72 protein-coding genes and 1 other RNA gene (1 of these 73 cut by a window edge) are annotated in these 52,771 nt (G+C 59.1%); 3 read left to right on the forward strand and 70 right to left on the reverse strand.

What is annotated here, in order from left to right; translation table 11 throughout:
• From TQ39_RS20720 to TQ39_RS06025, 43 genes are all read right to left on the reverse strand, one after another.
• On the reverse strand, positions 1-1,341 hold a 1,341-nt coding region (locus TQ39_RS20720; protein ID WP_207641397.1), incomplete at its 3' end, for a hypothetical protein.
• 20 nt (positions 1,342-1,361) lie between these two features.
• On the reverse strand, positions 1,362-1,979 hold the full coding sequence (locus TQ39_RS05810) for a hypothetical protein (protein ID WP_050004856.1): 618 nt from the start codon (positions 1,977-1,979) through the stop codon (positions 1,362-1,364).
• Entirely contained in the window at positions 1,976-3,007 is a 1,032-nt protein-coding gene (locus TQ39_RS05815; RefSeq protein WP_050004857.1) for a hypothetical protein, read from the reverse strand. The genes TQ39_RS05810 and TQ39_RS05815 overlap by 4 nt, the downstream gene beginning before the upstream one ends.
• On the reverse strand, positions 3,000-5,519 hold the full coding sequence (locus tag TQ39_RS05820; RefSeq protein ID WP_050004858.1) for a hypothetical protein: 2,520 nt from the start codon (positions 5,517-5,519) through the stop codon (positions 3,000-3,002). The genes TQ39_RS05815 and TQ39_RS05820 overlap by 8 nt, the downstream gene beginning before the upstream one ends.
• 17 nt (positions 5,520-5,536) lie before the next feature.
• The gene (locus tag TQ39_RS05825) at positions 5,537-7,393 is read right to left on the reverse strand and encodes a hypothetical protein (protein ID WP_050004859.1); all 1,857 of its coding nucleotides are present in this window, start codon (positions 7,391-7,393) and stop codon (positions 5,537-5,539) included.
• The gene (locus TQ39_RS05830) at positions 7,371-7,934 is read right to left on the reverse strand and encodes a Gp15 family bacteriophage protein (protein ID WP_082052136.1); all 564 of its coding nucleotides are present in this window, start codon (positions 7,932-7,934) and stop codon (positions 7,371-7,373) included. Before TQ39_RS05830 ends, TQ39_RS05825 begins: the two co-directional genes overlap by 23 nt.
• Positions 7,831-8,358 carry a hypothetical protein gene (locus tag TQ39_RS05835; protein ID WP_050004861.1) on the reverse strand — a complete coding sequence of 176 codons (528 nt, stop codon included), beginning with the start codon at positions 8,356-8,358 and terminating at the stop codon, positions 7,831-7,833. The genes TQ39_RS05830 and TQ39_RS05835 overlap by 104 nt, the downstream gene beginning before the upstream one ends.
• Entirely contained in the window at positions 8,355-8,873 is a 519-nt protein-coding gene (locus TQ39_RS05840; protein WP_050004862.1) for a phage tail tube protein, read from the reverse strand. Before TQ39_RS05840 ends, TQ39_RS05835 begins: the two co-directional genes overlap by 4 nt.
• Before the next feature lie 6 nt (positions 8,874-8,879).
• Entirely contained in the window at positions 8,880-9,290 is a 411-nt protein-coding gene (locus TQ39_RS05845) for a hypothetical protein (RefSeq protein WP_050004863.1), read from the reverse strand.
• The gene (locus TQ39_RS05850) at positions 9,290-9,694 is read right to left on the reverse strand and encodes a hypothetical protein (protein WP_156146196.1); all 405 of its coding nucleotides are present in this window, start codon (positions 9,692-9,694) and stop codon (positions 9,290-9,292) included. The genes TQ39_RS05845 and TQ39_RS05850 overlap by 1 nt, the downstream gene beginning before the upstream one ends.
• Positions 9,691-10,002 (reverse strand): hypothetical protein, encoded by a 312-nt coding sequence (locus TQ39_RS05855; protein ID WP_050004865.1) that lies wholly within the window; start codon positions 10,000-10,002, stop codon positions 9,691-9,693. Before TQ39_RS05855 ends, TQ39_RS05850 begins: the two co-directional genes overlap by 4 nt.
• Positions 9,996-10,379, reverse strand: coding sequence for a head-tail connector protein (locus TQ39_RS05860; RefSeq protein ID WP_050004866.1), 384 nt, complete (start codon positions 10,377-10,379; stop codon positions 9,996-9,998). Before TQ39_RS05860 ends, TQ39_RS05855 begins: the two co-directional genes overlap by 7 nt.
• A gap of 18 nt (positions 10,380-10,397) precedes the next feature.
• Positions 10,398-10,715, reverse strand: coding sequence for an SAP domain-containing protein (locus tag TQ39_RS05865; protein ID WP_050004867.1), 318 nt, complete (start codon positions 10,713-10,715; stop codon positions 10,398-10,400).
• Between the two features lie 5 nt (positions 10,716-10,720).
• Positions 10,721-11,605, reverse strand: coding sequence for a hypothetical protein (locus TQ39_RS05870; protein ID WP_050004868.1), 885 nt, complete (start codon positions 11,603-11,605; stop codon positions 10,721-10,723).
• Between the two features lie 41 nt (positions 11,606-11,646).
• Positions 11,647-12,213, reverse strand: coding sequence for a phage scaffolding protein (locus tag TQ39_RS05875; RefSeq protein ID WP_050004869.1), 567 nt, complete (start codon positions 12,211-12,213; stop codon positions 11,647-11,649).
• A 113-nt stretch (positions 12,214-12,326) separates the two neighbouring features.
• Positions 12,327-12,620, reverse strand: coding sequence for a hypothetical protein (locus TQ39_RS05880; protein ID WP_050004870.1), 294 nt, complete (start codon positions 12,618-12,620; stop codon positions 12,327-12,329).
• Positions 12,621-12,632: 12 nt separating this feature from the next.
• Complete coding sequence (locus TQ39_RS05885) at positions 12,633-14,387, reverse strand: phage minor capsid protein (RefSeq protein WP_050004871.1); 1,755 nt, start codon at positions 14,385-14,387, stop codon at positions 12,633-12,635.
• A 4-nt stretch (positions 14,388-14,391) separates the two neighbouring features.
• Positions 14,392-15,807 carry a hypothetical protein gene (locus TQ39_RS05890; protein ID WP_050004872.1) on the reverse strand — a complete coding sequence of 472 codons (1,416 nt, stop codon included), beginning with the start codon at positions 15,805-15,807 and terminating at the stop codon, positions 14,392-14,394.
• Complete coding sequence (locus tag TQ39_RS05895) at positions 15,804-16,007, reverse strand: hypothetical protein (protein ID WP_050004873.1); 204 nt, start codon at positions 16,005-16,007, stop codon at positions 15,804-15,806. Before TQ39_RS05895 ends, TQ39_RS05890 begins: the two co-directional genes overlap by 4 nt.
• 3 nt (positions 16,008-16,010) lie before the next feature.
• Positions 16,011-17,276, reverse strand: a complete 1,266-nt coding sequence (locus tag TQ39_RS05900) for a PBSX family phage terminase large subunit (RefSeq protein WP_242853456.1) — start codon at positions 17,274-17,276, stop codon at positions 16,011-16,013.
• Positions 17,263-17,577 carry a hypothetical protein gene (locus TQ39_RS05905; protein ID WP_050004874.1) on the reverse strand — a complete coding sequence of 105 codons (315 nt, stop codon included), beginning with the start codon at positions 17,575-17,577 and terminating at the stop codon, positions 17,263-17,265. Before TQ39_RS05905 ends, TQ39_RS05900 begins: the two co-directional genes overlap by 14 nt.
• A gap of 333 nt (positions 17,578-17,910) precedes the next feature.
• The gene (locus TQ39_RS05910; RefSeq protein WP_050004875.1) at positions 17,911-18,096 is read right to left on the reverse strand and encodes a hypothetical protein; all 186 of its coding nucleotides are present in this window, start codon (positions 18,094-18,096) and stop codon (positions 17,911-17,913) included.
• The gene (locus TQ39_RS05915) at positions 18,093-18,593 is read right to left on the reverse strand and encodes a transcription termination/antitermination NusG family protein (RefSeq protein WP_050004876.1); all 501 of its coding nucleotides are present in this window, start codon (positions 18,591-18,593) and stop codon (positions 18,093-18,095) included. The genes TQ39_RS05910 and TQ39_RS05915 overlap by 4 nt, the downstream gene beginning before the upstream one ends.
• Positions 18,590-19,150 (reverse strand): phage protein Gp27 family protein, encoded by a 561-nt coding sequence (locus TQ39_RS05920; protein ID WP_050004877.1) that lies wholly within the window; start codon positions 19,148-19,150, stop codon positions 18,590-18,592. The genes TQ39_RS05915 and TQ39_RS05920 overlap by 4 nt, the downstream gene beginning before the upstream one ends.
• A gap of 12 nt (positions 19,151-19,162) precedes the next feature.
• Entirely contained in the window at positions 19,163-19,498 is a 336-nt protein-coding gene (locus TQ39_RS05925; protein ID WP_050004878.1) for a hypothetical protein, read from the reverse strand.
• Between the two features lies 1 nt (position 19,499).
• Complete coding sequence (locus tag TQ39_RS05930; RefSeq protein ID WP_050004879.1) at positions 19,500-19,862, reverse strand: hypothetical protein; 363 nt, start codon at positions 19,860-19,862, stop codon at positions 19,500-19,502.
• A gap of 108 nt (positions 19,863-19,970) precedes the next feature.
• Positions 19,971-20,297: a Mor transcription activator family protein gene (locus TQ39_RS05935; protein WP_050004880.1), complete on the reverse strand. Its 327-nt coding sequence runs from the start codon at positions 20,295-20,297 to the stop codon at positions 19,971-19,973.
• Complete coding sequence (locus TQ39_RS05940; protein WP_050004881.1) at positions 20,294-20,827, reverse strand: regulatory protein GemA; 534 nt, start codon at positions 20,825-20,827, stop codon at positions 20,294-20,296. Before TQ39_RS05940 ends, TQ39_RS05935 begins: the two co-directional genes overlap by 4 nt.
• 20 nt (positions 20,828-20,847) lie before the next feature.
• Positions 20,848-21,345, reverse strand: a complete 498-nt coding sequence (locus TQ39_RS05945; RefSeq protein WP_009323637.1) for a host-nuclease inhibitor Gam family protein — start codon at positions 21,343-21,345, stop codon at positions 20,848-20,850.
• 202 nt (positions 21,346-21,547) lie between these two features.
• The gene (locus TQ39_RS05950; RefSeq protein ID WP_050004882.1) at positions 21,548-21,751 is read right to left on the reverse strand and encodes a hypothetical protein; all 204 of its coding nucleotides are present in this window, start codon (positions 21,749-21,751) and stop codon (positions 21,548-21,550) included.
• The gene (locus tag TQ39_RS05955; RefSeq protein WP_050004883.1) at positions 21,744-21,962 is read right to left on the reverse strand and encodes a hypothetical protein; all 219 of its coding nucleotides are present in this window, start codon (positions 21,960-21,962) and stop codon (positions 21,744-21,746) included. The genes TQ39_RS05950 and TQ39_RS05955 overlap by 8 nt, the downstream gene beginning before the upstream one ends.
• Positions 21,963-21,998: 36 nt before the next feature.
• Positions 21,999-22,319 (reverse strand): hypothetical protein, encoded by a 321-nt coding sequence (locus tag TQ39_RS05960; RefSeq protein ID WP_050004884.1) that lies wholly within the window; start codon positions 22,317-22,319, stop codon positions 21,999-22,001.
• Between the two features lie 387 nt (positions 22,320-22,706).
• Positions 22,707-22,835, reverse strand: coding sequence for a hypothetical protein (locus tag TQ39_RS21820; RefSeq protein WP_270775088.1), 129 nt, complete (start codon positions 22,833-22,835; stop codon positions 22,707-22,709).
• 64 nt (positions 22,836-22,899) lie between these two features.
• A complete protein-coding gene (locus TQ39_RS05975) occupies positions 22,900-23,241 on the reverse strand; it encodes a hypothetical protein (RefSeq protein ID WP_050004887.1) in 342 nt (113 codons plus the stop codon).
• Positions 23,231-23,644, reverse strand: a complete 414-nt coding sequence (locus tag TQ39_RS05980) for a hypothetical protein (RefSeq protein WP_050004888.1) — start codon at positions 23,642-23,644, stop codon at positions 23,231-23,233. Before TQ39_RS05980 ends, TQ39_RS05975 begins: the two co-directional genes overlap by 11 nt.
• Positions 23,645-24,259: 615 nt before the next feature.
• Positions 24,260-24,478 (reverse strand): hypothetical protein, encoded by a 219-nt coding sequence (locus TQ39_RS05990; protein ID WP_050004890.1) that lies wholly within the window; start codon positions 24,476-24,478, stop codon positions 24,260-24,262.
• 221 nt (positions 24,479-24,699) lie between these two features.
• Complete coding sequence (locus TQ39_RS05995; protein ID WP_242853457.1) at positions 24,700-24,942, reverse strand: hypothetical protein; 243 nt, start codon at positions 24,940-24,942, stop codon at positions 24,700-24,702.
• A 38-nt stretch (positions 24,943-24,980) separates the two neighbouring features.
• Entirely contained in the window at positions 24,981-25,946 is a 966-nt protein-coding gene (locus TQ39_RS06000; protein ID WP_165860722.1) for an AAA family ATPase, read from the reverse strand.
• The gene (locus TQ39_RS06005) at positions 25,924-27,807 is read right to left on the reverse strand and encodes a Mu transposase C-terminal domain-containing protein (RefSeq protein ID WP_050004893.1); all 1,884 of its coding nucleotides are present in this window, start codon (positions 27,805-27,807) and stop codon (positions 25,924-25,926) included. Before TQ39_RS06005 ends, TQ39_RS06000 begins: the two co-directional genes overlap by 23 nt.
• Before the next feature lie 109 nt (positions 27,808-27,916).
• Positions 27,917-27,985: hammerhead ribozyme type II (locus TQ39_RS19935), an RNA gene on the reverse strand.
• Positions 27,986-28,010: 25 nt separating this feature from the next.
• Positions 28,011-28,247 carry a hypothetical protein gene (locus TQ39_RS06010; protein WP_050004894.1) on the reverse strand — a complete coding sequence of 79 codons (237 nt, stop codon included), beginning with the start codon at positions 28,245-28,247 and terminating at the stop codon, positions 28,011-28,013.
• 14 nt (positions 28,248-28,261) lie between these two features.
• Positions 28,262-28,510 carry a hypothetical protein gene (locus tag TQ39_RS06015; protein ID WP_009324041.1) on the reverse strand — a complete coding sequence of 83 codons (249 nt, stop codon included), beginning with the start codon at positions 28,508-28,510 and terminating at the stop codon, positions 28,262-28,264.
• A 286-nt stretch (positions 28,511-28,796) separates the two neighbouring features.
• Positions 28,797-29,015 carry a helix-turn-helix transcriptional regulator gene (locus TQ39_RS06025; RefSeq protein WP_050004896.1) on the reverse strand — a complete coding sequence of 73 codons (219 nt, stop codon included), beginning with the start codon at positions 29,013-29,015 and terminating at the stop codon, positions 28,797-28,799.
• A 162-nt stretch (positions 29,016-29,177) separates the two neighbouring features.
• On the opposite strand from TQ39_RS06025, the gene TQ39_RS20140 reads away from it, so the two are divergent.
• Entirely contained in the window at positions 29,178-29,933 is a 756-nt protein-coding gene (locus TQ39_RS20140; protein WP_082052139.1) for an XRE family transcriptional regulator, read from the forward strand.
• 483 nt (positions 29,934-30,416) lie between these two features.
• On the opposite strand, the gene TQ39_RS06035 is transcribed toward TQ39_RS20140, so the two are convergent.
• The 10 genes from TQ39_RS06035 to TQ39_RS20725 all read right to left on the reverse strand — a co-directional run bounded on the left by TQ39_RS06035 (position 30,417) and on the right by TQ39_RS20725 (position 37,684).
• Positions 30,417-30,998 carry a GNAT family N-acetyltransferase gene (locus TQ39_RS06035; RefSeq protein WP_050004898.1) on the reverse strand — a complete coding sequence of 194 codons (582 nt, stop codon included), beginning with the start codon at positions 30,996-30,998 and terminating at the stop codon, positions 30,417-30,419.
• Between the two features lie 93 nt (positions 30,999-31,091).
• Positions 31,092-31,586: an HrpE/YscL family type III secretion apparatus protein gene (locus tag TQ39_RS06040; RefSeq protein ID WP_009324583.1), complete on the reverse strand. Its 495-nt coding sequence runs from the start codon at positions 31,584-31,586 to the stop codon at positions 31,092-31,094.
• A gap of 5 nt (positions 31,587-31,591) precedes the next feature.
• Entirely contained in the window at positions 31,592-32,086 is a 495-nt protein-coding gene (coaD, locus tag TQ39_RS06045) for a pantetheine-phosphate adenylyltransferase (protein WP_009324584.1), read from the reverse strand.
• Between the two features lie 35 nt (positions 32,087-32,121).
• Positions 32,122-32,670 carry a 16S rRNA (guanine(966)-N(2))-methyltransferase RsmD gene (gene rsmD / locus TQ39_RS06050; RefSeq protein WP_050004960.1) on the reverse strand — a complete coding sequence of 183 codons (549 nt, stop codon included), beginning with the start codon at positions 32,668-32,670 and terminating at the stop codon, positions 32,122-32,124.
• A 194-nt stretch (positions 32,671-32,864) separates the two neighbouring features.
• Complete coding sequence (uvrC, locus tag TQ39_RS06055) at positions 32,865-34,715, reverse strand: excinuclease ABC subunit UvrC (RefSeq protein ID WP_009324586.1); 1,851 nt, start codon at positions 34,713-34,715, stop codon at positions 32,865-32,867.
• 299 nt (positions 34,716-35,014) lie between these two features.
• Positions 35,015-35,278, reverse strand: a complete 264-nt coding sequence (locus TQ39_RS06060; protein WP_009324587.1) for an HPr family phosphocarrier protein — start codon at positions 35,276-35,278, stop codon at positions 35,015-35,017.
• A 224-nt stretch (positions 35,279-35,502) separates the two neighbouring features.
• The gene (trmD, locus tag TQ39_RS06065) at positions 35,503-36,228 is read right to left on the reverse strand and encodes a tRNA (guanosine(37)-N1)-methyltransferase TrmD (protein WP_050004899.1); all 726 of its coding nucleotides are present in this window, start codon (positions 36,226-36,228) and stop codon (positions 35,503-35,505) included.
• A complete protein-coding gene (rimM, locus tag TQ39_RS06070) occupies positions 36,218-36,751 on the reverse strand; it encodes a ribosome maturation factor RimM (RefSeq protein WP_009324589.1) in 534 nt (177 codons plus the stop codon). The genes trmD and rimM overlap by 11 nt, the downstream gene beginning before the upstream one ends.
• 27 nt (positions 36,752-36,778) lie before the next feature.
• Positions 36,779-37,429: a pentapeptide repeat-containing protein gene (locus TQ39_RS06075; RefSeq protein WP_050004900.1), complete on the reverse strand. Its 651-nt coding sequence runs from the start codon at positions 37,427-37,429 to the stop codon at positions 36,779-36,781.
• 117 nt (positions 37,430-37,546) lie between these two features.
• Positions 37,547-37,684: a hypothetical protein gene (locus tag TQ39_RS20725; RefSeq protein WP_009324591.1), complete on the reverse strand. Its 138-nt coding sequence runs from the start codon at positions 37,682-37,684 to the stop codon at positions 37,547-37,549.
• Between the two features lie 248 nt (positions 37,685-37,932).
• On the opposite strand from TQ39_RS20725, the gene TQ39_RS06080 reads away from it, so the two are divergent.
• Both TQ39_RS06080 and tnpA read left to right on the forward strand, forming a co-directional pair.
• Complete coding sequence (locus TQ39_RS06080) at positions 37,933-38,562, forward strand: cytidylate kinase-like family protein (protein ID WP_050004901.1); 630 nt, start codon at positions 37,933-37,935, stop codon at positions 38,560-38,562.
• A gap of 206 nt (positions 38,563-38,768) precedes the next feature.
• The gene (gene tnpA / locus TQ39_RS06085) at positions 38,769-39,227 is read left to right on the forward strand and encodes an IS200/IS605 family transposase (protein WP_050004902.1); all 459 of its coding nucleotides are present in this window, start codon (positions 38,769-38,771) and stop codon (positions 39,225-39,227) included.
• A 101-nt stretch (positions 39,228-39,328) separates the two neighbouring features.
• Here tnpA and TQ39_RS06090 read toward each other — a convergent pair whose 3' ends face one another.
• The 17 genes from TQ39_RS06090 to pepT all read right to left on the reverse strand — a co-directional run.
• Entirely contained in the window at positions 39,329-40,366 is a 1,038-nt protein-coding gene (locus tag TQ39_RS06090; protein ID WP_050004961.1) for an ROK family protein, read from the reverse strand.
• A gap of 162 nt (positions 40,367-40,528) precedes the next feature.
• Positions 40,529-41,062 carry an inorganic diphosphatase gene (locus TQ39_RS06095; RefSeq protein WP_009324619.1) on the reverse strand — a complete coding sequence of 178 codons (534 nt, stop codon included), beginning with the start codon at positions 41,060-41,062 and terminating at the stop codon, positions 40,529-40,531.
• Positions 41,063-41,295: 233 nt separating this feature from the next.
• Positions 41,296-42,114, reverse strand: a complete 819-nt coding sequence (locus tag TQ39_RS06100) for a histidinol-phosphatase (RefSeq protein WP_050004903.1) — start codon at positions 42,112-42,114, stop codon at positions 41,296-41,298.
• On the reverse strand, positions 42,111-42,788 hold the full coding sequence (gene hisIE, locus TQ39_RS06105) for a bifunctional phosphoribosyl-AMP cyclohydrolase/phosphoribosyl-ATP diphosphatase HisIE (RefSeq protein ID WP_256290046.1): 678 nt from the start codon (positions 42,786-42,788) through the stop codon (positions 42,111-42,113). The genes TQ39_RS06100 and hisIE overlap by 4 nt, the downstream gene beginning before the upstream one ends.
• Positions 42,789-42,960: 172 nt before the next feature.
• Positions 42,961-43,128, reverse strand: a complete 168-nt coding sequence (locus tag TQ39_RS20730) for a hypothetical protein (RefSeq protein WP_009324625.1) — start codon at positions 43,126-43,128, stop codon at positions 42,961-42,963.
• A 24-nt stretch (positions 43,129-43,152) separates the two neighbouring features.
• A complete protein-coding gene (hisF, locus tag TQ39_RS06110; RefSeq protein ID WP_050004905.1) occupies positions 43,153-43,908 on the reverse strand; it encodes an imidazole glycerol phosphate synthase subunit HisF in 756 nt (251 codons plus the stop codon).
• A gap of 4 nt (positions 43,909-43,912) precedes the next feature.
• Positions 43,913-44,635, reverse strand: a complete 723-nt coding sequence (gene hisA, locus TQ39_RS06115; RefSeq protein WP_009324629.1) for a 1-(5-phosphoribosyl)-5-[(5-phosphoribosylamino)methylideneamino]imidazole-4-carboxamide isomerase — start codon at positions 44,633-44,635, stop codon at positions 43,913-43,915.
• A 70-nt stretch (positions 44,636-44,705) separates the two neighbouring features.
• Positions 44,706-45,326 carry an imidazole glycerol phosphate synthase subunit HisH gene (gene hisH, locus TQ39_RS06120; RefSeq protein ID WP_050004906.1) on the reverse strand — a complete coding sequence of 207 codons (621 nt, stop codon included), beginning with the start codon at positions 45,324-45,326 and terminating at the stop codon, positions 44,706-44,708.
• Between the two features lie 16 nt (positions 45,327-45,342).
• On the reverse strand, positions 45,343-45,939 hold the full coding sequence (hisB, locus tag TQ39_RS06125; RefSeq protein ID WP_009324633.1) for an imidazoleglycerol-phosphate dehydratase HisB: 597 nt from the start codon (positions 45,937-45,939) through the stop codon (positions 45,343-45,345).
• A 30-nt stretch (positions 45,940-45,969) separates the two neighbouring features.
• On the reverse strand, positions 45,970-47,049 hold the full coding sequence (hisC, locus tag TQ39_RS06130) for a histidinol-phosphate transaminase (RefSeq protein WP_009324634.1): 1,080 nt from the start codon (positions 47,047-47,049) through the stop codon (positions 45,970-45,972).
• 28 nt (positions 47,050-47,077) lie between these two features.
• Positions 47,078-47,293, reverse strand: a complete 216-nt coding sequence (locus tag TQ39_RS06135; protein WP_050004907.1) for a hypothetical protein — start codon at positions 47,291-47,293, stop codon at positions 47,078-47,080.
• Between the two features lie 23 nt (positions 47,294-47,316).
• Positions 47,317-48,603: a histidinol dehydrogenase gene (hisD, locus tag TQ39_RS06140; protein WP_050004908.1), complete on the reverse strand. Its 1,287-nt coding sequence runs from the start codon at positions 48,601-48,603 to the stop codon at positions 47,317-47,319.
• Entirely contained in the window at positions 48,600-49,217 is a 618-nt protein-coding gene (hisG, locus tag TQ39_RS06145; RefSeq protein WP_009324641.1) for an ATP phosphoribosyltransferase, read from the reverse strand. Before hisG ends, hisD begins: the two co-directional genes overlap by 4 nt.
• Positions 49,211-50,344, reverse strand: a complete 1,134-nt coding sequence (locus TQ39_RS06150; protein WP_009324643.1) for an ATP phosphoribosyltransferase regulatory subunit — start codon at positions 50,342-50,344, stop codon at positions 49,211-49,213. Before TQ39_RS06150 ends, hisG begins: the two co-directional genes overlap by 7 nt.
• A 385-nt stretch (positions 50,345-50,729) precedes the next feature.
• Positions 50,730-51,182 (reverse strand): hypothetical protein, encoded by a 453-nt coding sequence (locus TQ39_RS06160; RefSeq protein ID WP_050004910.1) that lies wholly within the window; start codon positions 51,180-51,182, stop codon positions 50,730-50,732.
• 55 nt (positions 51,183-51,237) lie between these two features.
• The gene (locus TQ39_RS20145; protein WP_158555360.1) at positions 51,238-52,053 is read right to left on the reverse strand and encodes an SH3 domain-containing protein; all 816 of its coding nucleotides are present in this window, start codon (positions 52,051-52,053) and stop codon (positions 51,238-51,240) included.
• Between the two features lie 398 nt (positions 52,054-52,451).
• A protein-coding gene (pepT, locus tag TQ39_RS06175) for a peptidase T (RefSeq protein ID WP_050004913.1) crosses the window boundary here: on the reverse strand, positions 52,452-52,771 show its 3' end. It continues 898 nt past the right edge of the window; 320 of the gene's 1,218 nt are visible here — the last part of the coding sequence; its start codon lies beyond the right edge, outside the window; the stop codon is at positions 52,452-52,454.

A 52,771-nucleotide genomic window follows, 5' to 3' on the forward strand; every position in this document is an offset into this window, starting at 1 on the left:
AAAATTAGCACCGTAAGCTAACGGGAAGCGTTCAGCCAATTTTTTGCAGTTGAAAAAGCCGTCTGCCGCGCCGGAACTGAGTGAATCACCGATTTTAGCATAGAGCGCTGCGTATACGGTTTTACTGAGATCGTCATTGAAATTGACGCGGGCGAAGGCTTTGCTGTTTACTCCGCCCGTGTAGGTGATAACATTCGGCGAGTACCACCACTCCCCGATGCCCGGCATGCTTTCTTCCAGCGCAACAAGCCTGTTTCTCATGCTTGCCAGCATGGTCATCAGAGCCTCCAGTGTTGCCGGAGAGGACGGCAATGCAGGGAGTGACGTCGGAGCGGTAAAGGGGACAGTTACCGCCGCTCCATCGCCATTTTTCTGCAGGTAATTGGACAAATCAACAGTTTCGGCAGCGTCCTCCGCCCGCTGCGCGGCAGCTTCAGCTGCTGCCTCGGATGCGGCGGCAGCAGCGGCGCTATTTGCCGCTGCGGACTTGCTGGAGGCTGCATTGGTCTCAGAGGTCTTTGCCGCAGCTGCACTGTTTGCTGCGGCGGACTTGCTGGAGGCAGCGTTGGTCTCGGAGGTCTTTGCCGCAGAGGCGCTGGCCGCAGCAGCGGACTCGCTGGAGGCCGCGTTCGTTTCCGACGTGGCGGCAGCGGAAGCGCTGTTCGCGGCCGCAGTTTTGCTGGCGGCAGCATTTGTTTCAGAAGTCTTTGCGGCCGCCGCACTGGCAGCTGACGCTTCGGCATCGCCCTCGATCTGCTCCACCAGTACAGCAGCCTGTTCCACATCTCCAGCCACCGCCTGCTGTGCCTGCTGCGCCTGCTGTGCACTCTGTGCGGCGGCGTCCTGTGCATCTTCTGCGCGCGATGCATCCGCAGCGCTCTGTGCGGCGGCATTTTCGGCGTTGTCCAGAAGTCCCTGCATTTGTTCCAGCGTATTCTCAAACACATTTTTCGGCGGCGCAGCAGTACCCTCGACGCTGGCGGCAAGCTGCAAGCCGTTGGACTGCAGTTTGATGATCTCTTCACCTGTGGAGGACTTGGCCACAAACTGCACATCCAACTGTCCTGAATACGCGGTGAAATCCGCATCCACAGGCCAGGTAATGATGATCTGCCCCTCATTGTCGGGATCTACGGAAACCCTCAGCTGCTTGTTGATGATCGTCATATAGTCCGGATTACCAGCCCGCACATACCAGGTCATTGCGGACAGGTCGTGCCCGTCGTGATAGCGCGGGCCGGTGACGTCGTAGACCTCCGCGCGTGCTTCGCCCTGGGTATGCAGGCCGGCCTCCGGCCCGAAGTACACATATTTGTCTTTGAACTCAATTGAAATAGCCATAAGAACCTCCAACAATTTGATCAGACAACGGAGCCGGTGAGCTTGGTCCATCGGCTGTCCTTTGTAGTCCGGACAAGCAAAGTCCCCTGGGTGCTGTAGGAGAACACAATATCCGCATAGTTTCCGGCGAGGTTATCCACCTGGCCTGAGCGTGTGGCAAAGTCTGCTTTTGCAGCAGATTCAGCCGTGGCTGCGGTCTCCGCTTCAACCGCAGTTTCCGCACTCTTTGCCGTCTTCGCCGTCTCAGCGGTCTCTGCGCTTTTCGCGGTATCCGCGGAGCCCGCGCTGGCGGCAGTGTCTGCCTTTGTGGCCGTCACAGCCTTGCCCGCGGTCTCTGCGTGTCCGGCCTCGGATGCATAGGCAGCACGGGCGGCACTGTCCGCGTAGATGCTCTGCGCAGGCGCGCCCACCGGGTATTCCACCACATAGGTGCCGCTGTCCTCAATGATCCGCACACGCTGCCCGGCGGTGAACCGCACGGCCGTGTTGCACTTGTAATGCTTCAGACTTTCCGTTTCCGCCCCGTTGAAGATGAGCGCGATGCCGTCCTCGTATACAGTACCCACCGTGGCGAAGGACTGGCCGGGCGGGTCCGGCTGCACGATGGCCTGCTGCTCTTGATACGTCTCCAGGATCATAGATACACCACCCTCTTTCCCGTATGGGTCATTTTGTACGGCTGTTCCAGCTCCAACCGCCAGCCAGTCTCTTCGTACAGCGTGCTCTCACCATCCCGCACCAGCTCCACCAGGTCAAAAACGGCGTGCCGCCCGCTGGGGCCTGTATAGAAGGTGCGTGTCTCCGTGGACTGCAGGCTTTTGAACCGCTTGTTGTCCGCATACGCCTGCAGCTCCGCCTGAGATGCAATGTTGTCCAGCTTCTCATAGGACACGACCCGCCGTCCCAGGTTCACGGTGGAGAAAACGCTGTCCGGCCTGTCGTTGACCGATACGGCCCGCATGGACGAATCAAGGTCCGGGTTGTCCACCTCCACAATGAATACATTCGGATGGTCGAACATGTCTACGGTTTCACTCCATTTGGGATATTGGATGGAATACTCTCCATCCCGGTACGTCACCGATATCGCATCCGCGGACGGCATGCGGAACGCACTGCAGTGTACTGTGCCGCCGCCGTCCATCCAGATGCTGTTGTAGTTGATCTCCGCCGCCAGGGCGTTGATGATCGTGAGCCGGTCTGTGCCCGGCTCCCAGTCCTCCCGGTCCGCCTGCAGCGTGGCGGTGTTTTCCTCCACAAAAAAATCCGTGATGCCGGATTCAACCAGCAGCGCCTGGATGGCTGCCGTGTACAGCGTACCCTTTGCCAGATGCAGCCGCGTCTCTATCTTCGAGGACATGGCAAGATAGGTCAGGTCATAGGCTGTAAGGCTCACCACAGGCCGCATGCCGTCGTGTTCCGTGTATGCATCGGTAGGGATATACTTGCCGAGCGGCCGGCGCACGCCGTCGATGGTGAGCACCGGCTGGATCACGTCCGTGAGGTAGTTGACGTCGCTGTTTTGTGCAAACTTTCCGCTGAGCGCCCATTTCACCGCAGCGTCCGCCGTCACCGAAATGGCTGCACCGCCGCCTTTGAATGCGGTAAGCCGGGTAAATTCCACGTTATCCCGCAGCACAAGGTATTCCACCGATACATTACTCATAGCTGATCTCCTGCCTGTGATCCGTCTCGACAACCGTGAACTGTACATCCCGTGCGCGGCCATGGGCCGCCTGGATGTTTCCCAGCACCCCGATCACAACATCGCCCCAGCAGTCCTTGTAAACTACGGCAGAACCCAGCAGGCCGCGCAGGGCATCCATCTGTGCGGCGTCCCGGAGCGTGAAAGCGAAGTCGTGGCTGGCGTCTTCCATGCCGCATGTATACGGCTCGGGTTTTGTACGGCCGTAGTAGTGTACGTAATCCACCTGTGCGCTGTAGCTCCCGTCATGTGCGGGCCTCTCACCGGCCCGCAGCCGCAGTTTCAGCCAGGGCGCGCCATCCTCAACGGACCCTAATACAGCGTTTTCAATCGCCAGGAATGCGTGGACGGGCGCGCTGTCGCCGTAGTATCCCTCCGGCGTGACGCCGCGCACAGTATATAAATGCTTTCCGGTACACAGACGGTCTGTGATCCCGCTGCCCGCCGAGCGCGCAATGGGGACACCGTCACGCAGTATGAAGTATTCGGCGTATGCGGCGTCCGTTTCCCAGGATATTTCAATGGCGTTTAAACGGGCATTGAAAGCGGCTTCAACAGTTGGTCCGGGAACGTTCAGAACGGTAATGGAGCCAACGGCCGGAGCGGATTCCACGCCGAACACTGTCTTTACCGCCAGCTGCACAGGATATGTCCCATCCTGCAGGAAATACGGCATGCGGAACTCCTTGGCCGTGCTGTGCATCCAGCCTGTATCATAGTCCCCGATCTGGATGCGCACGCCCTGCTGATCCGCAGACTGCCAGCGGATGGTGGGGCGCGGTTTTGTGTCCGTGTATACAATGACCGGCACGGCCGGAGCCCGACGGATGATGATGGTCGCTGCGGCGCTGTAGGAACCCCACACACCATCGCCGTTTTTGGTGCGGACACGCCACATGAGCGTACCCTGTGCAAACTGTCCGGCGGGTGTTGCGAAGCTGGAGGCGTCGGTCTCTGCGGTGCTGAGTGTGGTGTACTGTCCGCCCATGTTGGAGCTGGTCTGCAGCTCGTAGGCGGTCTGCGCCGTGCCGGTGGATATCTCATGCCGCCACACGAAGGTGACGCCCTGAGTATCTTCCACAATAGCGCCCACAGGGGAGACACACACAGGCGTGCTCAGCGCGTCCTGGGTGTTGACATGTATCCACTCGCTGGTGCCTGCAGCGCCGGTGTTGGCCGTCACCTCAACCTGCCACTCAATATCGTCCGCAGTGAATGTATTTGCCGGGAAGTTGTGCCAGGTCTGCGCACCGCTGATGGAGACACTCTTGACGTCCTGCTGTCCCTGTGTGCGCCAGCGCAGCACGGCCGAAGTCTGGACGATCTCGCCGGGCGCATCCTCGGCTCCCTCCGCTGTGACAGACCAGCCGAAGCGGTTGACCTGGTGCTTCAGCACGCGGCCGCCGTCCGCCGGATACAGGTCTGCGGGCGTGACCGGCAGTTCCTTGTTGTTGAAGGTGGTCCAGCTGCTTGCAGTGGTCCCGCCGCTGGTGTCCGTTACCTCGACCTGCCAGTCGATGTCCCCGGCAGGGAGCACGCCCGCGGGGATCGTGTAGCCTTGTGTGGCGTTGTTGACGATATATTCTGTGTACGCCGGAGCACCGTTTTTCCGCCAGCGCAGCTTTGCCGATACTTGCCGGATGGAGCCAGACAGGTCGTCCGGCTTCGTGTAGTTCATGCCCCATGAAAAATTGACGGCAAAACCCTTGTAGGTCGTGGCCCGGCTGGAGGGCGTCAGATCCGTCAGCCGGACAGCCGTGCTTTGGAACTGCACCGTGGCATACCCGCCGCTCGCCTGTGCGCCGGAACTGGACGTGACCACGACCTCCCATTCCATGCCGGGGTCGGCAGCATTGGGAACGAGCCCCGTGTCGAAGTCGATGTATGTGTTGGGGCCGGGCACACGGACGGAAGTCCATGTGCCGGAGCCTTTTGCCCGATACTTGAAGTCCGAATACGCTATGGTGAGCGTTCCGTTGATGGGTTTCTCCGCCGTGACATTCCAGGAAAAACGGTGGTAAAACCCTTTTTTGATCGTCGTGTTGGCTGGGGAATAGCCGGATGGCGTTATCTTGCCCGCATGGGTCTGGATCGTCGCATAGGGCACATGGTCCGAGCCGTCCACCCAAAATTGGGCAGCGCCTGTCTGGTTCTCGGTCGTAATGCCGATCTGGCACGAGAGATTGCCAGCGCCCCTTACCCCGCCGGAGGTAATCTTCCATTCGGGGCCGTTCCAGCTCGGGCCTGCAATTTGCCCAAGGATCAGGCTGAGGGGGTATGGCGCATGGCAGTACACCGCAAGTACGGATGCGGAATCAAGGACCTCGCCGGAAGGCACCGGAGACTTATCAAAAAACAGCCAGCCCCAGTCCGCCTTGTCTGCACCCAGGTTGTCGATGCGCAGCTCACCCACACCGCCGGACAGATTCTTCAGATTTTGCGAACCGTTGCAGTATACGGTATACTGTCCCATGTATCAACGCCTTCTTTCTACCGCCGTGCCAGTCCCATGCGGACGGTCATTTTCTCGTTTTCAAGCATGCGCTTAATGGCCACATACGTTTCAATGTCATCCACCTTGAAGATGTTCTGGCTGTTGTCCACGAAAGTGGCACCGCCGCCCTGCGCGGATATTAAGGCGCGGGACTGTTCGGCGGTATAGACCGCCTCGCCGCCCGCAAAGCGCATCAGCTCCGGCCCGTTTTCGCCAACCCAGCGCCAGCCGGGAGTGGCGGAACGAGTGCCGCGGGCGTAGCCCGCGCCACCGATCTGCGCCTGCAGCTCGCCCATGCTGGGCACCTGTATCGTACCGGTGTTGATCATGGGCACGCCGCGGATCGCACTGATCAGCATGGCGATGCCGGATGTCACCAAAAACACCGCAGCGCCCACCATCAGCAGGTCCGCCGCCAGCATAACGAACTGGGAACCGGCCGCGGCTGCTGTTGGCCCCGCAGCGGCAAGCGCTTTCGTGGCTGAAGCGGTGCCCGTGGCCACGATACGCATGCCCAGGGCCGTGCCCGCCGCCTTTACGGCGATCAGCGCAAGCCCGCCGCTGACAAGCACCACTGCCGGATTCAGCTCCGACAGGAACCCGATGACGTCCGCGCCTACGCCGATGATGTCACCCGCTGCGTCCACGATGGCCAGTATCTGGTCTTCGTGATCCAGCAGCACCTGAGCGAACGTCGTCTTAATTTTCGTCTCGATTGGCTCGATGCTTTTCGCCAGCTCCACATACCGGAGCTGCAGATTGTAGTTTGCCTTCTCGGCCTCGATCATATCGGAGTTCCCGGCCTTGTAGCTCTCCCATAGTTCGTCCAGCCCTTCCTTGCGCAGCGTCTGCAGGGCAAGGTTCTGGCGGCTGGCCTCGGATCGTGTCCGGCCCAGGCGTTCGTTGAATTTTTCCACGTCCACACCCAGGCGGCCCAGCAGCTCGGAAAACTGGCCCGTGGCCTCGCCAGTGGCGATGGTCTCCTGCAGGGAATCGGCAAGGGATTCAATTTTCATGGTTTCCGGGAACTTGACGACCGCGCCCGCCAGCAAGTCAACGGCCTCATATGCCTTGTCCGCGTCATTGAAGCCGGTGGCAAGGATGTTGGAAAGCGCCTCCACTACTTCATTGGTGTCGCCCGTGACGGCATAGAGCTCACCAGCCTTGTCGTGCAGCTGTTCCATGCCCATTCCCGCGTCCCTGGCGTTTTGCTCCAGGAAAGAAAGGTCGCGCCGCAGCTCCTTGGTCTGCTCCATCAGTTCGCCGCACTTGCTGATCACCGCGCTCAGCGCATTGCCGGCCAGCGTGCCAAGGGCTACATCGAATGTCTTTGCGCCCTTGCCGCCGTCCTCCATGCCCTTGCCCGCGCCTTTGGCGTTTTTCTCAAGGTCTTCAGCGGAACCGGATGCAGCGTCCATAACGTCCTGTGCGTCCGCCAAAGCCGCACCGAAATCATCGGATTTTTTTGTGTTTTTCTCGATCGAGGCCTGAAGGCTCAGCATGCGTTTTTCCAGCTTCAGAGCCTGGCTGCTGGTCTCGCCGTATTTATCGGCCAGGCGTTCGTGTTCCCGCTCACAGTTGGAAAGCTCATTCTGCTGGTTCACGATCGTGGCGTTGAGGATATCCAGTTCTTTCTGCGCCGCCTCGATGCCCTTTGTGGTCGGTTCGATCTTCCACTTTTCAGCATTTTTCCGCGCTTTTTCCAGTACGTCATCTGTTTTGGCCACGGCTTTCGCGGAATCTTCAGCCATGCCCTGCACCATGTTTTTGACCTGATCCAGCGTCTGCTTCACACGGCTGATGTCAAATTTCAGGCCGAGGACGACGCCATCATCCGAAGCTGCTGTCGGCACACATATCCCTCCTTGCCATGGCCGCGTCGTATTCGGCCTCGTAATCTACCGGGTCCAGCGCCACAGCGCGTTTGATGTCCGCATACCGCTCCCGCTCTTTGGGGTCGGATATCCTGCGCATATCCACGCTGCGGTAATAGATCGCATTCTTGATCTGGCTCTCAGGCGGCAAGCTGCGGAAAATGGACATGAACTGCCACCAGTGCATACGCGCTGTGAAAAGGTCGATGCCCGCGTATACGCGGAAATCCCCCCAGATGCGCAGCGCGTCTTTTTTCCAGTCCAGGAGCCGTTCCGGCGGGGCCGGCTCATCCCCGCGGGGCGGATCGCCGCAAAAATAGAAGTCGAGCACTCCCTGGAAGTGCCCGGCTTCGTTCTGCGGTATTTCACGGAATGTATTGAGCAGGATGACGTCGAATTGTTCCTCCGGCGTCAGGTCAGACGCCAGCACCGTTCCCACATACTTCATCCACCAGGCCCAGTCCGTCGGCACCTTTCGGCCAAGGATCTGGTCCGGCAGCTCCAGCATCACCGGATACATTCGCAACCGCCTCCTTCAGCTCCGGGATCAGGAACTGCTCCACAACCTCCCGGCGTCCTCCCATGACCTCGCCGTAAATGTACGCGCACAGGCTGATGTGTTCGTTGATGTTCTCCGGGCGGCCGCCGAAGATCTCCCGGTATTCTTCAACGCCCAGCGTGCCTTCGATGAAGGCACGGCACATGGCTACGGCGTCCGAAAATTTTTCCAGCGCCTCCTGTGCCATGGTGTCCGCGCTCCGTCCGTCCTGTCCGCCGGGCTTCAGCTTGGCGTCCATCGCACAGAATGCCTGCGCGGCCTGAAGCACGCGGGGAAAATCCCGCGTAACGCCTTCCAGCATCCGTTTGTCCGAGATATCGCACGGGTATGCACGGCCGCAAATGGTGATCTCGTGCTTTTTGGCAAACTCAAACCCCGCGCTCATTTCGACGCCGCCTTTGCCTCTGCGGCCTGCGGCGAAAACGTGGGCGTGCCGTCCTCACCGATGGTGACAGTTCCCTTTTGGGGAGTGCCCAGGATCTTGAGGCCGAAGCTGATGTTTTCGCGGTTTTGGGCGTCGCCGGACCCATCGTCCGTGATGGACAGCACGCCCTCTCCCTGACGGCCGTTGGGCTTGCCGCTGCCCAAATTGTCGTAGCACTCAATGAACTTGACTTTCCGGTTGTCGAGGTCGTACAGGCGGTCCATGATGGCGTCCTGCGCAGCGTCGCCAAACCTGCGGAAACCGGTGAAGGTACGGGACACGCTCACGCCCGTGATCTCGCTTTCGGCCACGCCCCGGCCCGCCATGTCGTAGTATTCCTGGCTTTGTTCGTTGATGCTGTTGCCGCGGGATGTGATGCCGGAGGCAACCTCCGCCCATTGGGGCGAATCGTTTGCACTGAGGTCGATCCACCAGCGGCGGTTGAATGTCTTGGGGGTAATATATGTTCCAGGCATGCTTCGTCACTCCTTTTCATAGATCAGGGTGCCCTGAATTTTGTAGACACCATATTGGAAATTTTCGTCCCAGTCTGTAAAGGCTCCGTTTGAGGCGGAAATTGAGACAAAAGAAAGGCCGTCTCCGGAAAGAGGGACGCCCTTGCGATTTTGCTGCTGAACCCAGTCCTGTAACTCCTCCGTAAAGTTGCAGTTATCCAGCCGCATGATGTCATCAGCCGTCATGCGGGTAGCGGCAATGATAAAATTGTATTGCCAGGTGGCCGCTCCGCGCATATCCTGTTCGATGATGGCAGAACCGGCCGGGAAGATCCCGTACCCCTCGGCGTCCGTCTCCAGCTGGTCGGTGCGCGCCTCCAGATCTTTCAGCGCGGGGCACTGTGCGAACAGGGCGCGGATATCGTTTAAAACAGCCATTATGGGCCTCCTAAAATGTTCCGGCGTTCATCCTCAATGATCCGGTCTTTTTCGGCAGCCATGAGGCGCTCAAGCCAGAAAGGACCGGCAAGGCGGTTAAACGTAGTGGTGTACCGGATGTCTTTGTTTGTAACGTGTTTCGGCTTGCGCCCGGCCATGACTTTTCCGAAGTACAGGTACTTGATGTGCGGGCCGCGGATAACGATGCGGCCGTTGGCCGGCTCCTGGCCCTGGGCGATGGCGTTCTCAATGCTGCTGTATGTGCGCTTGGGTACATACTTGGTGATGCGCCGCGCAACATTTTTCACAAGATGCTGCTGGGCGCGCCCGCCTTCTTCAAGCCCCAGGTCCTTTACGAGGTTTCCAAACTCCGGCAAATGAAAGTCGAGCTGCAGCATGCTCATTCCGTCGTCACCTCACAATGAGGCAGGCCGCCGAACGAACAGTGTACAAGGCTTTTGATGGTCAGGGGCTTGTCTGCGATCAACTCACGCTTGCTCTGTGTGTCCGTGACCTCGCCCATACGCTCGCCTTGCACCACGTAGTCCTTTTCCCGTTTTTCGCCCTTGTACTGCTCCGGCAGTTCACCGGGGATGACGATGCTCACGCCGTCCTCTCCGTCCTGCCAGAAGCAGGCGGGGACATACACCCGCGTGTATGCCCCCGGCCCCGTCTGCAGATACAACGTGCAGCTTGCATTCGGCGTCAGCATCCGCTCACCCCCCGGTACAGCAGCCCGCTGCGGATGGGGATATATTGGGCGGCGATACGCAGGCAGCGGCGCTCGAAGCTGCCCGTCTGTGCATCATCCTGCTGTACGCTGCGGCTCCAGTTTCCCACGCTTTCGCTGGTCACTTTGCCGCCCGCCAGCACGGCCGTGTCCTGGGCGTGCTGGGCGTCTGCCAGCGCGCAGTGCGCCATGCGCACGCATTTCGCCAGCGTTTCATCCTGTTCCCAGGCTCCGTCCTGCAGGCGGTCCAGCGTCAGGCTGTGCAGCATGTACTCCGCACGGGCCAGGCAGCCCTCCACGTCCGCCTCCGAAAGTTTTCCGTGGTATGTGGAATAGTAGAACTCCTTGTCCGCTACCATGCGTATCCCTCCCGTGTTTTACTCTGCAACCATCTCCGGCTGCTCACCGGGCACAGCCTCAGCCGGTGCGGCAGAAGGCTCTACCGCCGTCTGCACGGCCAGCAGCAGGTCCTGCTTTTTGGCCGCGCCCGTCACGTCGATGCCGCGCGCCGCCGCGAAGCTGCGCAGCTCTGTCACCGTCATGTCCTCCAGCGCCTTTTCCGGTGCCGGGGCAGGGGCGGGGTTTTGTGCTCCCGCTTCCGGTGCGGCCGTCCCGGCCTCTGGCAAGGATGCCCCGGCCTCGACGGCCGGGGCGCTCTGCGTTTCCTCATGAAAAGTCAAACCTACTGTCCGCATCGTTCTCAGCCTCCTGCTTCCGCCGCGTTATGCATGTAGATGCCCGCCAGCTTGTTGGAGTACACGTCCGCGATGCCCACCGTCCGATAGCCGAACATGTGGCGGTCGCCGTCCAGGTCGTCCTCCGGCCCTTTGATTTTGGGCACTGTGTGTTTCTGGAACTGGATCAGTGCCGAGGGGTGGATCACCATGAAGTTGATATTCTTCGCGCCGTCCGCCTTTTTGAAGCCGCCCGCCTCTTCGCCGCCGGTCTTGCCGTCCAGCAGGTCGATGGCCGTGTAGAACCGGGTCTGCGGCACCAGCGTCTTTGTGGCAAAGCGCGTCAGGATCTCACGGCTCTTCGTGGTGTCCAGGTCTGCGATCATGCCGTCCAGCGTCGGCGTGATGAACAGGTGGCGGTTTTCCGTGGGCACCTCATCTTCGTCCATCTTCGTGATGGCCACACGCAGCGCCGCCAGCACCGATGCGCCGTCCGGCAGATCGGCTGCGACGGCCTTGGAAATGCCGCTCTTGCCCGCGTAGGATGCGAAGCGGAAAGCGTCCAGTTCCGGCACCACCTTCGTGCGGATGAACTCGCCGGACAGACGGCTGAAGGCCAGCTTCGCGGTCTCCTCATTGTCCAGCGCGTCCACATAGAACTTGCGGCCGCGGTCGTAGTTGCATTTTACGGTCTCATTGGTCATGGTCACGTCGCCCTTGACGTACCCGTCGTTGCGGCTGTAGTCGCCCAGCCCCTGCATGCTCAGCATGGGCACGATCAGCTCGTTGGCGTTGGCACCCTGGCGCGCCAGCTCCGCAGCGCCGTCCAGCTTGCTGGTCAGCGATGCCAGCTTGTAGATTTCGTCCAGGATGGGGACGAAGGTTTTTGCCAGTGCAATGTTGTTTGCCATATTGGTTTACCTTGCCTTTCTGTATAGTGTGTGTGATACGGTCAGTCCACGGGCAGATCCGCAGCCTTGCGCATGGCGATTTCGTTGGCGGTATATTTCGCCGCGCCCGGCACAGCAGAGGTCCCGGTGCCGGATGCGGGCGCAGGTTCCGCTGCCGCCGGGCCGAACAGGTATGCGTCGCTTTTCTGTACGGCCGCGATGGCTGCCGCGATGTCCGCATCCTGGTTCTTGCTGGTGCGCAGAGCGTCAAGGTCCAGCGCGCCGCGCGCCAGCTTCGGGTTGTGCGCTTTCGCGTCGGACAGGGCCTTGTCGATCTTCGCGTCAAACGCAGCGGCCGCCAGCTTTTCGTCCCGGTCCTTTTCCGCCGCCTCCGCGCGCTGCTTGTAGTCCGCGATTTGCGCCTTTACCTGCTCCGCGTCCAGCCCTTCAAACTTACCGATGGCCTCGTTGGCGGCGTCCAGCTGCTCCTGCAGCCCGTCGGCACGTGCCGATGCTGCGTCCAGGTCCGCCTTTGGCGCGTACAGCTCGTTGATCTTCGCCTCCAGCTTTTCTTCCAGCTCCCCGGTGTAGGCGTCGCCAAGAAGCTCTTTGGCAAATTCCAGTGCCATGTTTCAATCTCCTTCCTTTTAAATACAATATATATGTGCATAACAAAAGGACCCCCGTGAAGGGGTCCTTCAGCTATCATTTAAAGGCGCTTAAACGGACGTTTAAACGCAGGTCAGGGCGCGTGCCGGTTTTGCCGGCGCACCAGCTCATCCACCAGAGCGTCCAGCTCCGCGCGCTTTTCTTCCTCGCTCCTGTGGTCGGTGTATCGTTCAATGAGTTCATCCAGATCTTCACCGGGGAATTGTGCGCGCAGTTCTTCCATATATTCAGCGCCGCTTATCTTTGTCTCGCTCAGACAGAACATTGGATATGGTTTCCCGTATTTTTCCTTGTACGCCTGGCGAAGCTGGTCGTACCCAAGCGACCTCATGAAGGCTGCAAGCTCCGGTGTAATGGGCATAGGCATGACACATACCTCCTAAAACAGTTTCTGGTATTCTTTCCACAGGCCGGGGAAGAGCTTCTTAACGAAGAACAGGTCCGAATCATTCCGTGTTTCCATCGTAAAGAGTTCCGCAAATATCTCCAACGGGACGGCTTCTGAATTTTTTGCCCAGTATTCAGCCTTGTGCCCGAAACCTGTGTCAAGCCGCCCGGAGCTGAGCGCGCTGAGGATGTCTTTCATCAAATCGCTGCGTACTGCCTGCGCTACACGCTGAAATCCCTCGGCGTTATCCAGAACAGCTTTTGAAGCGTCTGAAATCGCATCCACAAATGCTTTGTTTTTGTACCCCTGCGCATTCAGTACATCCGTCCGGTGCGCGAGCTCATGTGTGTTTGCCATTTCAAAGTCGGTCGTGGAAAACTGTGGATGCCTGGGGTTATACAGGATACGGTCCTCCACAGGGTCATACGCAAACGGAGCATCCAGTGTGCCGTCCTCCATGTACTCAGTGGGATTCTTTTCTGTAAAATACCTTAACCATACCATATTCTTTTCCGGCGCATCCGTCAAGGTGTCAAGATACGCGGAATAGCTTTTCCTGGCTTCTTCCACATCCAGCTTGCCGCCGCTGCCTGTGAGCGTACCCGCAGGACGCGGCATTTCCAGCGTGCCGTCCGGTCTCAGCGCCCGGCCCAGCCCCGCCGCCCGCAGCCGCTCCGGCGCGGTGCGCAGCCCGGCCGCAGCCGAAAACCGCTTGTATTCCGCATTCAGCTGCCGCAGAAGGATGCGGCTGCTGCGCAGCTCTCCGCTGCCCAGCTTGCCCTCCTCCTGCGCCGCGGCAATACGGTCCTTGCACTGCCGGATGCTGTTCTCCAGCGCTTTCTGCTGCTGCGTCGCTTCGTACTGGGTGTAGTGCCTGCCCTCGTAGGTGACGCCCTTCGCGTTTTCCCGCGCCATCTCCGCCAGCTGCTCATTCGTCCACTGGGGGCTGTCCACGCCCAGCTTGATCGGCCAGGCGATGTGCTTGCAGCTCAGCGTGCCGATGCGCCGCTGCAGGCGGCTGTTCAGCCGCTTGTATTCCTTATCGCTGTACTGCCGCCCCTGGTAGGGCTCATGGTCCGGCGCGCTGGCGCTGTGCGCGCTGATCTCCCAACCGTCGCACCCGCCGTCGTCGTGATGCTTCTCGTTGATGGCCGTGGTCATTTCGCCCATCTTCGCCATAATGGCGCGCTGGGCCATGAACTCTACGGAAAAAGTGCGCCCGTCCGAGCGGTCGACGGTGCGGATGCCCCGCTGCCACAAGCGCAGCGTGGCACGCCGCACAGCTTCCTCCGGCGTCTTCGTGCCGCTGGAGACCTCCCGGAACACATAGTCCATCGTGCGCCGGTATACATCTTTAATAGGATACACCCGGCCGTCCACATCTGCCGCGGCCAGCTGGCCCAGCACGTTGGCCACTTCCTTGCGCGTCACCTTTACATAGGCTTCGGCAATGTTCCGCAGGCTTTCGTTTTCCTCCAGCGGCGCGGTCTTCTCCGCGGCCCAGCGCATCAGCTGCTCCACCGCGTCGTCGGTGAGGTCTGTCTGCCTGCGCAGCGTGTCCGCGATCACATCGTCCGCTCCGGCAAGGCTTTTTGCCAGCAGAAGCTTGTATTCATCGCCGGACGATATCTGCCCGGCGGCGGTAATGCACCGGCACAGGTCGCGCAGCAGCTCCTCCGTGACGGGGCCGTAAACAGCGAGGATCAGTTCCCGCAGCCCGTCGATCTCATCCGGTGTCAGCGCCATGACGTCACCTCAGCCCGGCCTGGGCGGTCAGCTGGACCATCTCCGGCATGTACTTTTCACGGATGGCCGCAAGGTCTTCCGGCGTCTCACAGGGCAGGTCGTATTTTTTCGCCAGCGCCAGCTCAGGTTTCAGCAGGCCGGCCTCCACCATCGAAAGCGTGTCGGCCCAGTCCTTGTCTGCGTCATACAAAACGCCGTTGCCCCAGCTCACGCTCAGCAGCTGCTCAAGGTCCACCGCCTGGGCGTCGCACAGCCCCAGCGCCTGCCCCCACAGGTCCGTGATGCGCAGCGTCTCCAGCAGTGCGTCGTACCACATCCGCTGCAGGTCCATGATCGACAGGCTGTAGTCGCCCTCGCTGCTGCTGATCTCCTTTGCCGTGCGCTCCACAGCCTCCACGTCCGACAATATACCGCGTTTCAGGCCGATGATATTCTCACACGCCTTTAAATAGCTCTGCTTCCGCCGCTCAAAGCTCTCATCCCGCAGCGCAGGGGAGAAGATGGTCAATCCTTTGTCGTTGGTGTCGCCGTCCAGCCCGACGAACACGTCGTCCTTCAGCCGCATCACGCCGCCCTCCGGGTCCGGCGTTACCAGCTTGTCCGCATTGGCCACGATCCGGCTGCGCCCCAGCTCGAACTCACGCCCCAGCTGGTACTCATTTTTGTAGATGTTGTGGATCAGCTGCACCGCGCCCTCGTACACGCTCACGCCGTCCGGGCTCCCGTCCACGTTATTTGCCATCGGCAGACGGATGTAGGTCATGCCCAGACCGCCGAAGGGCACGCTGTAGGTGTGCTCCGGGGCCAGCGCCGCATACTGCGGCAGGCTGTCCAGCCGCACCTCATGCCCCAGTGTGCTGCTGTTTTCCGACACATACAGGTTGTACCGGATGGTCAGATACCCGCTGCCGTCCACAGTCCGGCGTTCCAGCAGCGTGTAGTAGTCAGAGCCCGCCCGGCTCCGCTCGCTCATCAGCACGTCCGTGATGCCGCGGGGTCCGCGGGCCAGTACGTTGTAGCAGTCGCGCCTTACCACATGGTAGGCCAGCCGCCCCGTGCCGTCCGGTGCAGGCTTCAAAAAGCCTTCGCCGCCCACCATGACCCACTGCAGCACGTCCTGCTTTTCGGCGTCAATGAGGCTGCGCTGTCCGTCCAGCCACGCCGTTTTTCCGGTTCCGTTTTCCGTAAAGCTGGAATCGTACTCCGCAAAACAAGCCTTTGTCAGTTTGTTGGTGATGGTGTAGGGGATGCGCTGCGCCGGGTCTTCTTCCTTGCCCTTCACCGCTTCACGCATGAAGAACAGCTCGAACCACTCCCGCACCGCCGCCTGCATAGCCGCTGTGCTGGTGTCCTTCAGCCCCGCCGCCTGCGCCCCTGTGATGGCGGCGTCGTCAAACAGCGCCCTTACGACTGCGTTCATCCGCCGTCACTCCTTTCGATCCGAATTTCCGGCTGCTTTGCCCGCAGCCCGCGCTCCACGCCGTTGATGTATGCCCGCAGCTGCCGGTTTTCCGCCTCCAGCTCCCGTACACGCCTCTGTGCCGCCTCCAGCGCGTCGCCGTATTCCAGCACCGCCCAGCTGGGCAGGTACTTCTTCAGCAGCCAGTCCTTCAGCTTCATTTGTCACGCTCCTTTGCGCTGCCAGATGCGGCTGCAGGCATACCGCGCCGCGTCGATACCGTGGTCGTTTGCGTCCATCAAAGTCCCCAGCACCGTGCCGTCCGGCGCTACCTCGTACTCCCATTCCAGGAACTCCTGCAGCACACACGGGCATTTTACCGGGTCGATCACAATGGCGTTTAGGCCTTGCAGCCACCGCACGCCCAGCTCACGGCTGCCCGGCCCTTTCCTGGCGGGCCAGCACCGCAGGCCGTAGCTGCGGTAATCCGCACAGGCTTTTTCGTCCGAAAGGTCCGCAAGGATCAGCTCGCCCGGCGCGACCCTTCCTTTAACGATCTCCGCCGTGACCGCGTTCTGCATTTTGTTGCCGCGCGCTTCGTCGAAAATATACAGCGTACGGGTAGCGGCATGGTAATACGTGCGGATGAACACCCACGGGTCGGGGTAGTACCCCCAGTCCACGCCGCTGATGATGTTGTCGAAGCCCGCGATCTCCTTCGCCGTGATCTTCCGGCTCAAGATGTTGTCGAACACCTGTGTGCCGCTGCCCACCATCTCGCCCAGGTACATGTGCCGGTATTTGAGCGGCTTTGTCTTCCGTAGCCAGTCCGCACCGTCCAGGAACTCCTTGCCCAGCCAGTCCCGCGGCGCATCCAGATACGACGAATGATGCACCAGCTTGCCCGGCTGCTGCTCCCGCGCGTACCGGTTGGCCCAGTTCCGCGCGTTGGCGGGCGGGTTGAAGCTGATGAGTGTTAAGGTCGGGTTGCTCCCCGAGCCGCGGAACGCGGACTGCTTCACGCTCAGCACCGCGTTTTCGCCCCGGCGAAGCTGGTCCGCTTCCTCGAACCACAGGCAGCCAATGTATCCGAACTTCGGTTTGATACCCTTAATTTTCATCTCATCGTCCAGGCCGCGGAAATAGATGGTCTGGCCCGTGGGCTTGTAAATGAGGCGAAGAGGGCTCTTTTTCTCCAGAAAATGCTCCGACATCCCCAGCTTTGCGACGGCCCACAGCATCTGCGAGTACACGCTGTCCTCCAGCGTGTTTCCCATCTGCCGCATCACCAGCGCGTGGCTTTGCGGCCACTTCAGCAGCCACAGCACGATCTCAACGCTGCAGAACGAACTTTTCAGGCTGCCGCGCCCGCCTTCCTCCACCAGTGTGTGCGCCCGCTGTTCCCGGACGGCCCGGTGCGAATCATAGAACCCCGGCCCGATCACGTTCTTTAAATCGACCGTCACCGCCGGGCGGCTATATGCTGTCAACGATGTTCACCTCCGCCGCGCCGCTGCCGCTCTCTTTCTGCAGCTCCGTCCACAGCCGGATCGCGTCCATATCGCCGGCCTGGCATTTTTTCAGCAGTGCCGCGTGGATCACCGCCGCTTCGTCCGTGCTGTATTTTTCCACCAGCTTATCCAGCAGCGCGAGGTAGTCCCGCTTATTCACCTTGGTATACTGTGCATGCAGCGTTTTTAAATCTTTTAAAATGTTAAATTCCTTTTTCTGTTTTGCCTGCTCAACACCCTCCAAAAGGGCGGTTATGCTGCTTTGAGGGGTCCGTTTCACGCGATGCTCCTTTCCGGACCGCACGAACGGCCCTAAATTTCGCCTGTAACGAAAAAAGGTCCTCAGGCGTCCGCGTGGACGGCCCGAGGCACCTAAACGGTTTTTAACGGCATACAGGGGAAATTAAACGGTATTCCGCAGCATGGCGGGCAAGAGGGACGGATTTTCATCGGGCATGCTTCGCCATCCGACCGTTTCCGCCCGGTTTTCACCCCCTCTATGCCCGCCATGGCCACGGGCGGGGGACGAATCAACCCCGCCGCTTTCATGGTTTTCCTGTTTGGTCTAAACATCCGTTTAACAGGTGTTTAGAAATGTGTTTTCAACGAGTTTTCACACCGGTTTCAACTTTTCCACATTTCCCGGTGTGCTGCGCCGCACGCAGCGGGGGAAGGGGCAAACCGGGCAGCCGCTCTCATGCATGGCCCACACGCACCGCGTGCACAGCTCCGGCGGCTCCTTCAGCTTCGCGCCGGAGAGCTTCCGTGCCAGTTCGCGCCGCGGGTCTTTCCGCTTCACTGAGCATCACCGTCCACAGGGATGACGCCGAACCGCACCCGCCGGGCCACGCCGCCCAGCTCCGCCGTCACATACGCCCGGCGCTGCCGCCGTTCCATCCGCACCGGGCAGTTCGCAAACGCTGCCAGCGGCCCGTCCAGAACATGCCAGCCACCGCCGGGGAAGAATATCACCCGGCTGGGCTCCAGCGTCTCGTCACTGTCCAGCCGCCACCGCAGCGCCTCCCGTGTGTCCAGCGCCTGCGGCTCTCCGCGCTCCAGACCCAGCCACCGGATGACGCCGGGGACAGGGGAAACGAGATGGAACAACGCCGCGTTATAGTCCGCGCCCACAAACACATATCCCGGCAGCAGCAGCCGCTCCTCGCTCTGCCACCGGCCCCGCCGTCGTATCTCCATCCGCTGGGCCGGGGCGCGGGCACACACGCCCTTGCGCCGCAACGCCGTGCATACGTCCCGTTCCGTTCCGGTCAGGACCTGCAGTACGTACCATTTCATCCGCGCTGCGCCCCTTTCTGCCGGCGCTCCAGCGCCGCCACGAGCTGCCGGTACAGCTCCGGATGTTCCGTACCAAGGGCTGAGAAGAACTCCGCCTTCAGCTCGCCCATGGCGGCCTGCGTGTCATCCTTGCTTTGAATATCCAGTCTGCGGGCGTACGCCACGGCTTTTGTCTGCGCATTCATCTCCCGCAGCAGCTTATCCAGCGCGATATCGTTCCACTCTTCGTCCGGCTTCGACAGGATGGCGTCCAGGATCTTCTGCCCCGCCACCCGGTTGATCACCTCGGAAAAATCCAGTTCCGGATACTTCGCCGCTTCCCGCACCATGGCGTTCATCCGCTCGTTTGTCACACGGATATCCTCCAGCGAGGCCAGCAGCTTTCTGCTGTAGGTGCTGATCGCCTGCAGGCTCAGCGTGACGTCCAGGCTCGCCAGATACTTCTGAATATCCGCGAGCGTGCAGGTGTTCGTCGCTTTCACCATCTCATCCACGACGTCGCGGACCTCGGGCGGCAGCTGTGATATGGTGCTGCGGCTCCTGTTTTTTCCGCGCATCCTCAAGCCCTCCTACATATCTACCAGCGGGTCTTTCTTCACGCAGCGCTGCAGCTGGATGCCGCGCGGCGTCAGCTTGACCTCCAGGTCCTCCAGCTCTGCGTCCGAAACGCTGGACGGGGCTTTGTCCTCGATGCATCGCACTTGCAGGTATCCACTGTCCGCCAGGTAGTTGATGCTGCTGCACAGCGCCATCCGGTCCATGCCGCCCGCCAGCGCCAGCAGCAGGCTCTTCAGCTTTAAAAATTTGAAATCGCAGCCCGCGATGGCCAGCGTGCGCATCACAGTCCCGTTGTTGGCTGCAAGCTCGCCGGCTTGCATCTTCCGGCGCAGTTCATTTTCATCCATCTCAGTTGCCTCCCTGCTTCATCATGAACTCCATCAGACGGTCCAGCTTGTTTTCCAGCTTCAACTGGCTCTGCAGAAATTCCTCCCGTCGGATGCCGTTTTCCTTGATGTCCTTGACATCGGCGGACATAGCTTGAATTTCGGTGCGCATTTCGGTGCGCATTTCTTTCATTTCACGGCGCACCGCTTCCAGGTCCTTCTGGTGGTCGGTGCGCGGGGTATAGTTCTCGCGCACTTCTTTGATGTCCGCCCGGTTTTCATCCAGCTGCCGGAACACCGAGCGACCAAACAAAAAGCCCACCAGTCCTACAACCGTTGTTACGATGACTGTCAGAAGCCACCAGGTTCCGGCATCGAACGTCATTGCGATTTCCTCCGTAAATACAAAAAGATAAGGCACGATGCCCTCGTTGTGAGTTCATCATACCTTATCTTTTAAAGACTGTTCCACTCAGATTTTACAGCAAAACAGTCACACATCGAACAGCGTACACTGCCCATCCAGCGGGGCGCGCCGTATCTGTTCTGTTTTTTCACGCACGATTCCGCGTACGTATCCCTCGCTCAGATTCCACTTTTTGCACAGTGCATAGACGTTTGAACCGTCGTACTCATCACGGATCAGTCTGTCACGGATAGGAATAAGGAGCTTGTCCGCCTGCGGGATGTACACCCGGCCGGTGCCGCCGTACACATCCACCAGCCGCCGGAAAGCATCCATGCCGATGGTTTCTGCCAGCTCCCGTGCTTCGCCTTGCAGATCCTCCAGCTTCAGCTCGTTCAGTAGTTCATTCCTCATTTTCCGGCCGCCTCCCGTTCCCGGCGGTATCGGTCGCTGTGCAGGTATTCCAGCTCTTTGCGCTCGGTCAGCTTCTTGAGACCTTCGATCAGGGCGTTACCCTGGGAAAACGTTAAAAACCGGAACGGCTGGGTGGGGAAGGCTGTCACGCCGAACTGCCGGCTGATCAGCCCACACAGCCTGTCCCGCAGCTGTACGCCCTCCGGCGCGGGATCATATTTTTCCAATTGATACATCAAGTACCAGACCTTCTTCTGCTGCCCCTCGCTCAGCCCGCCCGGCAGTGCCTCGTACTTCCGTGCCCGCTTTTTCTGCGGTGCGGCCGCGGGGGAGCTGCGCCGCCGTAGCTCCGCCAGCACCGCCTGCGCTTCGGCCGGGGTCAATGCAGTGATACTTTCTTTGTCGGTCAGGCCCTGTACCAGCGCGTGCAGCGCGTCTTCATGCCCGCCTCTACGCTCCACCATCCCCAGCTTTGCACCCAGGGCATAGATGCTTTTTACCGTTCCCTTGCTTACATCCAGCGCACCCATCCCGGCCGCCTCCTTCCTTGTTACTCCTCCGGCACGGCGTCGCCCGTGTCGTAGAAAAATTCATCCGTGGTTTTCAGGTACGCCCCCACAGCCTCCAGAACTTCCTCCGGCTGCTGCTTCAGCGCCTCTTTGTCCAGCTTCTGCTCTGTTTTTACAAGCTCCCTGCGGCCCATGGCCAGCAGCGTGGCGATGGCCTGCGGGACCTTCGCATTTGCCAAAATCAACCGCGTGGACTGTCGAAACCCTACACGCCCAAACGTCAGCTGTCGGCTTTTTCCGGCCATATCTTCCCGGTGTGCCTCTACATACTCCTGAACGTCCGTTTCCAGCTGTTTGACACGCTTCTGCAAAGGCTCCGCGCTTTTGGTGTATTCAGCCTTCACGGCGTCGATGCGCCGCGACATGTCCACGCCCATCTCCGTCAGCGCGTGCTCGTACTCGTGGATGCTGCGCAGCGCGTCGTTCACTTCCGCCCAGTCCTTCAGCACAGGCTCCCGGTGCAGCTTTTTTCTTGCCATATGTATCCACATCCTTTCTCAAAATTCCGCCCTCTGCATTTTCCGGGCTTGGGACCGGCCCCGGCCCGAAAGGACAGGGGGCTGCATTACGGCCGGGGCACAGCCCCGGATGCGGCATTTTCTGTTTTACTTTGGCCTCTTCCATTGGTGCGTACTTTTCGCCGCACGACCGCCGCCGTACCAAAGCGCCCACGTTTGTTTTTTACAGGCCGTGCGGAGGCTTGCGCCCGTATGCGCGCCACAGCCGGCGGATCGCTTTCCGGTTCCGGCGCTCGAGCCGCCAATCCGCCAACCAGTCCCGCAGGCCCGGCAGCGCGTTGATGAGCCACCGTATCCCATCGAAGATGATGATGCCCAGCAATACACCCAAAGAGGTTTCCCACGTCCACAGCCATGCGTCAGGCATCTTCCCGCACCCCTTTCATCATGTTCAGCAGCGCGGCGCGGATGCGCGCGTCATTCTTTTCGATGCACCAGCCGTCCTCGCACAGAACTTTTACTTCGCCTGTGGCATATTCTTCAGCAGCTTCCCGGAGCGCTGCACGCAGGTGCTCCGCCTCCGTGGCAGAAAAATCCAGCTCATCCACCGTGAGCTCTACTGTATACCGGTATCTCATTGCGTCCTCCTTGTTCTACATCATGTAACACTTTTCTCACACCTTCATGAGCCTGCTCCATTTCTTATCCAGCACCTGCACTTCCTCAAGGATGGCAGACGCATGGTCAAGCACGTCCGCCGGGACGTCCAGGATGGGCTTGCCTTCATATGGCGTCAGCAGCTCCACATACTGCCGCCGCAGCCGTGCGGATTTCTCATGTAGACGCCTTGCTTCATCCAGTCTCTTTCGAGTCCGCTCAAATTCCAGATCATTCAGGGCCCGTTCGATTTCAAGGTCATGCCGGAACATGCTGTGCGTACACATCCAGTCGATGAGCCACAGCAGTTCCGCCTTAGTACAATCTTTCAACGTCATCAGGAATCCTCCACCACTGTGTATACTTGGCAGAACCAGCGGGGCAGGCCCTCATACACAGCTTTGTCTTTTGCCCGGCAAAAGCAGATGCTCCCATCCCGGCCGTAAACGATATGGGAATGTGCGCAGTATGTGCATCTTCGGTTCCGGCGCAGACTGCGCCATTGATGAATGTTCAATCCTGTCACGCTCCTAAAAAAACAGAGTTGAAACGGCCGCCGGGCCGTGGTATCCTGTACATGTGGTACGGTAAGCCATGCCGTGCCATATTCCTTTAAAGACCCCCGCCCGGTTTTCTCGTCCCGGGCGGGGCTTTTGGTGCGGAGCTGCCGTTACGACCAGCCACGCCGGCCCTCCTGGGCCGCGGCTCCGCATGAACCTCGGACGTTAGAGCCCGAGGTTGAGCGCTTGGATCAGCACGCAGTCGTTACAGTGATTTTCTTCCAGTTCTTCAGAGCTCCGGCACTCAAGCGGCCAGCGGCAATAGCTGTCGCAGACAGTTTCCATCAGCTCCATGACTTTCTGCTCCCAGCAGTGCGCGTGCATCACGCGTGTGGATTTTACGGGCTTGCCGCAAAACTTACAGTTTGGCATTTTTCTCTCGTTCCTTTCTTCGCATCTGATAGGCCCACGTAGCCATAGTCCGTACATTGACGCCCATATCCTCAGCCACCCGCCGGAAAGATTCTCCGGAGCGCAGGCGCTCCATTGCCTCTGCCTTGAACTCCGGCGCATAGATGCGTCTCGGCTGGCCCTTCCGGCTCGGTTTTGGGCGGGCGGACTTGGAAAGCGGCCCCAGTATGTCCAGAATTTCCTCACGGCTCACCAGATACAGCTGTGACAGGATCTTCACCTGCTGGCGCGGGTCGATTGCGTTTCTGTACGACTTCCGGATCTCGCTTTTATCCTGTTCACTCAGCATCCTGACTTTCTCCTTTGACACGCCCGGATCTGGGGACGTAGTGCCGGTTCTGGTGGTAGTTTTCCACCTTCCGAAGCTCGCCCACAAACCGGGACAACTGCTTTACCGCCTGCATTCCGGCTGCGGTCCCGCAATACCCTGCAATGGGCTCCAGCTCCTCCACAACGTCCTTGTACTTACGCCGGAGCCTGCGGCAGTCGCGCAGCTCTGTAGCCAGCTTCGCACGCTCATCCCGCGTAAGATTTTCGATTTCCAGCTTATGCAGCAGATCCTGCTGCAGGGCATCCTGCTCTTTCATCAGCTCGAAATTTGTTTCGTATACTTTTGGGGCGTCGTTCAGCAACTTCGCGGCGCGGGCCAGAATTTCCGACACCTTTTCTTCATGCTTTTCCGTTGTTTCCACCTCCTATGGTTTGCCCCACGCCATGAGCGAGTGCATGCGCGCAAACCAATTCTTTTCCGTGCGGCTGTTGCGGGCAATTTCCATGGAACGCTGCGATGCTTCCCGGCATGCGGGGCACAATTTGTGCGCTTCCTGCGTATCTGTCGGCTTTCCGCATCGGCTGCATATTCCCGGCCATCCCAGCATGTCACGCGGCATGACGCCTTTCTCCCTCAACCGGGACTGCATGTACCGGCGGCTGCGGGCAAGGCAGTACACGCACTGTGCGCGTCCGGGGGCAGCGTCCCGCCGCTGGCATCTTACGCAGACGCCGAAGGCGTGCAGCAGGTCTGTTCTTCGCTGGCGGTGCCGGTTGTGGTATTCTTTCTGCTCCGGGCTTTCCTTTTTCCGTCTCTGCACTGCCTTCAGCCGCTCTTTTTCGAGACATTCCGGACACTGCACCCGTCCAGGGGCCGCATCTCTGCAGCCGCAAGTTGGACATATCCCGTGCGCTTTGTACCACTCATATTTCGTCACGGCCTGTTTCACCTCCTTCGCCGCACTCTGCATTTTTCCGGGCTTGTGACCGGCGCGCCATCGGCGCGGCTGCATTACGGTGGGGCCAGATGGCCCCGGCTATTTTTTCTGTTCTTCACGCCAGGCAAGGAACTCATCGCGGTGATCCCGGTATTCAAATAGAATCATTATGCCGTCGTGCATACGGATCAGCCGTTCCCATTTATAGAATGTCCACCGGACGGCCGCCAGCGCTGAGCCGCACAGCAGGCATACAATGACCAGCGCGCCAAGCATCATCGATATCTTCGGGAATATGTTGCTTATCAGTTCCATCATCTGTGTCTTCCTCCTCTATATCCTGCATCCACTCCCGCCGCAATCGGCCCTGCAGGTGCATGCAGGCCAGCGGCTGGTCTTTCTGCGTACGGTGGCAGCACCCCTCATCATAGGGCTGCCACAGCGTCCCCGTCTGGTGCAGGCCCGGCGGGGAGCCGCAGCACCCGCAGCAGCTTTGCCCGCGGCAGCTCCGGTCACAAGGCGTCACCATCCTGCATCCCTTATTCGTCACCACGCTCTACCCGGTACGGCGGCCCGGCCCGGCGTCTGCAGCGCCGCTGTTCCGCCTGCGCCAGTGTGGCCAGCCGCCCGGCTTCGTAGCCCACATACAGCAGCAGTACCATCAGTGGCAGGATAAGGGCTTCGCCGCCGAATACGCCGGGGCGGGAACCCTGTACCGTCAGGCACGCCGCCAGCATCAGCCCCGCCACGGCTCCGGCCGCGAAAGTCACAACTGCTTTCATCCTGTTAAACATCCCTTTAAACCTCCCTGAAATACCCGTTAAATGCGTCCCACAGGGGTGCTGGCTGCGGCTGCTCGCAAGCCCTCGTAGGAAATATCCTCATTCCGAATCGCGTTCTTCACGATATGCTTCGCCGTGCGGATGCTGTGCTGGCTCCGGCACACGCTGGCGATCAGCTTCAGCTCCTTGCTCTGCTCCTCTCCGGAAAACATGGGGAACAGCAGCTTTACATCCTCATTCGTCAGCCGCATCGTGCTGTAGGCCCGCTGCAGTCCAATGCGCGTGTAAGCCTGCGTCGTGATTTTCCCCTTTTTCACGCGCTCATACAGCTCACTGTTCCCAATCAGCACCACGCCGTTTCCAGGCACCTCGTTTACTTCATCTTCATCCGGCAGGATACGCAGTTCATCCATCGGAGCCCGCTTCAGCAACTGGGCCTCATCCACGATAATCACCTTGTTGGTGCCGCGCAGCCGTGCCCGGATGGCCTGCCACATCTGTTTACTGCTGCTCACGGCAGGAATGTCAAGCGCCGCACCTAGCAGTTCTCCGACGCCCGCAAGCCCGGACATGCTCGGGTCAAGCCGGATATAGATGGTGCTTTGCGGATTATCTCGGTAATACTTGACAGCAGCCTTCGTTTTCCCGGCCCCGGCGTCGCCGTGCAGCATCACCAGCGTGCGGTTGATCTGCGCGTAGCGGATGGACTGGTAAACGTCCTCAGATATGCTCGTGGGCTTGTAGGTCTCGTCCAGCTTGTAGGGAGCGACCTGCACCTGCACCGCGGCCGCCTCGCTTTCCTGTTGAAGGAACTCCCGCAGCCGACTTTCAATGCCCTCCACGCTGCCATCCATTTTGCAGTTCATATAGTTGCTGAGGCTGGCGCCGCTCATGCCAATGCGTGGCGCCAGCTTGTTCTGCGAGAGCCCCGTATCCTTCATATATTTCCGGACACGCTCCTGCAGCGCTTCATCGTACACTTTAGTAGTCGAATTCGTCATCATCGTATCCTCCATCCGAATTTTTGTTCATCCTGAAAATATCTATATCGCCAACAGCCATGGCCATCGGCTCCTCGTCCCATCGTGCCAGCTCCACCGTTTTGGGCTTGCGGGGCGTGGTCGGTCCGGCCAGATTTTCTTCGGCCATCCGTGCCACCAGCGCAGCAGCCTCTTCCGGCGGTGCGTCCGGCAGCAGCGTTGCCGCCAGCTCCTGCACCACACGTTTGTACTTGTTTTTAAGCTGCTGCTGCCGTGCAATCTCTTCCTGTGTAGCTCCGTATTTCGCCTCCAGTTCGCACCGGGGGGCCGTCATGATGAAGGAACCGTCCTCCCGGTATACGCGCACGCTGGAAAGGTCATCCGGGTCGTACCGCAGATACACCTTTTTTTCCTGCCATAGGCTGTGCAGCTCCGGGCAGTTGTACCAGACTTTTTTACCCCGGATGTTCAGGTATACGCCCTCCCGGTCCACCTTTTTGGGCTTCGATGTGCGCAGCATCATCAGATTCAGCACATCCTCTTCTACATGCCGCACATGCTCCAGATGCTCGTTGTACACGTCGATGCGGCGTTTGCCTTTGTCCGCAGGTACGGAACCGTAGTACGGTTCATAGTTCAGGTATCCGCTGATCAGCAGGTCCACCTTCTGGATGAACTCTTCGTCTGTGGGGATATCGCCGCGCTGCAGCGCTTTTTTCAGGGCTTCCGGCTTTTCCTCTGGGCTGCCGCCTGTGTATGTAGGGAACAGCCGCATGATATGCTCTTTCACGTTTCGGAAACTGCGTTCTACCAGCTTGGCACGGGAGTTCTGCACGATGGCGTTTTTCATTTCCACGCCCATGTAGTCCAGAATGGTTTTCGGTTCAAACGGTGCTTCACCGTTGGCCAGCACCTTCTTGGCCCGATGGCCTCTGCCGCCGAAGTCGAACGTCAGATACTCGCGGCCGTTATCCACATATGCGTTGTGATTCGGCATCCCATACGCCAGGCACCCGCGCCGCAGCGCATAGATGGAGTTCTGGCTGCTGTTGCCCCCGAAACTGATATACCAGCCGACGAAAATGCCGCTGCGCACATCCACCCATGCTGTGAGATAGGGACGGTGCGGTTTGCCATTCGGCCCCAGTGTAAGGGTGTCACAGGTGTATGTATCGCCCACCCACCAGTCGTTACTGGCGATGCTTTCATAGTCGCGGCGGGTATACACGCTGGCCTTGTTGTAGTACGCGCGTTCGCCCTCACGCATCAGAATGCGCACAGCCTCCGGCACATCCATCGCTATGCGGTAAAAGCTGCTGTACGAGGGAAGCGGCAGCGCGTTCACCGCGTTCTTTTCCGCCCACTTTTCCGTGTATTCCATGCACTTTGCAATAGAATACGCATGGCCCTCTCCGCCGTCCACAAGGTAGTAGTGCAAAAACGTCTTTTTTATATATTCCGGCATGTCCGTTTTGCCCTTACGGGCTTTGCCGCGCCTGTCAATCACGCTGTCCAAGTCGCCCTGATCCAGTGCTTTTTTCTTCCGGTACAGTGTCGGTACGCTCAGCTCCATGCCGGGGTTTTCCACGCGCATGTGCTGGACGAATTTATGGTCCAGCTCACTTAGGGGCTTTCCCGTCTGGCTGCGGTAGAGCATCCATTGGTCTACAACATCCTGCCAAAACCCGATTTTCTCACGGTCCGCGTCCGTGTAGCTGTCCAGCGGACGTTGCACAGGCGACGGCTTCACTTTCTGCAGCGCTGTTTTCTCCGGGGCGCTCAGTGTCAGGCCGTGCTGCTCGTAGTATTTGAGCTGGATTTCGTTTGACTGTGTTGCCAGTGGAAAAGCGTATTCCGATCGGTTTCTGTTGTTCAGAATACTCACAGCCGGAATTCGTCCTGTTTGTGCTCTGTATCGCACTGTGCGAAGCGGCCAGCCCGTAAGCTCTGCAACCTCTCGGGCGCTCAGCATAACTTCCAAAAAAATCACCTGCCTTGACCTGCCATCATCAGGCACGGGGCGGTCAGCCCCCGCACGACAGCCCCGCAGGGCTGTTTCGGCTTCTATGTTCCATGCTTCGGGGCGTGTCAAGCCCTGGATGTATTCCAGGGCGACCAGCTCGGGAAAGACCGGGTACAGAACTCTCGCACCGCTGCATCAGGGTCTGTTTTCAGCACAAGGCCAAATACAAGTCCGTTGCTGTCCACATCGCCCACGGCGTAAGTATGCGACGGGTTCGCTGCCTTGCTGCGAAGGAGTACACAGCGCTCTGCGCGTTTTACCACATCGTAGGTAGCCTTAAAATTGCCTTTTAACTCGTTCATCGGGAACCCCTCCTTCAAACCGCCTGCTCCAGCGTGGAGCAGAACCGGTTTACTTCCCTCGGCCACAGCAGCTGCACGCCCGTTGGCGTCAGGAACAGGGCCGGGGCCTCTACGTCGAAGATCGTCCCATCCTTGATGCGCCGCAGCGTCACCTTCGGCTCGGTGTACCCTTCGTCAAAACTTTCCACCCGGTACAGGTCCCCGTTGTGGTTGTATGTCTCGCCAACATAGATGGGTTGGCCGGTCAGTTGGTATTTTTTCATTGCTTTTGCTCCTTCCTGCTTGAAAGCCCGTTTCCGGGCAATACTTGGCTTGTATCGGCTCTCGCCAGCTGGTCTAGAGCATCCGCTAGGCTGTCCGACCAGCCGATATACTGCCCCGCAGGGCCGTGGATGGACATGCGGCCCACGGCGGGGTAGTACCGGATGCGGCATGGTGCCCACGTTGGGCTGCGACCGATCACCAGCTCGTGCCGACGAATCGCCAGAATGCGTAGCCAATCCAGGTCGCGGCGGAGCCGGCCTTTCCTTAGTTCCCAGTGGAAGTTCATTAAAGAGCCTCCTGCTCACTTGTGAATATCTCTTCAACTTTGCACTCCAAAGCGTTTGCAATTGCCTTGGCCCTCAAATCTTGGGTGCGCGTATATGCACCTGTTTCAATTCGAAAAACTGCATTCACAGGAAGCCCTGCCTTTTCGGATAATCTCTTTTGATTTAATCCATGTGCCTTTCGCAGTTCAATGATTTTATCGACTTTTGCGATAAGCATTTGCTCACCTCCAATGTCAAAAGTTTTACGTTCGTACAAGGTACATCTATATAATATATTTTACATACGTAAAAGTCAACCCTGAATTTGTTGAAATTTGTATTTTACGAACGTAAAATTATATGGTATACTTACTTTTAACGACAGGTAGGTGATATTTCTATGGATAAGCCCATCGCAAAATCAAATAACCGTGTTCGCGAACTACGTTTAACTTACCATCTAACGCAAAGTGAACTCGCTGAAAAAACAAATTTGAGTTACTCATCTATTGTTTCTTATGAAAATGGCTTGCGTGATCCAAACGCGCGTGCGATGGCTGCATTAGAAAAATTTTTTGGTGTTACTGGAGAATATTTGCTCGGCTTAACCGATACCAATGTATCAAAAGCCCGTTTTTTTCCTGAAGCGAATAAAAAATCACCCCTGCTCGAGAAATATGAACGACTAGATCAGCACGGGAAAGAGCTTATTGCGATGATACTTGACAAAGAATTGGAGCGGTGTGCGCTCAACCAAGTGGAGGACAAATTTGTTGAATTTCCTCATGAAATTTATCTTAAATTTTCAGACCAGGCAGGTTGTGCCGGCAATGGAATCTATCTTGGTCCAGAGTCTTTTACAGAGTATCCTGTTGTAGACAACGAGCTTACTCGGCGTGCTGCTTTTGCTGTCCCTGTTGCGGGGGATAGTATGGAACCTAAGTTTCATAATGGTGATATTGTGCTGGTAAACTTCGAGCCTGTAGAATCGGGAGATATTGCCCTTATCACCATGGATGGCTATGGATATATAAAAAAGATTGGCGACCAAGAACTACTCCCTTTAAATCCGAAATACGATCCAATTCCAATGGATGAAAGCGTCCGGGTGAATGGGAAAGTAATTGGCGTATTTGACCCGTCTTGGTATATCTAAATGTGACAATAGTGCATATCTTAATCGGCAATTTGCACTTGTACAGTATAGTATGAAACCCTTACAAAACCGCTATTTTCCTTAATCGGCAACAAAAATGTTAATCGGCAAATGTTTGCCGATTAAAAATAGAAAAAGCCGCTCCAAAGAGGGGAGAAATTCCCTCTCTGAAGCGGCTTTCTTTTGTACCGTTTATATTATATTTAAAACCCGTTTAGGCCGCAGTCCTGTGCGGTTTTCGGCCGGTTTGCAAAATTCTTTCTAAACATCTCCTGAACACTTCGAAAAGCCTTTTCTAAACACCTTGCGCGGATGTGCTCCCAGCAGTCAAAAGGGGCAAAATATCCTCAAAAATCTTTCAATTGCGCCGACGCATTTTCCATCAAAATCACTCGTTTTCACGCCGCATTAAAGCCGATTTTCCGCAGTCTCAAGCCATTTCAAGCCTTTTCAAGTCTTTTAAACCTTGGCGCTCGGGATTTCTCATTCTACATGAATACTCACAGCCACATAGTTGTCCACATCCGCTTCACCCATATCATTTTCCAGAAACAGGCGGTAGGGTTCCGCGCCGTCCGCGTCCACACGTTGTAGTGCCAACCGTCCTGCAGGCACCGGCGCAGGACCTGTATATTCCATCCGGTATTCCGAATGGCTCCATACACAGCCGGGCGTTGTCTCCAGCACGGCGCGCCCCCCTGCGGAGCGCGGCTCCACCGCAAACAAAAATTCCGGAATGCCCGCTGCCCGGCACCGTGCGGCGGCACGGGCGCACAGCGCCTTGAAGTATCCCCTGCGCCGGTGGGCCGGATGGGTAAAAGCCACCACCTCCGCCTGTTCCCGCGTGGGCAGAAACAATGTCAAAAACGCGGCGGGTGCATCCTCCGGGCCGGGCGCGTCCTGCGGCCACGCCAGATAAAAGCATGGCAGCGCGCGGTCAAAGTTCAGCTCGTTGGACAGCCATGCCCCGTTCTCCAACGCTTCGGGTGCGCAGGCGGCCTGCTCCAGCGCGCGCACCTGTTCCGTCTGACGCGGCGTCAGCACGGCAGTTTCGAATATGTACAAACGCATCCTCCTTTTCCGCCGTCCCCCAAGGGGCGTCAAATAAAAAAGCGCCCGCCCCGGAAGGTCTCCAGCAGGCGGGCGCTGCACAGCGCATTATTCGGGCTTCTGAGGCTGGGCGGCGGGACGTACCGTAGCTTTTTTACCGCTTTGGCGCAGCGTGGAGCGCACGGTCTTTACCTCCGTCATACTCTTGGCAAGCTGCTCCTCGGTATGGCGCAGCATGTTTTCGCAGTAATTGGTAACCGTGGTGCGCATCTCGCGGCTCTGGCTCTGGGCGCTGGTCAGAATCTCTGTAGCCTTCTGCTGGGCGGCCTTTACGATGGCCTCCTGGGCCACCATGGCGCGGGCGCGGTCCTCCGCGCGCTTGACAATGGCTTCAGCTTCCTTCTTCGCGCTTTCCACGATATCCGCACGGTCCTGTACAATGGCCTTGGCCTGGCGGATCTCCGCAGGCATGTTCAAGCGGATATCGTCGATGATATCGCGCACCTTCTCCACATCCACCATGCGCTTGCCGCCGGTGAAGGGCAGATTGACGGCCTCCTCCAGCGTTTCATCCATTACATCCAGCAATTCGTCGATGTTCATAATGGTCACTCCTTTGCTCGCCCCTGTGTGAGGCGTTCTACGATGTCTTTACAAATGCCGTCCGGCAGGAAATCGGTGACGTCGCCGCCAAAGCTGGCCACCTGACGCACCATGCTGGACGAAAGGTACATATATTCCGGATCGGTGATGACGAACATGGTCTCCAGCTCCGGGTTGAGCTTTTTGTTGGTGAGCGCCTGCTGGAATTCAAACTCAAAATCCGTTACGGCGCGCAGGCCCTTGATGATGGTGCAAGCGCCGACATTGTGGGCATATTCGGCCAGCAGGCCGGTGTAGACGTCCACTTTCACATTCGGGATATGCCCTGTGACGCGCCGCAGAAAATCCGCGCGCTCCTGCGCCGTGAAGGACGGCGTTTTATTGGGGTTCACCATCACCAGCACCGTCACCGCGTCAAACAGTTTTGCGCTGCGCTCGATGATATTTAAATGGCCTTTGGTAACGGGGTCGAAGCTGCCGGGGCAGATGGCGATGCGCATGCGCACGCCCTCCTTTTCTGTGAATTGCAGAGCGCTCAGAACTCCGCGTCGGCCTCGTAGCGCGCCAGCGCCACTGTGCCGTATTTGTATTGTTTTTTCAGCGTCAGCGTGCCGCAGCGCTCGGGCAGGGACGCGCCGTGCTCCGTTTCCGCCAGCACCGTCCCGCCCGGGGCCGTCACGGCCGCCACAGCAGGCAGCAGCGCGGCTACGGTACCCTGACGGTACGGCGGGTCCAGCAGCACAAGATCGAACCGTTCCCGGCATGCGGCCAGATACATCTCCGCGGCCGTTTCCGCCACGCTGGCTTTTTCAAACAGGCCGGCGGCCTTCAGGTTTTGCCGCACCACCGCACAGGCCTCCCGGCTGCTGTCGATAAACACACAGCGCGCAGCGCCGCGGCTGAGCGCCTCGATGCCAAGCTGGCCCGAACCCGCAAACAGGTCCAGCACACGGGCGCCCGCCAAAAGGAACTGGACGGCGCTGAACATGCCCTCCTTGACACGGTCCACCGTGGGCCGTGTGATCTCTTCACCGGGCAGCGCGGCCAGCCTTGTGCCGCGCGCGGTACCGGAAATAACGCGCATCTCATTCTCCTTATACGCACGGGCGGCCTTGCCGCCGCACCGCACATCCTTTCTTTCCGCCTTTTGCGGCCGCTGCGCGGGCAAGTGCGGGACAAGCCTTGATTTCTTTACTCATTATCGCCGTTTGCAGGCGTTTTGTCAACTTCCTGCCGGTTACAGAATTGCTCTTTTCCAACGTGCCGCTCCGTGCTTCTTTACGTCTCGGCGGAAGGCTGCTCCGGCTGCGGGTGAAAATGGGCATACACGGCCCGCGCCGCCGCCCTGCTTACGCCTTTGGCCCCGGCAAGCTGTTCCTCGCTGGCCTCCTTAACGGCAGACACCGTTTTGAAATGGGCCATCAGCGCGCGGCTGGTGGCCGGGCCGACGCCCGGCACGCTTTGCAGCGTGGAAGAATAGGCGCGGCTTTTCTGCATGCGCCTGCGGTAATCGTTGGCCCAGCGGTGCGTCTCGTCCTGAATGGACGTCACAAACGTGAATACGCCCCTGTGCATGGCCAGCATGATCTCTCCGCCTGCGGCGCTCACAAGGCCTCGCGTGCGGTGCTTGTCGTCCTTCACCATGCCGAACATGGGAACATCTGCAAGCTGTGTGCCCGCCAGCGCGGCCTGCACGGCGCTTACCTGCCCTCGCCCGCCGTCGATGAGCAGCAGGTCCGGCTTTATGCCGAACTGCCCTTTTGCGCCCTTTTCGTATTCGGCGGCGCGGCGCGCCAGCGTTTCGGCCATGGAAGCATAATCGTCCGTACCCGCCACGGTGTTCATCTTGAAGCGGCGGTAGCCCGCTTTTTTGGGTTTTCCGTCCTCAAACACCACCATACCCGCCACGCTTGTGCCGTCGCCCCAGTTGGAGATGTCGTAGCTCTCGATGATCCTGGGCGGCTCTTTCAGGCCCAGCAGCGCGGCCAATTCGTCCAGATGTTTCTGTTCGCGGGCATAGCGTCCGCTCTCCCGTGCCAAACGTTCCACGGCATTGGTGCGCGCCATCTCCACCAGACGGGCGGTATCGCCCCGCTGAGGCACATACAGCCGCACCTTGCTGCCCCGCGTCTCGCCCAGCAGGCGCGCAAGCTCGCCCGAACCCGCGGGCAGCTCATCCACGGCAATGCTCTTCGGGATGAACTCGTTGTCCTCCAGATAATAGCGGGGCAGAAACTCCTCCCGCAGGGCGGGGATGTCTTGGGTGTCGTGAAACAAAAACTCTCTTTTGTCCACCAGACGTCCCTCTCGGAAACGCAGAATGGCCGCGCATACAGCCGACGCGGTGCCCGCGAAGGCCACCACATCCTGCTCGTCCACCTCGCTGCGCACCACCTTCTGGCCCCGGCTCACCTTTTCAATGGCTGCGATCTGATCCCGGATGAGCGCTGCACGTTCGAAATCCAGCCGTTCGGCTGCATCGGCCATGCGCTCGCGCAGCAGCTTGAGGATCTCCCCCTGGCCGCGCCGTATCATATGCACGGCACTCTGCACAGCTTCATTGTAGTCCTCCCGGGAGATTTTTCCGCTGCACACGGCCATGCATCGGCCGATGTGCGCGTTCAGGCAGGGACGGCCTTTGCCGATATCCTGGGGGAATTTTTTGCTGCAGCGCGGCAGGCGGAACACATTGCATGCGGTCTCCACCATTTCGCGCACGGCAAAGCTGGAGGTATACGGGCCGATGTAATCGGCATTATCGTCGTCCTTTTGCAGCGCGGCCGAAATGCGCGGGTATGCTTCCCTTGTCACCTTCACATAGCTGTATCCCTTGTCGTCCTTCAATAAAATATTGTACTTGGGCTTATGCTGCTTGATCTGGCTGCATTCCAACACCAGTGCCTCGAACTCGCTCTGCGTGACGATCACATCGAACTCAAAAGCGTTCTGGATCATTTTCGTCACCTTGGCGTCATGCGGCACGCCCTCGCGGAAATACTGCGAGACACGCGTGCGCAGACGCTTGGCCTTGCCGATATAGATGATCTCGCCGGTCTTGTCGCGGATGATATACACTCCCGGCAAAAGCGGCAGCATTTTTGCTTTTTCCCAAAGCTCACGCTTCGTCATGCGCGGCCTCCTTTTTTACATTGCTGACAAATACTCTGCGGATAGCTTGCCCCGTGCGCCGAAAAAAAATATGCGCCGCCCAACGGGCGGCGCACCTCACGCAAGGAAATTTATTCGCTGAAACCAGACTTCACCGGCTTGATCCGTCGGCCTTGCGCCGCGCGCGAAACCGCTTACGCGCACGGCGCGCAACGATTCCGAATGAAAAGGGAATCCGCCCTTTTAGAGGCGTTCGTTGTGCGGCCTGCGCTTTGCTGCACAAAACTGCATGGCTTCGCCGTCGGCTTTCCCCGTTTCACTTATTCACTGAACCCGGAATTCACCAGTTTGATCAGGCCTTCGACAGCGGCCTGCTCGTCCGCGCCGTCAGCGATGATGCGAATCGTCGTACCGCCCACGATACCCAGGGACAAAACGCCCAGCAGGCTTTTCGCGTTCACACGGCGCTCTTCCTTCTCCACCCAGATGGAGGATTTGAACTCATTGGCTTTCTGGATAAAAAACGTTGCGGGACGTGCGTGCAGACCAACCTGATTCTCCACGGTAACTTCTTTCACAAACATAACGAAACGCTCCTATTGTTTAATATTACTTATAAAAATAGCAAACCCAACTTACCTTTGCACTTATTTTATACCAAATACCCGAGTTGCGTCAACAACTTTGGGTGCTTTGCACAATTTTCTGCAACAATGACACAAACAGCCGACCCGCCTTCCCCTTTCTTTGGCTATAATCACCAATTAGTTTTCAACATAGTCGGCGCATTATACAAAACGCTGAAGTTTTATTTATCTATTTTCGCCATTGACTTTTCTTCGTATTTCTCGTATAGATCCGGACGGCGGGTGCGCGTGCGCTCCAGCGCCTGTTCATGCCGCCATTTTGCGATGTTTGCGTGGTGGCCTGAAAGCAGGATCTCCGGCACGCGGCGGCCGTTCCATTCCTCCGGGCGGCTGTACTGGGGATACTCCAGCAAGCCGCTGTAATGGCTCTCCTCCTCGTAGCCTTCCGGGCTGGAAAGTACGCCCGGGCACAGGCGGCACACGCTGTCCGCCACCACCAGCGCCGCAAGCTCGCCGCCCGTGAGCACGTAATCTCCAATCGAGATCTCTTCGTCCGCCAGCGCCTCAATGACGCGCTCGTCGATGCCCTCGTAATGGCCGCATACCAGCAGGAGGCTGTCCTTTTGGGCAAGCTGCTTGCACTTTTCCTCTGTAAGCGGCGTGCCCGCAGCCGTCATGAAAACAACGTGGGGCCGCGCATGGCCCGCTTCCTCCACCTGGCGGACGACATCCACACAGCAGTCGTAAATGGGCTGCGCCTGCATCACCATACCCGGCCCGCCTCCGTAGGGGTAGTCGTCCACCTGCTTCTGCCGGTTCGTCGTGTAGTCCCGGATCTGATGGCAGGCAAGCTCGATGTACCCGCGCTGGCGCGCACGGCCGATGATGCTTTCACTCAAAACGCGCTCACACATCTCGGGAAACAGCGTGGCGATATCAATCCGCATCGTCATTTCCCCCATCGTTTGTGAACATGCCCGGGATGGGGCGCACCGTCACCACGCCCTGCTCCGGTGAAAGCGTATCCAGAAATTCCGGCACGGCGGGGAAGAGGAACGTCTCGCCCCCGCTGTTTTCCACCGTATAAACGTCAATGGCTGCCGGATGCTCCACCGCAGTGATCACACCGTATTCCACGCCGGTATCCGCGTCCTTCACCGTGCAGCCCACAATGTCCTGCACAAAATAGCGTCCCTCCGGCAATTTAACGTCCGCGCGGGAAAAATATGCCACCTTGCGGATGTACGGCCGTGCCGCGTCGATGCTGTCCACACCCTTCAGCTTCACAAGGCACATCCCCTTGTGCGCACGCACAGCCTCCACCTTCGTCTCCCGGCCGCCCTCGGGCGTAAAGAACAAGCGCGGCAGCGCGGCCACGAACTCTGGTCCGTCGCACCATGGGTACAGCTTCAGCTCACCCATCACGCCGTGTGTGGTGACGAACTCGCCCGCTTCGATAAATTGTTTCATTTTGAAAACCTCCTTGACGCGCCGCGCTCATTCGATGATCACGCCCAGCAGTTTGGCCAGTTCACAGGCCTGCACCGGCGTCACCTTCGCGCCGCGCAGCTCTTCCTCGCCGGAAAAGCCCGCGCCCTCGATATCACAGGTCGTCAGATCCTGTCCGTTCAGACTGGTGTGCAAAAACTCCGCCTGTACCAGGCAGCAATCCTGAAAGCGGAACACACTGCGCCGCTTTACATCCCAAAACACGGCGCTCCGCAGATTGTCTTTGCGGAAGATCACGTTTTTGAACACAGCTTCGCTGAACACAGCGCCCTCCGCGACGCATTCCTCAAGCGTCACATCGGAAAGCACGGCTGCCGCAAAATTCACCCCCGAGAGCTTACACCCCCGCAGGCGCACCTTCTGGAGCGTAGCCTCCAGCAGCTTTGCTCCGGAAAGATCGCAGTTTTCAAACACCGCGTTCTGGAACCACGCGCCCGAAAGCGCCGCCCCGGTGAAGCGGCAGTTCGTAAATATGCACGCCTTGTATTCCGTCTTTTCCAGCTGGTGTCCCGCCGCGCTGCCGCCCGCGAAGGCGTAACCGTACACCGGCTCCTCATAAGCCGCCGCCATAGCCAGCGCTTCTTCCAGCGGGATCGCCGTCTCCATTTCCCGGGGCAGGACAGGCTCCATGATACGCATACCGCGCCCTCCTTCCCGCTTCAAAAATCAAGCCGGAAGCGGCTGCCTCCGGCTTGATGCTGCATTGTTCCGCCGCCTGCGCACGTACGGCACAGGCAGGCTTATCGTCCTTGCTCCTCAGCGGATATGGGGCTTAACAGGCTTTTTCGCCAGCAGCAGGCCGACGACACTGAAGACGATCGCCGTGACGGAGACCACGGTGCCGACGATGCCAAGCACAAAACCTACGATACGAAATGCGCTGCCTCTTTTCATGTGCGCCAACTCCTTTCCGCAGGATGGGCGGCGCTGTGCCGCCTATCGGTGTTGTTGTTATCAGTATACTATATTTTTCACGCGCTTGCAAGAAATTCCTGTTTTTTTGCGCAAACAGTCGCATTTGTGCTTTTTGTATATAAAATTTGCTAACATTCATCATTATTTTATTTATTTCACCGTATTCCTGTGTTATAATAAAAACAGGGAAAGTTTTCCTTCACCGTTTTTGAAAGGAGATGTTTTGTATGTCACGGCACTATGTCATCACCATCAGCCGCCAGTTCGGAACGGGAGGGCGCGAGATCGGAAAAGCGCTGGGCGCCGCCTTGGGGGTGCCCGTATATGACCGGGAGCTGCTGGAAGAGGCCGCCCGGACATACTGCATCCCCGTGAGCGTGATGGAGCGCAATGACGAGACCGCGCCCAGCCGCGTGCTGGAATCTTTTGCGCTGAGCGCCCCGTCCCTGAGCATGCTGACCGGCGCGGTGGATTATTCCACCATCGTCACCTCAGACACCACCTTTGCCTGGCAGTCCGCCACCATCCGCCGGCTGTCCAAAGAAGGTCCGTGCGTTATCATCGGCCGGTGCGCGGACCATGTGCTGCGCGGCACGCCGGGTGTGGTCTCGCTGTTCCTTTATGCCGATTACGAGGCCCGCGTGGACCACATCACCCAGAAATACCAGCTCTCCCGCGGGGACGCCACCATTCTTATCGACGAAACAGAAAAAGAGCGTGCCCGCTACTACAAGCGCCACACAGGGCAGGAATTCGCCCGCATGGAAAATTACGACCTCTGCCTGAACACAGCCAGCGTCAACCGCGAAATGGCGATTCTGCTGCTGAAAGCCTTTGTCGAAAATCAGGAAAACTGACGTCTTTCGTCATTTTCTTTTCCCTCCTCATTCTCCCACGGTAAAAGAGGCGCGGCATGCAATGCATGCCGCGCCTCTTTTTATTGTAGAGAAACCACCGGCTGTGCCGGTGGTACGGAAAAGCTTAAGCTATGAAAAGAAACTCCTTCCAGTAAAATGGAAGTGCGGTCTGGCAACTGCACGAACCAACAGAAGGAGGCCATTCAGTGAATGACAATAATAGTTTAGCGCATACAAAATGGAATTGCAAATACCACATTGTGTTTGCGCCGAAATATCGGCGCAAACTGTTCTACGGAGAAAATCGAAAAGAGATAGGAGGGATTTTGAGACAGCTCAGTGAATGGAAAGGAGTAAAAATAGTAGAAGCAGAAGTGTGCCCGGATCACATCCACATGCTGGTAGAAATCCCACCGAAAATGAGTGTGGCGGGATACATAGGATTTCTCAAAGGGAAAAGCAGTTTGATGATTTTTCAACGACACGGGAATCTGAAGTACAAATATGGGAATCGATCATTCTGGTGCAGAGGGTACTACGTGGACACCGCAGGAAAGAATACGAAAAAGATCGCGCAATACATTCAAAATCAGTTGAAAGAAGATCAACTTACAGATCAGATGACGTTAAAGGAATACATGGACCCGCTTGCGGGTATCAAGTAACAATCCTATGCAAGTGTCAGACCGTTATGCGCCTTGAGGCGCTGCCTGTATCATAGGGCTTTGCACGCATCTGAAATACCCCCGGCGAAGCCGGGGGATATTTATTTCTTGATGATCTGCACCATGTGGAATATTTTTTCCGCCGTCAGCCATGCCATGCCGATCTGGTAATCACCCCATATATCCGCCGTATAGAGCAATTCAGGGCACATGGGGCCGGGCAGCAGCGCACTCAGGCCGTCGTTCACCGGCCCAATGCATTCCCGGCGCAGCGCCGGGCCGCCCAAAGCAATATAGCGTGGGTTGAGGATGCCGCAGACCCACACCGCCGCCTCCAGCACCCGGGCTGTGTATTCCCGCCCGTCCTGCGGGTCGTTCAGGCATTCGTCCAGAAGCCTGCCGTCCGCTGTGGGAACCAGCCCCAGCTCCCCGGCAAAATGGCCGCAGCCGCGAATCACGCGGCCCCCCGCCACAAAACCCGCGCTGACACAACCTCTGTCAAAATGCAAATATGCCATGTTCGTTTCAGCCGGGTCTTCGCCCGGAAATTCCGTTTCGTAGCACCGGGCGAACCCGATGGCGGCCGCGTTGACGTCGTTTTCCAACACGACGGGCACGCCGTAACGCCGCGAAAGAGCAGGCTCCACCGCCACACTGTGCAGTCCGCCTTCTTTATCCGCATGCCAAAAGCAGCCTTCCCGCACCACACCGGGCAGTCCCAAGCCAATGGAGCGGATATCTCTTTGCGCGAACAGGCCGTCCAAAAACGCCAGCACGGGCGTTCGCAGGCCGTCTGCTCCGGCCTTCAGAGGAACGGCCCGGACAATCTCTCCGTGCACATCCACCAACAGGCCGTGAGCCTGCCCGTCTGTGATACACACGGCCGCACCATAGTATTTATCCCTGCGCAGACTGTATTGCGCCGCTCTGCGGCCGCCACTGGAAGCGCCCAGGCCAGTGCGTTCCACCTCGCCGTCCCGCAGCATCTCCTCCAGCAACGCGCGCACCGTCGTGACGCTTACGCCCGTTGCCGCAGCAAGCTGCGCGCGGGTAGCAGCGCCTTTTTCCCGCAGCGCTCTGTGCAACGCGGAGCTGTTGGCCTGCTTCAGCAGGCCGGGGCTTGCATGGGAGTTTTCCACCAGCGGCACCTCTTTCGTTACTCTCTTTTATAAGTTTATAACAAAAGTATAAGTGTACGTCTTTGGTCTGTCAATCCCGCCCGCCGCAAAGCGCAAATAAATCCAAGAAAGCACAAAAAAGCCCGCGGCGCGGGCAGCGCCGGGGCATGCATTTTGTCGGGTTCAGCGGCAGAATTTTTCGATATAATTGTCCAGACAGTTCTGAATGATGCGTTTCGCCTCATCCGGCCCCTGTTCCTCGTCCACCACCGTGGTCTTGCCTTCCAGATTCTTATACACACTGAAGAAATGGCGCATCTCGCTGAAGATATGGCTGGGCAGCTCCGATATGTCACGATAGGTGTTGTAGGTGGGGTCCTCAAAGGGGATCGCAATGATCTTCTCGTCCATTTTCCCCTGGTCCTGCATGGTGATGACGCCGATGGGATAGCACCGTACCAGGCTCAGCGGCGCAAGCACCTCGCTGCACAGTACCAGCACGTCCAGCGGGTCGCCGTCGTCCGCAAAGGTGCGCGGGATCAGACCGTAGTTTGCCGGATAGTGGGTAGAGGTATAAAGGATGCGGTCCAAAATGATATGGCCGGTCTCCTTATCCAGCTCGTACTTTTTCTTTGAGCCTTTTTCAATTTCGATCACCGCGATGAAGTCTTCCGGGTTAATGCGCGATGGGCTGATATCATGCCAGATGTTCGTCATATTCGTGTCCTTTCTTCTGTGCGGGCCGGGGCCTCCCGCCCCGCATACTTCCGCGCCGCGGAATACCGCAAGAGCTCCGTTTCACGCAAGCATTATACCATCCGCCGCGCGCGGGTGCAAACAAAAGAACGGCGCACCGGTGCAAAGCATTTCCCGGCACGGCAACAAAATTTTGTACGATACGCACAAATCAAGCCATTGGATTTCGTCAGGATGTTCACGCACCGGCTGCGTCACAGCGGTTTTTCCACAAACATGCCGTCCTCCAGCACCGTCACAGCCGTAAAGCCGATATCCCGCAGCAGCGCCAGCGTTTCGTCAAAACGGAAACGCACGGCTTCGGTGCAGTGCGCGTCGGCGTTTACAGTGACGCGCGCGCCGCTTTTCCGCAGGGCTTCCAGCAGAAAGCGCGAGGGATACGGCTCACCGCAGTAACCGCGGAACATGCCGCCCGTGTTCACCTCAAAAACAGCCCCGGTGGCGGCGCAGGCGTCCAGCGCCTCCAGCGCCGCAGTACGGTAAACCGGATCCGCTTCATCAAACAGGTGTCCGCCGCAGTTGTTTTTTTTCACCAGGTCGAAATGGCCGATGATCTCCGGCCGGTATTTCCGGACGTTTTCAGCCACAAGTGCGTAATAGGCCCGGGCCATGGCCAGCGCGTCGCCGCCGAACATCTGCGCCACACAGGCGTCCAGAGCCTCCGGTGCGCCGTCCACGGCATAATACCGGCCTGTGGCTTCGTCCCGCAGGTAATGCACAGAGCCAATGATGTAGTCCAGCGCCGCGCGGTCGTTCACCGGGGCGAACCAATCAGCTTCCATTCCCACGGCAATGCGCAGACAGCCCGCGTATGCCTTTTGCAGCGCACGCAGCTCCTGCACATAGTGTTGCTCCGATTTGACGGAATAATCCAGATCGAACGGCGCATAGCTGTGGCCGGAAAAGCCGAAATCCGTGAAGCCGGCCTCCAACGCGGCCCGGGCCATTTCATCGGGCGTGTTCCTGCCGTCGCACAGATTTGTATGGTTGTGTGTGGAGGATGTCAGTCTCATTGCATCGTCTCCTGTTTCACCTTATGGTCAATGACATGGCGCGACGCCAGCTCGGCCCGGATGTCATCCAGCGTGATGCCTTCTGCGACCATCAGGACCAGCACATGGTAACACAGGTCGGAAATTTCGTAGATGGTTTCCTCCCGGCTGCCCTTCATGGCCCCGATGATGACTTCGGTGCATTCCTCACCCACCTTTTTCAAGATTTTTTCCCGCCCTTTTTCAAACAGGTAGGTGGTATAGCTGCCCTCGGGACGCTGGGCATTGCGGCCCTCCAGCAGCGCGTACAGCGCCTCCAGTGAAAACCGCTGCACCTCCTCGTCCCGGAAAAGCAGATTGGCAAAGCAGGAATCCGTGCCCAGATGGCAGGCGGGACCGTCCTTAATGACCTCCACCACCAGCGCGTCGCCGTCGCAGTCCGCCGTGACAGACACCACATGCTGCACATTGCCGCTCGTCTCGCCCTTGCGCCACAGCTCCTGCCGGGAACGGGACCAGAAGCAGGTGCGCTTTTCCCGCAGTGTGATGTCCAGACTTTCGGCGTTCATATACGCCACGGTGAGCACCTTTTTCGTGTAAAAATCCTGCACGACGGCGGGGATTAGCCCCTTTTCGTCGAATTTCAGCTCTTGTGTCGTCATTGCTGTTTTCTCCTTTTTAACAATGGGAAACATACTTTTTCAGCAGCCTTGCTGAATCTCTCAGCGCCGCAGGGGCGGCAGCGTCCCGCCGCTCGCGGTTCTGCATCAGCGAAAAACCGTTTCCCCGGCGGACCTGCCGAATCTCTCAGCGCCGCAGGGACGGCAGCTCCCCGCCGCATATCCATAAGCCTCCATTGAATTTCCGCTATACATCCGTCAGAATCTTCAAAACGGCAGCCGCCGCGTCCAGAATTTCTCCGGTTTTCCGGTTCTTTTCCTCCTGCCTGCGTTCTTTTGCAAAAACGGCTTGCTGCCGTTCGCGCTGCTGCGGCGTCAAGTTGTCTTTAAAAATCGGGGTTCCCCGTTTTTTCATTCCGGCACGCTTTCCTCTCCGCATTCACAGCCGCACCGGCACGCCGTTTTCAGTCAGATACCGCTTCAAATTTCCGATATCCACCTCGCCGAAATGAAAAATGCTGGCCGCGAGGCCTGCGTCCACGCCCGGCAGCGTGAACAGCGTTTTGAAATCCTCCATTTTGCCCGCGCCGCCCGATGCGATGATGGGCAGCGACACACGCTTCGACAGGGCTTCCAGCATCTCTAGGTCAAACCCCCGCTTCACGCCGTCGGTATCGATGCTGTTCAGCACGATCTCCCCCGCGCCCCCGGCTTCGCCGCGCACAGCCCATTCCAGTGCGTCCAGACCGGTATCCTCGCGCCCGCCTTTTGTGAACAGGTGGTATTTGCCGTCCACGCGGGCCACGTCCATGGAGAGCACCACACACTGGTCGCCGTATTTCTTCGCAGCCTCTCCGATGAGGGCCGGGTCTTTGATGGCCCCGGAATTGACGCTCACCTTGTCCGCACCCGCCTTGAGCACCCGGTCGAAATCCTCCAGCGTATTGATTGCCCCGCCCACGGTGAGGGGGATGAATATCTGCCGCGCCACGTCCCGCAGCACGTCTGTGAACAGACCGCGCCCCTCCACACTGGCCGTGATGTCGTAAAATACCAGCTCGTCGGCGCCGGCGTCGTTGTAGCGCCGCGCAAGCGCCACGGGGTCCTCAACGTCCTGCACGCCCTTGAAATTCACGCCCTTTACCACGCGCCCGTTTCGGATGTCCAGGCACGGGATGATACGCTTTGTCACCATAGAACTATTCCTCCCCCGCCGCGGCCAGCACATCCGGCAGGGCCAGCGCGCCCGTATATACGGCTTTCCCCACAATAGCCGCCTTTGTCCCCATTGCGGCCAGCGCGCGGATCTCGCTCAGTGACGAAATGCCGCCCGACGCCGTGACGCCGAGGCCCGGCACCTCCCGCGCCAGCGTCTCATACACGGACAGGTTCGTGCCCTGCATCGCGCCGTCCCGGGCGATATCGGTGTATATCACGTTTCGCACGCCCGCTTCATATACCCGCCTGCAAAAGTCCACGCCCTGCGTGCGGCTCACGTTCAGCCAGCCGTCGGTGGCCACAAAACCGTCCTTCGCGTCCACGCCCACGGCGATTTTTTCTCCGTATTTGTCCACCATGCGCTGCAAAAACGCAAAATCGCGCAGTGCGGCGGTGCCCAGGATCACACGTCCCGCGCCCTGCTCCAGATACGCGCGCACCCGCGCCTCGTCGCGAATGCCGCCGCCCACCTCCACAAACATGCCTGTGGCCGCGATAATGGCGGACACCGCGTCGAAGTTGGAGAGCGCGCCGTCCTTCGCGCCGTCCAGGTCCACAACGTGCAGGTACTTCGCCCCCTGCGCCGCAAAGCCGCGCGCGGCGGCGGCCGGGTCCTGCCCGTACACCTCCACTTTTCCATAGTCTCCCTGCGTCAGACGCACCACCTGTTTGTCCTTCAGGTCAATCGCCGGGAATATCTGCATGGCCGCTTCTTCCTTTCTGCGCCCCGGCGGCGCGCACGCCGCCCGCGGGCCGGTTTCTGTATTTTTCCCGTCACAGCGCCGCAAAAGCCCGCAGGATGCGCAGGCCGGCTTCTCCGCTTTTTTCCGGGTGAAACTGGCAGCCGTACACATTGCCCCGCGCCACCGCGCCGGGCACCGTCACGCCGTATTCGGCGCCGGCCACCAGCGCGTCCCCGCAGCCCTTGACATAGAACGAATGGACGAAATAGACGAAATCGCCCTCGCGCGTATTGGCCATCAGCGGGTTTTCCGGCCTTACCAGATGCAGGCTGTTCCAGCCGATGTGCGGCACCTTGTAACTAAAGCCCGCCGCCGCGAGGTCCGGTTCCAGCGGGCAGACGCTGCCCGGCAGCAGGCCAAGGCCCGCGTGCTCGCCGTACTCATAGCTTTTTTCAAACAGAAGCTGCATGCCAAGGCAGATTCCCAGCAGCGGCTTGCCGTTTTCCGCCTGCCGCTCAAGCTCGGGCACAAGGCCCGTGGACGCGAGCTTTTCCATCGCGTCGCCGAACGCGCCGACCCCGGGCAGGATGATATGCGACGCCTCGTCCAGCTCCCGCGCGCTGCGCGTGACTTTGTTTTCCAGCCCCAGATACGCCAGAGAGGACGAAAGGCTGAACAGGTTGCCAACGCCGTAATCGATCACCGCGATCATATCCGTCCCTCCGCATTCACAAAATCGTCCCCTTGGTGGATGGGATCTCAAGCGCGTATTTTTCATCGATGGCGACGGCCTCTTTCAGCGCGCGGGCCAGCGCCTTAAACATGCCCTCGATGATATGGTGGCTGTTTGTGCCCGCCAGGCGGCGCACATGCACCGCGCAGCCCAGGCTGCGCGCGAAGCCCAGCAGGAATTCCTCCACCAGCTCGGTGTCGAAATCGCCCACCTTTTCGGTGGGGACCTCCAGCGCATAGCCCACGGCCGGCCGCCCGCTGATGTCCACAGCCGCAAGGATGAGCGCCTCATCCATGGGCAGCGTACAGGTGCCGTAGCGGTTGATGCCGGCGCGATCACCCAGCGCCTCGCTGAACGCGCGGCCCAGCACGATGGCGATATCCTCCACGGTATGGTGATAATCCACCTGCACGTCGCCGCGGCAGGCGAGCGTGAGGTCGAACCGGCCGTGGCGGCTGAACAGCTCCAGCATATGGTTCAAAAAACCGCAGCCCGTGTCCACGTCGTAAATGCCTGAACCGTCCAGATTCAGCGTCAGGCTGATCTCCGTTTCGTCGGTGCGGCGCGCGGATTTTACGATGCGCATGCTCATGGCAAACCCTCCTGTTTCGTGTGTTTTTTGTCAGCGCGCGGCGCTGTGCCGCGCGTCCAGTATCTGCTTTGTCACATCCACAAGGCGCTGCATCTGCGCGGCGGTGCCGACGGTGATACGCACCCAGTTCTCGATACGCGGCAGCGTAAAGTGCCGCACAAGAATACTGCTTTGCCGCAGCGCTGCATAATATTCTCCTCCGGAAACAGCCGGATGCGCGCCCGCGAACAGAAAGTTTGTTTTGCTGTCTGTCACTGTGAAGCCCAACGCGCGAAGGGCCTGCGCCGTCTCGTCCCGCACGGCGGCTACCTGCGTGCAGCAGCGCGCGAAGTAGGGTGCGTCGGCCAGCGCGGCCTCGCCCGCCAGAAGCGTCAGGCGGTTGATATTATAGGGGTTGAAGCTGAATTTGACGGTGTTCAGGTCCGCGATGAGCGCCGGGCTGCCCACGGCATAACCCAGCCGCGCGCCCGCGAGGCTTCGGCTTTTGGAAAAGGTGCCCACCACCAGCAGATTGTCGTACCGGCCCAGCAGGCAGGCGGCACTCTCTCCGCCGAAATCCACATAGGCCTCGTCCACCACCACCAGGCGGTCCGGGTCCTGCCGAAGGAGCGCCTCGATCTCCGCCAGCGGCAGGCACAGGCCCGTGGGCGCGTTGGGGTTTGCCAGGAACACCGTGCCCGGCACACCCGCATAATCGCCTGTATTCACCGAAAAATCCTCCCGGAGCGGCACCTCCTGCGCCGCGATGCCGAACAGCTGCGCGAACACCGGGTAAAAGCCGTAGGTGATGTCTGCGAATGCCGCGCCCTTTTCGCAAAACGCGAGGAATGCAAACGCCAGAACCTCGTCCGAGCCGTTGCCCGCGAACACCTGGTCCCGGCCCACGCCGAACGTCTCTGCCAGCGCGGCCAGAAAATCCGCGCACGCGGGGTCCGAATACAGGCGCAGGTTTTCCGCCGCGCGGCCGTTCAGCGCCTCCAGTACCTTCGGGCTGGGCGGGTACGGGTTTTCATTCGTGTTCAGTTTGATAAGGGTTTCCACGCCCCGCGGCTGTTCCCCGGGCGTATAGGGCGTAACGGCGCGCAGCGCGCCCGCCAAAAAACGGCTCATGCGTTTCTCTGCCTCCCTGCACCAAAAATCATTTTTCCTGCCCGCCGGGGCAACCGCCCGGGGATTGGGCATCGCTTTGTGTTTCGGCAGGCGCTTCTCTACGCTGCAGCGCCCGAAGAATGAACGCCGCCGCTGCCGCAGCGGCGAAAACTGCGCCCACACCGGGCCAGTTCAGCCAATTCCCCAGCAGGCTTTCCGCCACAAAGCCCACAAGCACCGTCACGATGAACGCAATAAACTCCATTCGCTTTTCCCCTTTGCTTCGTCTTACTGCCCGTCCTCGAACCGGATGGACACGCTGCGCGCGTGAGCGGAAAGCCCCTCGCGCTCGGCAAAATCGACGATGCGCTCCTGCACCGCACCCAGCGCCTCTTTCGTGTAATAAATAAAACTGGATTTTTTCACGAAATCATCCACGGAAAGCGGGCTGGAAAAGCGCGCCGTCCCCAGCGTGGGCAGCGTGTGGTTCGGCCCTGCGAAATAATCGCCCAGCGCCTCGGGCACGTTTTTTCCCAAAAAGATGCTGCCCGCGTTGCGGATGCTGTTCAAAAGGCTGAACGGGTCGTCCACGCAGACCTCCAGATGCTCGGGCGCGATCTCGTTGGCGATGTCCACGCCCTCGGCCATGTCCCGTGCAATGATGATCTTGCCGTTGTTGTCGATGGACGCGCGGGCGATGTCCGCCCGGGGCAGCAAGGGAATCTGCCGCTCCAGCTCCGCCGAAACCGCCCCGGCCAGCGCCTCGCTGTCGCACACCAGCACCGCGGTGGCCAGCCTGTCGTGCTCGGCCTGGCTCAGCAGGTCCGCTGCCACATAGGCGGGGTTCGCCGCAGCGTCGGCCAGCACCAGTATCTCGCTGGGGCCTGCGATCATGTCGATGTCCACGATGCCGTATACCCGGCGCTTGGCGGCGGCCACAAAAATGTTTCCCGGGCCGACGATCTTATCCACCTTCGGCACGCTTTCGGTCCCGTAGGCCAGCGCCGCCACGGCCTGCGCGCCGCCCATTTTGTAAATGGCCGTCACGCCCGCCACCCTTGCGGCCGTAAGAATGGCCGGCGCCACACTGCCGTCCTTTGCGGGAGGCGTTACCATTATGATCTCCGAAACGCCCGCCAGACGCGCCGGAATAGCGTTCATCAGAACGCTGGAGGGGTAGCTGGCCGTGCCGCCGGGCACATACAGGCCCACCCGCTCAATGGGCGTCACCTTCTGGCCCAGCACCACGCCGGGCGTGTCGTTGATGACAAAATTCCGGCGGATCTGCCGTTTGTGGAAGGCCTCGATGTTGCCAGCGGCCATCGTCAGCGTCCGGATGAATTCCGGGTCCGCCGCTTCGTAGGCCGCGTCGATATCCGCCTGCGCCACGCGCAGCCCCGCCAGCTTCACACCGTCGAATTTTTCGCAATAGCGCAGCACCGCCGCGTCTCCGTTTTTCTTCACATCGGCCAGAATATCCGCCACCGCGTCCTCCACGGCCTGCGTGCTGCCGGATTCTCCCCGGTATAAAATATCCGCGCGGGCCACTTCCCCGCTTTTGAACACACGAATCATAGCTTTTCCCTCAACTTCCCGCAGATGCCGTCGATGACGCCGGCGCTGAACTGATAGCTCGCCTTGTTTGCAATGAGCCGCGCGCTGCTTTGGGCCACGTCCGCGAACACGCCCAGATCGTTCTCCTTCAGCGTCGTGCCTGTTTCCACGATGTCCACGATCACATCCGAAAGGCCCAGAATGGGCGCAAGCTCGATGCTGCCGTTCAGCCTGATGATCTCGATCTGGCGGCCCTGCGCCTCGTAATACTCTTTTGCCACGCGGGGGTACTTCGTCGCCACGCGCAATGGCAGCGAAAGGTCCTCCTGCCAGCCGTTTTTCGCTGCCACAGCCAGACGGCAGCGGCCCAGCTGCAAATCAAGCAGCTCATATACATCGGGCTGTGTTTCCAGCAACACGTCCTTGCCCACCACGCCGATGTCCGCCGCTCCGTGCTCCACATAGATGGCCACGTCGCTGGGCTTCACCAGCAGGTACCGCACGCCGCGCTCCGGGTTTTCAAACACCAGCTTCCGGTTGTCCTCGTAAATGGCCGCGCAGTCGTACCCAATGGAGGAAAACAGCCCGTATACCTTGTCGCCCAAGCGTCCCTTGGGCAAGGCGATATTCAGCATATGCCGCCACCTCCTGTCACGGGGACCGCTCCGTCCGGGCCAAGGCGCAGCGTCTGGCGCACACGCAGGCCCTCCGGCGCGCTCTGTTCGGCCCTTACGCTGCGGCCGCTTTTTAAAATGCTCTGTACCGCCCGCGCCACCTGCGCCGGGCTTTGGCCTGCATCATACAAAAGAAGAGTGTCTACGTCGTAATCGGATTTTTCCGCAAACGCCCGGCCCAGCCCGCCCAGGTACAGCGCGAAGCCCACGGCGGGCTGCGGCTTGCCGAAGCGGCGCATCAGGTTGTCGTAACGCCCGCCCGCCAGCACGGCCCGGGGCACGCCCCGGACATAACCCTTGAACACAACGCCGTTGTAGTAGTCGATGTCGTTGAGCGTGGAGAAATCCAGCCGCAGAGTATCCGCCGCATCCACAGCCTCCAGCGCGTCGTACAGGCTCTGCAGCTCGCCGCAGGCGTCCGCCATGCCCGGCGCGGCCACCAGCGCGCGGGCGGCGTCCAGCGTTTCGGGGAAGGGCCCGGCCAAAGCCGCCAGCGCGGCAAGCTGGCCCGCCTCTTCCTCCGTGCAGCCGCTTTCGGCCGCGATGGCCCGCAGCGTGTGGGCGTTTTTGGCCCGCAGCGCGTCCAGCGCGGCGGCGCGGGCTTCCTCCCTGACGCCCAGCACGTCCAACAGGCTCGTGATGAAGCCCATGTGACCCACGTCCAGAACACTCTGCGGACCAATGGCCGCAAGGCTGCGCACGGCCAATTCAACGGCCTCAGCCTCGGCATAGCCGCCCTGGCCGCCAATGAACTCCAGGCCCATCTGGCTGATCTCCCGGTATTCGCCGCTCTGCGGCGCCAGACGGAACACGTTTTCCACATAATACAGCTTGCTGGAAACAGCGTCCGGCTTCGTATGCTTGACGATGCTCATGGTAACGTCCGGCTTCAGAGCCATCAACCGGCCCGACGCATCGGTGAAGGTAATGATCCCTTCGCTTTCGAGAAAGTTTTTATTCTCCCGGTACAGGTCATAGGCTTCAAAATTGCTCATCCGGTAGCGGCGGTAGCCGCGCTGCTCGAACAGTCCGCGCAAAAGCAGCGGCACCTGTTCGTCTTTCGGCAGACGTCCCGTTTCGATCTCCATTGGCGCTTGCCCCCTTTGTTCTGCGGCGCGGGCGGTCCCGTGCAAAGCCGGCTCCCGCTTTCGCCGTCCACGGCGGCGTTTCCGGCCGGTGCGGCCGCTCCGTTTTCCGTGATAAAAGCAGTATAATACAGCCGTTCGCTTTAGTCAAGTAAATTGGTAAAGCATTTCAAAAATTTTTATGCTTTTCTCCAGTTTACACATTCTGCGCCGAAAAAGAAAGCCGCTTTTATGTGGAATGATAAAAAGCGCGCTCCGCAAAGCCATAAGACCGGACGGAACGCGCTTTTATACGACGGAACAGCATGCCGTGGCAGCCGTCCCGCATGGTTCTTTTTTACTTACAGCAGCTCCGCCACGCGGTTTTGAACCGCCGGAAAACCGTGGTTCAACTGTATGTCGGCAGCTCACTTTCGCCTGTATCCACCGCTTCATAAGCACAGCCATCCCAGCAGCCTCCAATATCCGCCGAGGTGAAATAATCCTGCTGTTCTGCGGGGAGCTTCAATCGGCCTTTCTTAACAGCCTCTGCGCAATAAATAATTTCATAGCTTGTATGATCCGAAAGGTTGAACCTGAAGCTCGTTACCGCTCCCCCCACGACCGGCTCGGTCTTTCGGTCGCTCACAGGCAGTTCCGAAAACACGGCGTAAAGCTCGCTGATAGCATCCGCCTGCGTTATGATCTTTTTTTCAGCGGAGGCCGGAACGACATAATGGTACATTTCAACATTTTCCACGTCCGAGGCTGCAAACGGAAGGCTGATGGTCATTGCTTTTCCACAGCCGGATAACAGCGCGCAAAGCGTTATTGCCAAAATGGATATCGCTGTTTTTCTCATGGACAAACACTTCCTTTAAGCCCCGCTTTCAGTTTCTTCGAGCCCGTTTCACCGCTCAATCATAGGCGATATAAAGATAGGAAACATAGCCCGCCTTGCCGTTGTAAGCCACCCTGGCCCACTCATTCTCCTTGTTGCCGTAGCACTGTACTACGGTGCCGTTGGGAATGGTGAGCAGTTTTTCGGCCGTTTCGCTGGCAGAGGCGCGCAGGTTCAGGCCCGTGGACGCACGCACGGTAACGGGAACCAGCAGATAGTCCTGAGAAACATAACCTGTTTTGCCGTTGTAGGTCGTTTTCACCCAGCCGTCCCCCTGAGAAATGCAGGGCAGCACGGTGCCGTCCGGCACGGTGAGCAGTTTTTCGTAGCTTTCGCCCGGGCCGCTGCGCAGGCGCAGGCCGCCGTCCGCACGCACCTTTCCGTCATACAATAAGTACACTGCCGAGACATAGCCTGTTTTGCCCTCGTAGGTCGTTTTGGCCCACCCGCTCTGCCAGCCGGTGCACTCGATGTGCGTGCCGTCGGGGATCGTAAGCAGCTTTTCGCTTTTTTCGCTGGCGGATGCGCGCAGACGCAGGCCGCCGTCCGCGCGTACCGTAGCGCCGCGGCGTGTGCTCTGCGTGGGCGTGGCGGCCGCGGAGGACGAAGCGGCAGAGCTGGACGCCGGCACGCTGCTTGCCGCCTCCGATGACGCCGCGCTGCTGGAGCTTGCAGGCTGCGACGATGCGCTTGCCGGCGGTACGCTGGAGCTTGCAGGCGGTGTTGAAACGCTCTGCGGACGCGAAGACGAGCTGTCATCCTTTGAACACGCGGCAAACAGCACAGCGGCACAGAGCGCCGGTGCGAACAGCTTCCATACAGTTTTTTTCACAACAAAGCACTTCCTTTCCCTCTGGGGCATCCCTTTGTTTGTTATACGTCCGGCAGGAACAAAATATTTCATATTTCCGCATGTTTTGCGCAAATTTCACAAAACGCAAACGAAAAGAGGGGAGGCGCGGCCTCCCCGGTTTGTGCTTATCTGTCCAGGCCTCGCGCCCGCTCACGGGCAGCCCTTTGGGCCTGCCCGCAGTGATTTTCAATGAAAGGGGCCCGCCCCTTTCAAGCTATCCCCGCTCACGCCGCATACAGCGCGATGATAGTTTAAAATGATCTCCACGGCCTTGTCCATACCGGGCGCGCGGCGCGCGCCCGCTCACGGGCAGGCCCAAAGGGCTGCCCGCAGTGATTTTCAATGAAAGGGGCCCGCCCCTTTCAAACTATCCCCGCTCACGCCGCATACAGCGCGATGATATTTAAAATGATCTCCACGGCCTTGTCCATACTTTCTGCTGTGATACACTCGTAAGGCCCGTGGAAGTTATGGCCCCCGGTTCCCAGGTTCGGACAGGGCAAACCCATATACGACAGCCGCGCACCGTCTGTACCCCCGCGCGTCGCCTCCTCAAACCACTGTACGCCCGCCGCCTCGCAGGCCTTTTTCGCATTGTCAATGAGGTGCATGCAGGGACGGATCTGCTCCAGCATGTTGTAGTAGCTGTCCTTGAGCGCAAGCTCCACCCGCGCCGTGGGATACTTTTCCGTCATGG

Source organism: Ruthenibacterium lactatiformans (assembly GCF_000949455.1).
GTDB lineage: Bacteria > Bacillota > Clostridia > Oscillospirales > Ruminococcaceae > Ruthenibacterium > Ruthenibacterium lactatiformans.

Excerpts from the sequence above, each read along its gene's own strand:
- TQ39_RS05895 (WP_050004873.1), bottom strand. The coding sequence starts at position 16,007 with ATGAAGCTGAAGGACTGGCTGCTGAAGAAGTACCTGCCCAGCTGGGCG.
- TQ39_RS05975 (WP_050004887.1), bottom strand. The coding sequence starts at position 23,241 with ATGCTGAGTGAACAGGATAAAAGCGAGATCCGGAAGTCGTACAGAAAC.
- TQ39_RS05930 (WP_050004879.1), bottom strand. The coding sequence starts at position 19,862 with ATGACGTTCGATGCCGGAACCTGGTGGCTTCTGACAGTCATCGTAACA.
- TQ39_RS06150 (WP_009324643.1), bottom strand. The coding sequence starts at position 50,344 with ATGGAGATCGAAACGGGACGTCTGCCGAAAGACGAACAGGTGCCGCTG.
- rsmD (WP_050004960.1), bottom strand. The coding sequence starts at position 32,670 with ATGCGCGTTATTTCCGGTACCGCGCGCGGCACAAGGCTGGCCGCGCTG.
- trmD (WP_050004899.1), bottom strand. The coding sequence starts at position 36,228 with ATGCGGATTGATATCGCCACGCTGTTTCCCGAGATGTGTGAGCGCGTT.
- TQ39_RS05950 (WP_050004882.1), bottom strand. The coding sequence starts at position 21,751 with ATGCCTGACGCATGGCTGTGGACGTGGGAAACCTCTTTGGGTGTATTG.
- hisH (WP_050004906.1), bottom strand. The coding sequence starts at position 45,326 with ATGATCGCGGTGATCGATTACGGCGTTGGCAACCTGTTCAGCCTTTCG.
- coaD (WP_009324584.1), bottom strand. The coding sequence starts at position 32,086 with ATGCGCATCGCCATCTGCCCCGGCAGCTTCGACCCCGTTACCAAAGGC.
- hisIE (WP_256290046.1), bottom strand. The coding sequence starts at position 42,788 with ATGTTTCCCATTGTTAAAAAGGAGAAAACAGCAATGACGACACAAGAG.
- TQ39_RS05920 (WP_050004877.1), bottom strand. The coding sequence starts at position 19,150 with ATGCGCGGAAAAAACAGGAGCCGCAGCACCATATCACAGCTGCCGCCC.
- TQ39_RS06010 (WP_050004894.1), bottom strand. The coding sequence starts at position 28,247 with ATGAACGAGTTAAAAGGCAATTTTAAGGCTACCTACGATGTGGTAAAA.
- TQ39_RS20725 (WP_009324591.1), bottom strand. The coding sequence starts at position 37,684 with ATGAAAAGAGGCAGCGCATTTCGTATCGTAGGTTTTGTGCTTGGCATC.
- hisG (WP_009324641.1), bottom strand. The coding sequence starts at position 49,217 with ATGCTGAATATCGCCTTGCCCAAGGGACGCTTGGGCGACAAGGTATAC.
- TQ39_RS20140 (WP_082052139.1), top strand. The coding sequence starts at position 29,178 with ATGGATAAGCCCATCGCAAAATCAAATAACCGTGTTCGCGAACTACGT.
- TQ39_RS06080 (WP_050004901.1), top strand. The coding sequence starts at position 37,933 with ATGTCACGGCACTATGTCATCACCATCAGCCGCCAGTTCGGAACGGGA.
- TQ39_RS05810 (WP_050004856.1), bottom strand. The coding sequence starts at position 1,979 with ATGATCCTGGAGACGTATCAAGAGCAGCAGGCCATCGTGCAGCCGGAC.
- TQ39_RS06040 (WP_009324583.1), bottom strand. The coding sequence starts at position 31,586 with ATGAACATCGACGAATTGCTGGATGTAATGGATGAAACGCTGGAGGAG.
- TQ39_RS06135 (WP_050004907.1), bottom strand. The coding sequence starts at position 47,293 with ATGGAGTTTATTGCGTTCATCGTGACGGTGCTTGTGGGCTTTGTGGCG.
- hisD (WP_050004908.1), bottom strand. The coding sequence starts at position 48,603 with ATGATTCGTGTGTTCAAAAGCGGGGAAGTGGCCCGCGCGGATATTTTA.
- TQ39_RS06025 (WP_050004896.1), bottom strand. The coding sequence starts at position 29,015 with ATGCTTATCGCAAAAGTCGATAAAATCATTGAACTGCGAAAGGCACAT.
- TQ39_RS06095 (WP_009324619.1), bottom strand. The coding sequence starts at position 41,062 with ATGACGAACATCTGGCATGATATCAGCCCATCGCGCATTAACCCGGAA.
- TQ39_RS05990 (WP_050004890.1), bottom strand. The coding sequence starts at position 24,478 with ATGATGGAACTGATAAGCAACATATTCCCGAAGATATCGATGATGCTT.
- TQ39_RS21820 (WP_270775088.1), bottom strand. The coding sequence starts at position 22,835 with ATGGAGCTGATGGAAACTGTCTGCGACAGCTATTGCCGCTGGCCGCTT.
- TQ39_RS06000 (WP_165860722.1), bottom strand. The coding sequence starts at position 25,946 with ATGATGACGAATTCGACTACTAAAGTGTACGATGAAGCGCTGCAGGAG.
- hisC (WP_009324634.1), bottom strand. The coding sequence starts at position 47,049 with ATGAGCCGTTTTTTGGCGGGCGCGCTGCGCGCCGTTACGCCCTATACG.
- hisA (WP_009324629.1), bottom strand. The coding sequence starts at position 44,635 with ATGCAGATATTCCCGGCGATTGACCTGAAGGACAAACAGGTGGTGCGT.
- TQ39_RS05820 (WP_050004858.1), bottom strand. The coding sequence starts at position 5,519 with ATGGGACAGTATACCGTATACTGCAACGGTTCGCAAAATCTGAAGAAT.
- TQ39_RS06100 (WP_050004903.1), bottom strand. The coding sequence starts at position 42,114 with ATGAGACTGACATCCTCCACACACAACCATACAAATCTGTGCGACGGC.
- TQ39_RS05880 (WP_050004870.1), bottom strand. The coding sequence starts at position 12,620 with ATGCCTATGCCCATTACACCGGAGCTTGCAGCCTTCATGAGGTCGCTT.
- TQ39_RS05885 (WP_050004871.1), bottom strand. The coding sequence starts at position 14,387 with ATGGCGCTGACACCGGATGAGATCGACGGGCTGCGGGAACTGATCCTC.
- TQ39_RS05815 (WP_050004857.1), bottom strand. The coding sequence starts at position 3,007 with ATGAGTAATGTATCGGTGGAATACCTTGTGCTGCGGGATAACGTGGAA.
- TQ39_RS05960 (WP_050004884.1), bottom strand. The coding sequence starts at position 22,319 with ATGACGTTGAAAGATTGTACTAAGGCGGAACTGCTGTGGCTCATCGAC.
- TQ39_RS05840 (WP_050004862.1), bottom strand. The coding sequence starts at position 8,873 with ATGCCTGGAACATATATTACCCCCAAGACATTCAACCGCCGCTGGTGG.
- TQ39_RS05860 (WP_050004866.1), bottom strand. The coding sequence starts at position 10,379 with ATGGTAGCGGACAAGGAGTTCTACTATTCCACATACCACGGAAAACTT.
- TQ39_RS05915 (WP_050004876.1), bottom strand. The coding sequence starts at position 18,593 with ATGAAATGGTACGTACTGCAGGTCCTGACCGGAACGGAACGGGACGTA.
- TQ39_RS05940 (WP_050004881.1), bottom strand. The coding sequence starts at position 20,827 with ATGGGTGCGCTGGATGTAAGCAAGGGAACGGTAAAAAGCATCTATGCC.
- TQ39_RS06015 (WP_009324041.1), bottom strand. The coding sequence starts at position 28,510 with ATGAAAAAATACCAACTGACCGGCCAACCCATCTATGTTGGCGAGACA.
- uvrC (WP_009324586.1), bottom strand. The coding sequence starts at position 34,715 with ATGACGAAGCGTGAGCTTTGGGAAAAAGCAAAAATGCTGCCGCTTTTG.
- TQ39_RS05955 (WP_050004883.1), bottom strand. The coding sequence starts at position 21,962 with ATGAGATACCGGTATACAGTAGAGCTCACGGTGGATGAGCTGGATTTT.
- TQ39_RS20730 (WP_009324625.1), bottom strand. The coding sequence starts at position 43,128 with ATGAAAAAACGGGGAACCCCGATTTTTAAAGACAACTTGACGCCGCAG.
- TQ39_RS05845 (WP_050004863.1), bottom strand. The coding sequence starts at position 9,290 with ATGGCTGTTTTAAACGATATCCGCGCCCTGTTCGCACAGTGCCCCGCG.
- TQ39_RS05935 (WP_050004880.1), bottom strand. The coding sequence starts at position 20,297 with ATGAGGAATGAACTACTGAACGAGCTGAAGCTGGAGGATCTGCAAGGC.
- TQ39_RS06160 (WP_050004910.1), bottom strand. The coding sequence starts at position 51,182 with ATGAGAAAAACAGCGATATCCATTTTGGCAATAACGCTTTGCGCGCTG.
- TQ39_RS06075 (WP_050004900.1), bottom strand. The coding sequence starts at position 37,429 with ATGCGTATCATGGAGCCTGTCCTGCCCCGGGAAATGGAGACGGCGATC.
- TQ39_RS05945 (WP_009323637.1), bottom strand. The coding sequence starts at position 21,345 with ATGGCAAGAAAAAAGCTGCACCGGGAGCCTGTGCTGAAGGACTGGGCG.
- TQ39_RS05925 (WP_050004878.1), bottom strand. The coding sequence starts at position 19,498 with ATGGATGAAAATGAACTGCGCCGGAAGATGCAAGCCGGCGAGCTTGCA.
- TQ39_RS05865 (WP_050004867.1), bottom strand. The coding sequence starts at position 10,715 with ATGCGGACAGTAGGTTTGACTTTTCATGAGGAAACGCAGAGCGCCCCG.
- TQ39_RS06060 (WP_009324587.1), bottom strand. The coding sequence starts at position 35,278 with ATGTTTGTGAAAGAAGTTACCGTGGAGAATCAGGTTGGTCTGCACGCA.
- TQ39_RS05875 (WP_050004869.1), bottom strand. The coding sequence starts at position 12,213 with ATGGCACTGGAATTTGCCAAAGAGCTTCTTGGCGACGCCTACACCGGG.
- TQ39_RS05855 (WP_050004865.1), bottom strand. The coding sequence starts at position 10,002 with ATGCTGACGCCGAATGCAAGCTGCACGTTGTATCTGCAGACGGGGCCG.
- TQ39_RS05995 (WP_242853457.1), bottom strand. The coding sequence starts at position 24,942 with ATGAAAGCAGTTGTGACTTTCGCGGCCGGAGCCGTGGCGGGGCTGATG.
- hisB (WP_009324633.1), bottom strand. The coding sequence starts at position 45,939 with ATGAGCATGCGCATCGTAAAATCCGCGCGCCGCACCGACGAAACGGAG.
- TQ39_RS05870 (WP_050004868.1), bottom strand. The coding sequence starts at position 11,605 with ATGGCAAACAACATTGCACTGGCAAAAACCTTCGTCCCCATCCTGGAC.
- TQ39_RS05890 (WP_050004872.1), bottom strand. The coding sequence starts at position 15,807 with ATGAACGCAGTCGTAAGGGCGCTGTTTGACGACGCCGCCATCACAGGG.
- TQ39_RS05830 (WP_082052136.1), bottom strand. The coding sequence starts at position 7,934 with ATGTATCCGGTGATGCTGGAGCTGCCGGACCAGATCCTTGGCCGAAAG.
- TQ39_RS05850 (WP_156146196.1), bottom strand. The coding sequence starts at position 9,694 with ATGAGCATGCTGCAGCTCGACTTTCATTTGCCGGAGTTTGGAAACCTC.
- hisF (WP_050004905.1), bottom strand. The coding sequence starts at position 43,908 with ATGGTGACAAAGCGTATCATCCCGTGCCTGGACATCCGAAACGGGCGC.
- rimM (WP_009324589.1), bottom strand. The coding sequence starts at position 36,751 with ATGAAACAATTTATCGAAGCGGGCGAGTTCGTCACCACACACGGCGTG.
- TQ39_RS05835 (WP_050004861.1), bottom strand. The coding sequence starts at position 8,358 with ATGAGCGCGGGGTTTGAGTTTGCCAAAAAGCACGAGATCACCATTTGC.